The following is a 50696-nucleotide window of genomic DNA, read 5'->3' as shown; positions in this document are numbered from 1 at the left end:
CTGCCCACGATCCGCCAGAATCATTGCCCACCATCGCCCAGAATCACCGCCCACGATCATTCAGAATGACTGCCCACGATGGGCCAGAATACGCACTACCTGCTCCGCAGGGTCGCCAATGGACGGGGTCGAGTTGGTGCAGTGGTGGACGGCTTCGCCGCCAACATGCACCCCGACCCCCAAAAAGCCCTATTGTAACCGTTACACTATCCCGTAAAGCGAGTCACAGACCTGCCCTGGTAGTGGCAGGCCGGCGAGCCAGACAAGACACGACAATCCTTGGCAGGAATAGTGACATAGACGCCGGCATTGTTCAGGGTTTGAGCAATGTACTGGACTTTGCCATCATTGATAGTGCCCATAAGGCGCAAGGTTTGGGAAGGCGGGAACTGGGCAGACGTGCCCGCAGGGTAGTGGATAGGTGCAGGTCGGGCGATGGTTTGCAAATGACTGTCCAGGCCCGTCACCATCTTCATATAGTCCTGCATGACTACATAGTTATATGACACCCATACAATGCTGACCACGCCCAGGATCAGGGCCAGAAAAAGCAAGATCACAGCCCAATGAGGGCCACGACGTTCTCGAGGCGGCAGGGTAATAATGAAGTTCTGGACATCCTTGCCTGTAGCCAGGTCAGGCAGGCGATCCAATATAATGGGTTCAATTCGGCGATCTTCTGGCATGGTGATGCCCTTCCCTGCTTTTATATCGGCTTTATAGATAGTCGATCAGGCAAGGAAAGGCAAGGTATGAATTTCATTCACTCAAATAGCGTTGGCCAAGGGTATTTTTGATGAATTTGATTCATGCAGGGGTAAACACCAAGCAGTCAGCCAGTCATTCAGGCGCTTAGATAACAGATAGTCGGTCATGATGGCTTTATGCAGTTCATGGGCCTGCACAGGGAGTAAAGCGCGGAACTGGTCAAGGGCGGTCAGGCGATAAATCCATGCAGCGGTATCGTTTTCGACACGATAGACGGGCAAATCAATATTAAAAGCTTCAACCCCATCACTGCATAGAACAGGGTAACCACAGGCACCCAGTTCAAGAATCCGCAAGGCTGATTTTGCATGGTTATAGCGGCTGACTTCCAATGGAGCCACGGCCAGGTCCAGGGCAAGGGTTGCCAGTTTTGCAGGGTAGTCAGATATAGGCACGGCGGGATGGTATTCCGCAGCCATTTTGCGCAAAGCATCAGGCACGGCGCCCAGGAATACCCAATCCATAAAGTGGCGGGTTTGCTGTACTACAGGGATCAAGAGCTTGAGATCACCGAGATGGCCCGATGATCCGGCCCAGCCAACACGCAGGTTTTTATTGTGCAACTGTTGCGATTGATGAACGGGTAAGGTCGCCCAGGGATGATCCGGTAGGGTGTTCTGGCAGGCTATGGATTCAGGGACCATAGATCCGTATTCGCGCTGGAGAAAAGCGGTAGAAGTCACCAGGCGATCACATAAGGCAGTAGCTTCTGCGAAGCGGGATAAAGCGTCATTGTGGAACCCTTTCCTAAATCGGTTTGTTTCTGGAATCTCAGAGATCAGGTCATCAATCTCCATCACAAATTTTGCTCTAGGCAACAATTCACGGTAGCGCTTCATTGCGGCAATCTGTTCGCGTTCAAGGACGCGCTGGAAAACCACCACGTCAGGGCGTAACTGGAGCAAGGTTTCATCGTCCAGGAAAAAATCCACTGCCAGGCCCTCGATCTTTCCAGCGCGAATCAGGGCATGGAGCGGGTCTATAACGCGATAGTTTCCGCAGGCGTAATGGTCGGCAGGGTGAGCCAGTACAAAGGGTTTTGAGTTCATGGGTTTTTATCTCCACTTATGGGATGAAATTAAGCGTCTTGATAACACCCGACACCTGAGATTCAGCATCTTCAAAGGATTTGAGGAGCTCCGGCTTAATCGCACGTTGTGCTATCAGCGCTGATTCGACAGCATCCGCTACTCTACTTAGTGCCGGTGATGCAGTATCGAAAAGGTCAACAAAAATGAAAGACTTACTGACACCGTTCAACCGCGAAATCCTGTCAAGTAGTGCGTTCTGCTCGACAGTTAGCGTGACGGTTATTCGTGGGCGAAGCGTTGGCATATGACACCTCCTAAGGTTCGGCAGGGTGAGCCAGTACAAAAGGCTTTGAGTTCATGGGCAGGTCTCCAATCAAACAGGGTTAATCATTTTCCAGCTTGGCAAAATCTTCATTGGTGGCCTGGTTCAGGCCGGCACAGTCTTTCCGCAACAGTTGCGATGCATTGTCCTCAACCTGGCCAGCGCGTTGGTACCAATTCCAGCGAGGCGCAGTGGCATGATAAGCGCAGCCTGACAAAGCCAGCAGGACAGCAATCAGGACAGAGGCCGTCATTAGCCAATGCAGCAGGTTAAAGTGCATCAATAGCGCCTCATGATTTTACGCCACAACCAGGACCCCGCTATCAATACAGCAACCAAGATCAGGGCCAGCAAAATCAGGTGCAGGGCTGATACATGGCGCGACTCTTTCCAGATCGCGACATAGATCAGCCCACGGATCACCGCAGAAACGACCAAGTGCAGTAGGTAATGGGTCACAGCCCTGCCCTATCAATCACAGGCAAACCGCTCGACACGAGCAAAGCGCGAACGGTAGTAGTGATGCATATGCGCTACTACTGCATACAGATGATAACGGCAGTCCCGTCTATCCGATTTAGCAGGCATATAAGGCGCTGTTGGGTAATCGTACAAATGCACCACCGGATTATAAATCCGATTCAAGCTATCACAAAGCATACCACTGGTTATAAAAAAGCGTTTACGTTGGTTTGAAGTATTCATTTTACACCTTCCTTATTAGCGGTCACTTAGTTGTAATCCGGTACTTTCTTTATACAATACTGGCGTCCAAAAAGCAAGCATTTTTCTCTTTTTTTTCTATTTTTTTATGCATTTTTCTTTGCTTATCATATTTCACCTTATGCGCTTGCGCGCGTAATGCAGGGGCCATATAACCACATCCTGCGCTCCGCTTCGGTTGCGGACGAAAACAAAAATTTGCAAGCAAATTTCCATTTTCGCCCGCTCTACTTTTGCCCTGCGGGGCTTTGCTAAAGCTTTTTTTCTGGCACATCTCTAAGTTAGTCATTTTATAGTTCCATTGTGCAGAACAAAGGACGGTATCTTTCATCATGGCAATATATTCGCAGCAGCGTGGTGCACATACTGGGCAGTCGTTGGGGGCAGGATATCATGGCGTTTTTTATGGACAGTTCCACTGGTCGGGTTTACAGATACATACCCGCCAGCGAAGTGGCAGACCTCAAGGCCATCCAGGGATTCACAGCGCGAGGCGTTCACTGTTTCTACACGGCCAGAGGCAGACTGCAGGACATAATGCTTGACACCATTGCTGGATATATCGCCGACGATCCTAAATTTTTCGCTGATCATGGGGAGACTAGAGAGTTGTGCACGTTTGAGCTTCACAGAGGCGTCATGAAATTGCTGGAGGGGGTGCTGGGACTGGAAGACTAGAGGACGGGGGGCAGCAAAAGATGCAGGGGTACCAGGAGCACCAGGGGTTAAGGGGTGCGTGTACTTGGTTTCATGGAAAGCCTTGACACTTTGGCCAAACATGTTGGAGACACGATGATAGGCAAACCATCCGAGGAAAGGGAGGAAGAGGAGCAGAGCAAGCATACCCCAAACACGGAGGGGGATATGACGCTTGACGGTATGCACTTCAGCGGATTTGTAATAAGGGAAGATTTTCTTGGGAAGCTTACGGCGCACCTTAGTAGCTTCTTTCTTCTCATGGTAGCCATTAGGATCATCGCAACAATGTTGCCAGTGAAACATGGTAGTACCATTAAGGCCAAAGGTGCGTTTAGCATGGTAGTGGGAACCAACCAGGCGACGAACATGCTTGTCTAAAAGCATGGGGTCCTGAGTCACAAAGACAAGATCAATGCCCAGGTGCCGATGGGTTTCGAGAGCCGCCACATACTCAGGAACGGGAGCACCGGGAGGGCGAGAACGGAAGATACGCTGACACTCATCAATAATAACCACAGAACCAGCAGGGCAATCCATCCACCTAGTAGGATCGTCCAGGATAGTCACAGGTAAAGTGGAAAGACCCAAGTCAGAGAAAGGAACACCAGAAGCAAAAACCTGAATAGGTTCTTTAGAACCATTCACATCACGAAAAGACTCAGCAGCACCCAAAGGGGGGCGGGCAACATAGTCATAGATGGTAAAAAGGGTTTTACCAGCACCAGGTAAACCAGTACGAAGAGTAATCATGAAGAAACCTTAGTAAAGTAGAAACGATTAGTAATAGCCAGAGAAGCTTTGATAGAAATACAAGAAAGTAAGACTTGGATGCCTTGGTAGACACCAAACATGTGAAAAAGTGTATTAGTAGAGGCAGCCATTTGAGACATATCAGAAATGGCAGTAGAAAGATTATTAGAAAGAGCAGAAAAACCAGTGTAGGAAATAAGGCCAACCCCGATAGAAAGAAGCATCTGGGGCAGAAGGTTCTTCATGAACCAAGAGGCAACAGAGGTAAGAAGTAACATAAGAAAGGCAGGCATGGATCACCTCACAATCAACAAAAGGCCGACGAGAGAAAAGACACCGATAATGACAGGACGGACATCACCAGCTAAATCACAAGCATAAGTAAAGGGGATAGAAAAGGTAGTACCATAAACAGTAAAAGTAACAGGAGAAGGACAAGTCTGAGAGGTAGTTTCGGAAATAGAAGGAATAGAACCTAAAGACTGAGTAGAAGAAGAAAAAGAGGGTAAAGAAGGCAAGGAGATAGAAGAAGGGTAAGACTGAGAAGAAGTAGGAGCAATAGAAGAACCAGTAGAAGAAGTAGGAGACGTAGAAGAACCAGAACCAGAACCATTAGAAGAAATACACTGCATAGAAGAACCAGAACCAATAGAAGAATCACCAGAAGGACAAGAATAAGTACCGTTGGCATTTTTAGTAGCAGGAGAAGAAGAAAAAGAGGAGGAAGAGCCACCAGTAGAAGGATTAGAAGAAGAGGAAATTTGATAACAGGAAACAGAACCAGAACCAGAAGTAGAAGAAGCAGAACCAGGAGGACAAGTAGGAGAACCGTTAGAAGAAACCACAGGGGCAACGGGAGTTAATTGAGAGGGAGAAGAACCGCCAGTACAAGCAGAATCGGAACCAGCATTAATAGCAGAAGAAAAAGAACCGGAAGAAGACTGACAAATACAACCATTAGTACCAGGAACAAAAGAAGAGCCAGAAGAACAAGTAGTAGTAGAAGAAGTAGAAGCAGTGGGAGCGGTAGAAGTACCAGAACCAGAAGAAGGGGTACAAGACTTACCGTTAGTCACAGTAGCGGCAGTACAAATACCAGACATACAAACAGTAACGCCACCAGAAGAAGATTCACAATCATCAGAGGGATCGCAAAAAGCATCAGAAGATTGAGGATCAACAGGCATACCAGCAGGAGGAGTGCACTTGGCAACAGGAGCAGAAGGAGCACAAACGCCAGAAGAATTAAGAGAAAAACCAGAAGGGCAGGAAGAAGAGGTAGCAGAAGTAAGAGAACAGGTAAGAATAACATCACCATAAGGCAAATTAACGCACCAATATTGAGCATTGGTAGTAACATAAGCTAGTAAACCATCAGAAGAACAGGCATCAGAAAGAGAATCGAAAACATAAGCAGGAGAACCACCGTAATTTTCACCAGTAGAATGGACCTGACAAACATAATTACCAACAGGGGAAGAAGAAACAGGGGAAAAAGAAGCATAAGAAGCAAAAGAAAAAGAAGAAAAGAAATAAAGGAAGAGCAGCGGAAGGGCGCGACGCGAGCGCCCGCGCCCTTCCCCGCTTGCTTGTACTCGTTTCAGCGAACAGTTAAAAAAAGAGATAAGCAAAGCACACCGTGAACACAATAAGGATAAAGAACCAGAGCATGTTGATTGCCTCATGTCAGTCAGGCCACAAAAGAAGTTTGACGGGAGGCCATGCCATCACCGTATGATTTGGCCCATTCATCAAGCTCATCATTGACAGCATCCACGCGACGTTTAGCCAGGCGTGCAGCATGGTAGAGCAGGTAAGATTTTGTCTTAGCATCTAGGTTTTTGGCATTCGCCAGGCCACGGATGGAGCCATAGCGTGAGAAGTGGCGATCCCAGGCGTCATAGATGGCATCAGCGCGTTCTTTAATGAGCATGTCAAAGCCCGCCTTTTTCTCGGCATCGGTCATGGTTTTTTGTTTGGGGTAATAGCGTTTCTGGATAGAAAGTTCTACTTTTTGCTTAAAGTCCAGGGTCGGATCAATGAAGCCCTGGAAAAAGTTGGTGGATTTTTCCAGGTCTTCAGTATCGAATGCAAAGGATTCTTCCCAACTATCCGGTTTTTTCCAGGGGCCACCTTCAGCAGCAACCTTAGCAGTGCGTTTTTTGAAAGCTAGAGGAAAAGCCGCTTTACGTTTTGCCGCTTTGTTTCGGATACGTTGCTTTGCTGTTTCTGAAAGGCCCACATCGAAACCAAACAGGCGGGCGATGAACCAGAAGCCAACGATAGCAGCGACGAAGAGTAAAACAGCCGTTGCCAATACGGGCAGGGCAGAAGAAAGTATCTTCTCGATTTGGTCTATTACAGCATTAGAAGCCAGTTGAAAGGGATTGACAGGCATTATGACACCTCGGCAGGTGAAGGGGGGTGAGACCCCCCAGGGTTTTGCTGCTTACACCAACATGCTCAGCATCCACTTGAAGCCGTAGATAGCGGCAGCAAGGGCCATGAGCGATACGGCAATAACCGCCACATCAGGAACAATGTCCGTAGTGATGTAGCTGGCCGCAGAGCTGGCACCAATACCGGCACCACTTGCGAAAGCTGTCATGGACAGGACAAGGGAACCCACACCACCAGCAAGGGCAGTGCGGCCAGGGGTTGCCAACTGGGCGATGCGAGCAAGGGCACGTTCGCGCAGAGAGGCGGAGACTTCGACTTGTTCAGACATAAATCACCTCATTACACAGTGTTACCAGGGGACCGCCTGGACGGGTTGCGGGGCAACGGTTGAAATAGGTTTGATAGGCCAGAGAGGTCATCTACGGCCTCTCATAAAGTTGATGATCCACTTAGCCCCAGCGGTAGCAGCAATCAGGGCCATGACCGCAGGGGCCACCGTTAAGAAGCTTTGTTCAGTGAAAGTGAAAGGGACCACATACGGCACCCAGGCAGGGCTTGAACAGGCTGCGACAATCTCAGTGCCAGAGGATTGGCCGGTTAGGACATTTTGTCCGGTAGCTGACCCAGCAGTTGCATCCGGGACCACGTAGTAAAAGGATGCAGGGCTGGAACAGGTGAGGACATAAACACCTGTTGCAGCGGATGAGGTTGTGGAGGCCGTTGTGGACATTGGTTAGGGGGTTCAGCTGGCTACGGCTTGGGGTTTGCCAGTGTTGATAGCACGGTAGTTGATGAACAGGATATTGAGGCGTCCGTTGTTTGCCTTTTCAATTTGGAAGTCCACTTCATAGTCACCAGCGGCAACCACTTCAGCCTTGTTCATCCGCATTACTTCACCCTGGAACTGACGGGCACCCTGCCCTTGATCCAAGTCATAGGGTTGAATCCAGCCATTCTTGATTTCGCCCGTGGTCTTGTTGGTCCAGGTCAAGGCGCGGGCATCATAAAAGCGACATAGTGTTTTCATTGCAAAATCTCCTAAAATTAAGGTAAAGAACCGCCATTGACACGTTTTTAAGGTGTCTGAAAAAGTGAAGCAAAATCATGGTACTGGAAACAAGATTCCCACCCATGGGAAAAGGGAGCGCTGTTAGTAGCTCCCCTTTTCGATGGCTAGGCCGCCTTAAAAACCTCTGTATGAAGGCGGTCAATATTCGCCTGCCAACTTGCGCGATGAATTTTTTCCACCAGGCGCAGGCGGTCAGAATCAGGTGTCCACAAGCGGACCTTTACAGGGTCCAATGGCAGACGAATCAAGGCGGCACCATCCTGCATCATGGCGTCAGATACACCCGCAGCATTCAGGAGTTTTCGATAGCGATAGAAAGCAGATTTGGAAGTTGAATGCTTGGCCTGGGCAAAACCCATTGCACGAATTCGGCAATAAAAATCGAATGCACGCTGAGCTTGCAGAGGCGTTTTTGAGTGCTGTATGAGGGCAGTAAACAAGGTATCGTCAGTCATGGCAGACTCCGTACTGAAAAGATGTTTGAATTCAGATTCCCATAAATCAGGTAATTGCAAGTGCTTGGATAGGTAGGTTACAGGGAAGTATATAATCGGTTGTTTTTTATTCTTTGAGTGAAGCGGAGTAATACCCAAATCCTGAAGATAAAGAGAAGCATTTTCAGCGTAAATGCCAGGCAACATATCAGAAAAGTAGGCCGGCAATAAGCCATATTTCACAGCATTGCGAGATAAAGATAAAGCTCTGACCTGCAGCTCGAAACGTGCACAAGAAGCAAATTCAAGTGCCAGTTCTTCGACTATTTCAGGAAAAGGTAGTAGGCATTTAGGAGGATGAGCTTTAAGATCCCTGCCCTTGCAGTAAATCTTACCCACTCTGTATCGGGAACCCTTGCCAATGTAAACAGTTCGCCCCGAGGGCATGGCATCACAAGACATGGGGCGGGTTTCAAGGTCATCCACCCGCTCATCAACACCCGCGCGACGCTGACCACGCTGGACACCAAGGACGGTATCAAGCCATATGTCTAGAGCCTGGAAAGTCGGGTAGTCATAGTTATAGGTAATGTCCACACGAGCAACATACCAAAGACCACCATCCGGCCAGTGGGGGAGCTTCAAGACCGTACCGAAAATGTGATCAACAAGGAGACGAGCCGACTTCAGAAGGTCGTCGGAACCCGTGATATTGTGCCCCTGGTAGACCTTGGGAGAAGCTTCTAAAGTGACGCGAGAACCAATGGACAAAGAAAACCCGTCGAACCATGAGGGAATATCCAGGCCAGTGGTAATGCACCAGTCCACAGATTGACCAGAAAAGTCTGACTTCTGGAGTTTGTGCTGTAGCCTGGTAAGCCAGGCTATAGCGTCTTCAGGGAATTGATCGGAAGGAATCGTCAGGCGAAGAGTATCAATCATCTGCGCCCCCCGACTTGTTGTAGATCAGCTTTAGCCAACGGGTACCGTATAAAAGGAGGTCCACGATAGAATGCATGATGTCATAAGCAAACAAGGCCATGAGGCAGCCCCCAAAGGCCACCCAAAAGACATATTCAAAAAGTGTAGCCATATGAGGAATCATGAGTGCACCCTCACGACCACAAGAGCCAAGATCAGGGGGGACATGCAAAAGCCCAAGCCAAACCAGAGGGCGTTCAATATCCAGAGCTTTTTAGGAGCCAAGGTCATGAGCACACCCCGCGAATATGAGAGTTGCGATTTTCAATGAAGGCGTGGAGCAAAAGCGCGGCACCTATCAAGGATATACGCAAAGCGGGCATATATTGGGGTTCACGCTGGTCAAATTCCAAAAGTTCCACCTGGTAATCCACAAGGGCATTACGGGATTCGATAGATAGGAAGGCGCGGGTTAGTTGCATCACCATTCCCCCGCCATGCCGCCCAAACGATCCAAGAGGTCACGCAAATGCCTTTCAACAAGACGTTTTTCGAACAAATTACAATACCCAGAGTTCAAGAGAGCAATTTCACGCTTAAAATGAAAATAATCGTCCAAACGCAATATATGATCTTGAAGGGTAAGGGATTCAGAAACCAAAGGGGGCTTATCCATCAGAAACACTCCCCTAGTTCAAACTCGGAGATCATAAATTCATGGCGATAGTCCGACAGATAACGATCCCAGCGAATGGCGGAATAGTTGATTCCAGTATTACGGCGGCAGGCCTCGCCATAACGAGATTCACGATTAAGACTGAAACTGGGGAGTCTGCAATCTGCGCACTCGGTATAAGCAAATGGGCGGGCCTGAGCAATGAACACTGCAGGGTAGTAAAGGCGATTGTAAAAAGCGCCAATCTTGCGAGGCAAGACGTGAAACTTGAAGCCTTTCAGAAAGGGGCTATTAATCAGCATGGGGCACCTTCCCCTACTTCAGCAAGCGAGTAAACGGATTGCGTTTTATTTTGCAAGCAAAATAAAGCCTCACCCGTTGTGACTTTGTTTTTTCTCGCTAAATGCGTATTGAAACAGTCACACTTAGTTAAAGCGCGCCGACGAACAAGCGCCAGTGAATTGTAACGATGCATATGATCCATGCGGTTATAAATGCGGGCGCGAGTATGACGCGCACCGAGATAAGGCGCGGTCATCAAAGAAATCAGGGCAGGATGCGGGGTAAGGGTCCGACGATTGCCAGGGAAAGACGGAGCAGCAAAGGGGACGGGGTAGTGGTAGATGTTCGCTAAGGTTTGAGAAACCGGCAGGCGGAACTTGCAGACGCCACGCGGATGCTTATTTGATGCTAACGGTATGTGTTTAATCATTTTTTTTACTCCTGTAAAAAGGGAACCCCTGGGGAGTTCCAAACCCGGTCATGACCCGGGACCGCTACAAAGAGGGTATGACGTTAGATAAACGTCATACGTTGAGAACATATGACATTAGTCATACGGCTGTCAATAGTCTAAAGTCATATGAAATAGGAGGTGTGCCAATGGAAACTAGAGAATTGATAGATCAAGCAGCATTCAGGCAAGGATTAAGCCACGCAAAACTAGCGAAACAGGTAAACATAACGCCAGCATCGCTTTCAAACCTAAGAACAGGCAAAGGCGAGCTGTCAGACGATGTTTACATCAAACTAGCCAAGCTGGCAGGCATCGACCCAGCACAAGTGCTGATCGAAAAGCACTTGAAGAAAGCTGGACCAGAGGCGGCCCCATTGTGGCAGAGGATCAGCCAGGTAATGCATAAAAGCGCGGGGATGATGGTGTTTGCAGTCGTAGTCACCCCTGCACTACTGCCACATTTTGATAAGTTTTTTAACGGGTTATGTTTATTATGTTAAATTACGAAATGAACTTCCCTCATCCGCCATGGTCACATTTCTTAGGTTAAGAATCTCTACGAGGGGGCGATATGATATACAGTACATTTTCAGGTAACCGGACAGCACCTTGGTGGGTGCGCTTGCTCACCATCATGGTGGGCATGGTTTTGCTGGTTGGGTTGTTCTTTTTTGCGATTTTCGCCTTTATTGCGGTGGCCATTCTGGGCGCCAGTGGAATGCTTTTCCTCTGGTGGCAAAAACGCAAGATTCGAAAAAGTTCCAGTCAAGACTTCATTGTCACGCAATATCGTGAAGTCCATCGCAGCGTGCCACCTGGCGACAAGGGACTATAAACTCTTCCTTGGAACCCTGATCCCTGCCCCCTGCTTTTACTGAAAATCGTGTTAGAATCTCCAGCAGCGAAACAGCTTGAGCTTGGGAGTTGCAGGGGGATCTTCTGAACAATAAACCTGAAAATACAGATGGTTACTGCATTATAAGCTGTCGCAATCCGATCCGCTTATTGAGTGCCGGTATCTTGATATTAGGCTTTTATTCGTTCTCTGCTGTGGCGGAAGATCTACACTTTGCTTTTGATGGCGTTCCACCCGCTTTATTGGAGAAACTGCGTAAAGCCTTTCCCCCCGTCAATGTAGCTGACAAGGCCAACCGCCTTGATGAAACCGAGTTGGCTGCCGGCCTGCGCCTTAAAGATGCCATGCAAGCGTATGGTTACTATGATGCAAAATGGAAAGTCAGCACCGAAAAATCCGGCAAGAAACAGGATTTGCTGCGTTTTTCCATAATACCCGGTCAGCCGATACGTGTGCGCAAAATAGATCTTCAGAAAACCGGGGCCGGGAGTAATATACCTGTCATTACCCGTCTTTTTAATCAGTTTCCATTAAAAGATGGAGCCGTTCTTGATCAGCTTGATTATGAAGAATGGAAAGGCAAAGCTATAGCCGTTTTAAATAAACAAGGATATGCCAAAGCTGAATATACCCGTCACGAGATTCTGATTGATAAAAAAGCATTCTGGTCAGAAATTTATCTGTGGCTGAATACCGGCCCGCGTTTTCGTTTTGGGTCGATTACGGTACATGGTGCCGTGCATTATCCACGATGGTTTGTTGAACGTTATGTGTCTTTCAAACCCGGCGACTGGTATGCGCCTGCGGCATTGGCTGTTACCCAGAGCAATCTTCGCAATGCAGATCGTTTTTCGGATATTTCTGTGCATGGGGATATCCGTGCAGAAAAAAATAATACCGTACCCGTCATTATCAATCTGAAAAGCATGCCTGCCCAACATATCAAGGTTGGTGCTGGTTACAGCACGGATATAGGCCCCAATGCGGCGTTAATTTATGATAATTACAATGCTTTTGACCAGGCTCAGCATGTGCGCGTTTCTATTTTGGCTGCCCAGTTGAATAAAAACGCCAGTATCTTATACAAATGGCCTATCGGTAAGAATATCGGTTCAGAGTATGTTGCACAAGCCAGCTACCAGAATCAAACACTCTCGGCCTATGATAGTAATGAAATCTTGGCCAGTGCCGGTCGTCAATGGACTTTACGGGATGACAATAATCGTAATCGCAGCAGTACACTGGAAGCTTTGCTCAATTTTGAGCAAGCGAATTATACTGTAGCCGGCGAAGTAAATAACAGTTTTTATATTTATCCGTCTTTGCAATATACAGTCCAGGATTTTCGCAACATATTGCGGCCAATTTCCGGTTATTCACTGACTGCACGCACTGAAGGGGCCAGTAAAATATGGGGCAGCAGTGCCGATTTTGTTCGCTTCAGCGCGCGTGGTACCTGGCGAATCCGCCTGTCCAGGCAATGGGTGCTGGGTACCAGGGCTAAACTGGGAGCGATGTGGTTAAACGGTCCGATCACGGCGTTACCGCCAAACTTACGGTTTTTTGCGGGGGGACAAAACAGTCTTCCTGGATATGCCTATCAATCACAGGGTCCTCTGGATAGCGATGGCGCTGTGGAAGGTGGCCGTCTGCTGGCTGTTGCCGGCGTGAATATCCAACGTTTTGTGAGTAGAAACTGGGCGGTTGTGGCTTTTTATGATGCCGGCAATGCTTTTAACAGCTTTTCCAATGTTCGCCTGCTCCAGGATGTGGGACTGGGTTTTCGCTGGTATTCCCCGGTAGGACCAATCCGCTTTGATCTGGCTCATCCGCTGGTAAATCCGCAAGCGCCAGCGGTACGGATTGCCTTTTCGGTGGGATTCAGTCTGTGATGCGCCTGCGTCATGGAGTTTTTTTGCTGTTAATAGTGGTCTTGGGGACTGTATTTGGTGCTTTATTCTGGTTACTGGACAGCAATGATGGTGCCCGCTGGTTGTTGGCCCGGATTCCACATTTACAGGTAGAGAGAGTCAGCGGAACTCTTGCAGAAGGTCTGGAAATCCATCATCTACAATGGTCCAATGGCTCCACGCACTTTTACGCCCATAAATTGCAATGGGATTTGCATGCCAGCCATTTGTTATGGGGAGAATTGGATCTCGAGAATCTGAAAATCATCGATAGTCAACTGCATTTGCCAACTGCCTCCAAACAACCCAGCAGCCTGAATCTTGAATGGCCAGCATTGCCCTTGTGGACCCGATTTATTGCTATTCGTCTCAGCTCGCTATCTCTCCAAAAAATGCATGTCTGGCAAGGCCAAAAATCATCCTTCATACTCACTCAGGCGACATCGAAAAGCCTTGCCTGGCAACATGGTAATCTTCATATCCAGCAGTTGCAGGCCGGTACTCCCGAAGGACAGCTTCATTTTTCGGCACAAATAGGCATGGAGAAGCGAAGTATCAAAACGGAGGGAATGTGGATACCAACCGCCGCTGCCGGAAAAAAGACACAGCTGCAATGGCATATTCTCTGGCATGGTATGAATAAAAATGCCTTTGGAGGTCCTGTTCGGCTGCAATGGACTCAGAATCATGCAACCAGCATTCTGCGCTGTGAGACACGCATCGAAGCTCACCAGATTACCTTGAATGCCATGACCATTCAAAATCCGGCTTTAAGCAAGATCGCCAAAGCACATTGGATAATCAATCTTCCCGATAATACAGCGGGTAATTTTACGGTGAATGGAAAATTGGAGCAGCTGCTGATCAAGGATCTTCCTTCATCCTTACCTATGGGTGCCCTCTCACTGGGCATTCGTCTGCAGGGTAATTCCCGGCAATATCAAGGTGTTTTGTCTGCGCAAGGCTCAGCAAAATTTGGTGGTATTGAAGGTCATTTAAAAGGCAGCAATCGCGAATTAGCCTACAATTACCAGGGGAATATCCTTGGCGCCAGGCTGTTACCGGCCCAGTTGCAGGTTCAGTGGCAACCCCGGGTCAAGGTTAAGGGTGATTTCCGCATCCGGGCACTGCCCGTCAAAAGTATAGCCCAGCAGATACCGGGGCAATTGTCCGGCGATCTGGCAATTAATGCGACTCAGGAGGGGAAAATTACACGCGGTCACTTGCAATTGACGCTGTTGCCCAGCCAGATTTATCAAAAAAATTTGCAAGGTAAGGCCGAAGTGCAATTTTCAGGAAATCAGTGGAATTTGCAAAACGCCGATTTTCGTGGCCCGGGTGTTCAAGTGACTGCTTCCGGAAACTTGCAGCAGCGATTGTCCTTTATCGTACATGTTGCCGATTGGCAGGGATTATTGCCGGGTGCTCGTGGCTCTACGGATATGGAAGGTTGGCTCGCACAAAACCGGCAGGCCTGGCTGGGTCGAATCCAAGCGCATGCGCAAGGACTCGCCTATTCTGGTATTACCATCCATAGTCTGAAAACCCTTGCTACCCTGCAAGCAGGAAATCAACTGCAAGCCCGTTTAGATATACAAGGTGTGGAATATGGAAAACATCAGGGTAATCTGCAGGCAGAGGCTCGGGGCCCACTCACTGGACTTAAATTGGGTATCCATGCCCAGGCTGATGGTAGTCATTTATTGCTGACTGGACTGTTGAAGCAATCCCCGGTGGCGTGGCGCCTGCGCCTGGAACAAACGCATCTACAGAGTGCGCAATGGGGAGACTGGCAACTGGAAAATCCCGCCAGCTTATCCTGGAGTGCTGGTGCCATGCGCATAAGTCCGCTAATAGTTCAGGATAAACGTGGCTCTAAAATCAGCGCGCAAGGGTTATACAATCCAGCCTCTAACCTGGCGGATTTGAATCTGGATATTTTTTCTCTGCCGCTGGATTTACATGACCATACGGATGAAATGTCGCTGGAAGGTTATGTAAATGCGCAGGTAAAAGCCCAATGTCACGGCGTTTGTCATGCTGATGGGCACTGGGATTTTCAGAAAACCCAATTACATTGGCTGGCAGATGCAGAGCATCAATCGGCAGATTTGCAGCAGTTCAGCGGTCAATTACAGTGGCAGCCCCACAATCTGACGGTTCATGCTGATCTCAAGCTGCCTCAAAACTGGGGATCTGCACAGCTACATCTGTTCAGCCCCATCACCCTTGCCCTGCCCTGGCGCTGGAATCAGCAAGCCCCCTTGCAAGGCACGCTCAAAACCGAACTGGGCAGCCCTTTTTTTGCCGCCCTGCCCGTTGGTACCCTGAAAATGCGAGCGCAGGGTCAGGGATATGTTGATGGAGAGGTTTCCGGCACCTGGGCTGAGCCCAAATGGCATGGCTCTGCGCAACTGGAGGGATTGGGTTTGTATGTGCCCCAAGCCGGACTGGATCTACAGAAAGTCGGTGCCAAAATAGTAGCTAACGGTCAGGAAATGCAAATTACCGATCTACATGCCACATCCGGTACAGGGCAGATTTCCGGCACGGGTATGATTCATCTTCAACCACAGACCCGTTTTGCCATGCAAATTACCGGACATGCATTCACTGCACTGAATCTTCCGCAGGTACAGGCGGCGGTCAGCCCTGATTTGCAGATTGATGGGTCTCTACAGAAAATTCATATTGGCGGGGTGATTCATACTAATCGCTTACGCATTCTGGGTACTGACTTTAATGGGCCCAAACCTTCCAGTGATGTGGTTTTTGTCAAAAACATCAAAAAAAATCATGCCGGTCCGGCGTTGGGCGTAAATTTGAAGGTCACCCTGGGGAATGACGCAAAAGTCCTGATTAGTGGTTTACGCGCCAATCTGGTCGGCAGTCTGGATGTGCTTATGCATGATGGAAACACTCCTGATGTGCAAGGCATTTTGCGTATGGTGGATGGTCATTATGATATTTACGGGCACAGTCTGGATTTTGAAAGGGGTTCCATTAATTTTCATGGAGAGGCCAGTCAGGCCAATCTGGATGTGCTGGCCGTCAGAACCATCAAAAATTCGGATAGTTTTGCCGTAGATAACACTCCCGTAAAAGCCGGGGTTCAGGTTACGGGAACGCTGCAAGTTCCCCAGGTGAATCTCTATTCCAGCCCTTCCATGTCCCAGGCGGATATTTTATCCTATCTGGTGCTGGGCACCCCCTCCAGCAGCCTGAATAATCAGGACGAATTACTTTCCGCAGCAGCAGGAACCCTCTTTTCCGCCAGCCGCGCGGCACTTTTCGGCAATAGTCTGAGCAATTCGAGTATTGATGTAGGTGTCACCTCTAATGGCCAACAGGGTTTATCCGGCGCCATGGTTACTTTGGGCCATTACCTGACGCCCGATTTATATCTCAGCGTTGGTCAATCAGTGATGGGTGACGGTACCGTTGCCCGGCTGCGTTATCGGGTCAGTAAACATATTGAATTGCAAACAGAAAGCGGTACCCAAAATGGGGCCAATATATTTTACCGGATTGATTTTTAAGCGTTACGGAATGCATACGTGCTAAAAAAGCAAAACAGCATCATCCTGGTCGGAGCTGGCGTCATGGGCTTACTTGCCGCCATGCGACTGGCCGAGGCCGGTTTCGAGGTCCGCATTGTGGACCGGGGACAAGCCGGCCAGGAGGCCTCCTGGGCAGGCGGAGGTATTCTCAGCCCCCTTTATCCCTGGCTTTACCCCCCGGAGTTACTGCGTCTTTCGTTTTACAGCATGGGGTTGCACCAGGCACTCGCCGGGGAGCTCGAATCGCTGACCGGCATCGATCCTCAGTGGAGGCAGTCTGGACTGCGTATCATGGAAGGGGAACATGAAAACATTCCAGATGAAATCCTCCGCTGGGCGCAACAATGGCAGCTGAATTGGCTGCTGCAGGATCAACGGGACATCGAGGAGCGGTCACTCTGGTGCCCTGAGGTCGCCCAGGTCCGTAATCCTCGTTTATTATCTGCCCTTATGGCCCGTTGTCGTCAATTGGGTGTTACCATCACCGAACATACTGAGGTCACCGGCTTCAGAAAGCTGCAAGGACGGTTCTGCGGATTGGAAACAACCCTGGGGTTTATGTCCTCCGACTTCGCTATCGTCACTGCGGGCGCGTGGACGGGTAAATTGCTGGACAATGTCGGTCTTCATCTGGAGATTTATCCAGTACGCGGGCAAATGCTCTTGTTACAAGGCCAAGCGGGTATGCTCCAATCGATGTTGATGCGCGATCATCATTACCTGGTTCCCCGTCAGGACGGCTTGATTCTGGCGGGCAGCACCAGTGAAAACGTGCAATTTGATAAATCGGTCACTCCTGAAGCACGGCAAACACTCTGGGATTTTGCCCATGATTATCTGCCTGAGCTGAGCAGTAATCATATCATCAGGCAATGGTCAGGGCTGCGTCCCGGAAGTCATGAAAGTGTGCCTTATATCGGCCCTCTTCCCGGTTGGGAAGGATTGTACGTGGCTGCGGGGCATTTTCGTTACGGCCTCACCAATGCTCCGGCAACGGCAGAAATACTCGTGTCTATGCTCACGGATAAAAACCCGCCCGTGGAGACTATGCCTTATTTGCCGGCCACGCATCTTCGAAAAAAACCAACTCTTCCCCTGAGGGTTAGTTAGCGCTACAATTATAACTTGTTTAGAATTAAAGTGAGGCCATCCATGGATCATCAGGATTGGAACAAACAGCGGGTTTTGGAAATTTTGCGGGATGCAGGTGTTAACCCCACCAGCCAGCGTGTGGAGATAGGTTACGCCCTCTTCTCTTCTTGCGCCCACCTGTCTGCGGAAGAAATCATGCAACGTGTGAATGCCGATTATCCTGTGGTTTCCAAGGCTACGGTTTATAACACCCTTGGCTTGTTTGCCGACCATTCACTGGTGCGTGAAGTCATTGTCGAACCAGGCAAGGTTTTTTACGACCCGAACGTATCTCTGCATCATCATTTTTATCATGTGGATACCGGGCAATTACAGGACATCCCGGCCAGCGCTTTGCAAATCAGCAAGCTGCCGGATATTCCGGCGGAAACAGAAGTGGAAAATGTCGAGGTTGTCATCCGCCTGCGGCAGAAAGTCACTCATTAAACCGTTGGCCACACTGCCTGGGAAGGCAAACACAATTTCTGTAGATTACAGCTCAGCTCTTGCCTTCCCGATCTAAATCCTTATAATGCGTTGTTCTTGGGTTGTTAGCTCAGTTGGTAGAGCAGCTGACTCTTAATCAGCGGGTCGTGGGTTCGATCCCCTCACAACCCACCATATAATCAAGCTGTACCTGTAGTTCGTGGTTTAGAAAAAATCCTATCCCGATCCGATAGATGCAAGCCTTATCCAGCAACTTGTCCAAAAATCGACATTTGTCCATCTGGTACTTTTTGTTATGCTGCACCGTTCAGATAATGAGGAACAGCCGGTGGCAAAAAAAAAATTGGGATGGCAGGGCGTTGCCCTCTTGGCGGTACCCTGTGTGGCAGTATTGGCGGTACCCTTTTACAACCGGATTAACCCGGAGCTTTTCGGTATTCCCTTTTTTTACTGGTGGCAGATTCTTTGGGTGCCCCTTTCTAGTGTTTTTCTTTATTTAGCCTACCTGCGTCTGGAATCAGGCCGATGAATCCCGTTACCCTGTCAGTCTTTGCCATTCTCTTTCTGGTCATTGTTGTTCTGGGCTTTGCCTCGTCTCACTGGCAGCGGGGCAACCTGCATCATCTGGAAGAATGGGGCCTTGGTGGCCGTCGCTTTGGAACCTGGATTACCTGGTTTCTCATTGGCGGAGACCTATATACGGCCTACACCTTTGTGGCTGTCCCCGCCCTGGTTTTTGGGGCTGGCGCTTTGGGATTTTTCGCCCTCCCCTATACGGTTCTGGTCTACCCCCTTGTCTTCGCCATTCTTCCCCGACTCTGGCGAGTTGCCAGAGAACATGGCTTCGTCACTGTGGCCGATTTTGTGGACGCTCGTTATGACAGTCCGCTTCTGGCCCTGGCGGTGGCAGTAACCGGCATCGTCGCGACCATGCCCTACATTGCGCTGCAGTTAGTCGGTATCGAAGTTGTCATCGCTGCCCTGGGTTTCAGCACCCACGGTCCCTGGAGTGACGCGCCACTGATGATGGCTTTCGTGATTCTGGCAGCCTTTACCTATGTGAGTGGGCTCCGCGCTCCGGCGAGCATAGCGGTGGTCAAGGATCTTTTGGTTTACCTGGCGTTGTTAGCCCTGATGATTGTCGTGCCGTGGAAGCTGGGAGGCCTTGCTGCCATTTTCCATGCTGTTCCTGCACAGCATTTGCTCTTACCCGCCATCACCCAGCACAACTGGGGCATGCAATCCTTTTATCTGACCCTGGCTTTGGGATCGGCTTTGGGTCTCATGCTTTATCCTCATGCCAGCACGGCAGTCCTCGCTGCCAAGGGTACAGATACCTTGCGCCGCAACTGGATCCTGCTACCCGCCTACTCCTTCGTTCTGGGACTGATTGCCCTGCTCGGTTACATGGCCTACGCCGCGCATCTTCCCTCCCAGCCCGCCCTGGCTCCTTATTTTCATGACTATGGACCACAATTCGCCATTCCTGGATTGTTACTCGCTTATTTCCCGCCATATGTGGTGGGCATAGGCCTCGCCGCAATTGCCATTGGTGCTCTGGTGCCAGCTTCCATCATGTCCATTGCCGCTGCCAATCTTTTTACCCGCAATATCTACCGTAGCTACCTGCACCGACAGTGCAGTCCTCAGCAGGAAACCCGTATGGCCAAACAGATATCATTGCTGGTGAAATTTGGCGCCCTACTCTTCATTCTCTTTTTACCGACCCAATTTGCCATTCAACTGCAGCTTCTCGGTGGCATCCTGATTCTGCAAACCCTGCCAGCCGTAGTAGCGGGTATCTATACACGCTGGTTTGATCCCCGGGCCCTACTCGCCGCCTGGGCCGGAGCCCTGGTCTGGGGAGTATGGGCAGCCGCCCAGACCGGATTCCAGAAATCGGCTTATACCCTACATATCGGTTCTGTGCTGATTCCTGGTTATATAGGGTTTTACGCCCTGATCCTCAATTTCCTGCTGGCAACAAGCCTGACCGTCCTCCTGCGCGGCGTACGAATTCATCATGAACGTGATCGTACCCGAAGCGAAGCCTACAGCGAGTAATCCACTTCTAAGCTATACTTAAAATATTACCGGGTGTGCAGGCATTTTTTTGCCACCTTATGCCGTTTGATTCAGCAAAATCATAGAAATACTCTTGCTCTCTCAAGACTGCAGAAAGAACGTTCTGGTTTTCAGTAATTCATAATAAAAATATTGTGGAACATTATTTTGTTTTTACTGTCTATACTATCAGGTGTTCACATGAACAATGCATAGTCCTATACAAGGAGGTTGCTATGAAATTTGAAAAAAGTGCAGATAATCAATTTCGTCTAATCATGAGCAAAGCGGAGGCTGATAAGGTTTCTGATGCACTACTCAAAAAAGCAGGGGATTTGAATCGATCTACTTTAGACTTTGCTTATCTGGCTGCTGAGGCAGTACTTTCCATGGATAATGATTTCCGTCAACCGAAATCCTTTTATCAAGGAGAATCTCATGCAAGTTAATGTTGAAGACAAAAATGTGATTACTACGCTAAGTGCCAGAGAAGCAGGGAAAATTGCAGAATCTCTGCAAACCATGGCATCAGTACCATCTGAGCTCAAAGATTTTCTGGCTCTCTTCAGTGAGATAAAAATACCCGACGAGAAACGTGGTGAGTTGCGCCATGAGTGGGGTGATCCATTGGATATGGATCCAGATATTGGTCCAGCGTAAACAACCCGTAATGATGCCAACAGGCAATACTTATGATGCCGCCAGACTGCAATCACTTGGCGGCATAAAATTGCTTTAAATAACAAACTCAAAAATTATACAGCTCCCACAGCAGGATAATCCGTATACCCTTTTGCACCGGTGGTATAAAATGTTGTCGGATCGGGCTCATTCAGCTCATGCTGCTGATGAATTCTCGCTGGCAAATCGGGGTTCGCCAGAAATGCGGTACCAAAAGCAACAGCATCCACCTGGCCTGAGGCTACGGCATTTTTTGCCTCTTCCGGGGTGTAACCCATATTGGCTATTAATGGTCCCCGAAAATTTTGCCGCGCCACAGATACAACATCACCAGTCTGACGGCCGTAAAAATCACTTCGCATCAGATGCAGAAAGGCTAATCCATAATCGTTCAAGCGGGTAGCAAGCCAACCCAGCAAATGAATCGGATCACTATCTTGCATATCATTAAAACTATTGAGCGGTGATAAACGAAGGCCGACTTTGTCGGCACCCACCGCCTCACAAACTGCCGCCACCGTTTCAAGAAGCAAGCGCGCCCGGTTTTCCACTGAACCGCCATAAGGACCCGCACGCAAATTACTGCCATCCCGTAAAAATTCATCCAGCAGATAACCATTGGCTCCATGGATTTCGACCATATCGAATCCCGCAGTAATGGCATTGCGGGCAGCTTGGGCAAAACCTTCCACAATGACAGGAATCTCATCGTCCAGTAGCGCGCGTGGGAGGGTATAGGCTTGTTTACCGTTGGGGGTATGTACTTCTTCATGGCGAATTGCCAACGCACTTGGCGCAACCGGAATGGCGCCCGCGTTCAGATCGGGATGGCAGGCTCTGCCACCATGCCAAATCTGCAAGGCTATTTTACCACCCGCCTGATGCACGGCATCTGTCACCCTTCGCCATCCCCCTATTTGTTCATCCGAATAAATACCCGGTTCATGCCAGAATGCCGAATTTCCAGGGAGAATCATTGTTGCCTCGGCGATAATCAGCCCGGCACTGGCTCGCTGCGCATAATATTCAGCCATCAGCGCTGTAGGAACATGTTCTCCTTCGGCTCGACAACGGGTGAGCGGTGCCATCAGGATGCGATTGGCAGCGGTGATGCTACCCAATGGTAATGGTGAAAAAAGGTCGGTCATAATACCTCCATAGAAAATGCCATAAATACCTACACAATAATACCGACCGGTCAGTCTGTTTACAAGAGCTCACTGAAACCTGGCTTCCTTCTATATGGGCAGCCGAGGGTTGAGGAGCATGGGTGGTTTATCTGGTCTGCAAGAGATGATCTTGTTATGATGCAGGGGTTGTTGATCAGCTCTGAATGCTTTACGCGAGTCAGGGAATACAGGTCAACAAGTACTCGCCCAGGTGGCGAAATCGGTAGACGCAAGGGACTTAAAATCCCTCGGCTTATGCCGTGCCGGTTCGAGTCCGGCCCTGGGCACCATTCTGAAACATAAGGATATTTCTCATGGCAATTGATGTAACCTCCTCCGCTCATGATGTGTCCGTGAAAAACGCACTGGATGTCCGGGGAATGAGCTACACAGAAGCTCAACCTCTGGTGTATGCCGCAGCCATTCGCTTATCCGTCGGACAACGTCTGCAAGTGCTGACCGATTCGGATCCGACAGCCATGATGCGTGCCGTGGCTTTTCAGCTGCGCGACGCCATCTCCTGGAGTATGGAAAGTGACGGCGCCCTCTGGCAAATCGAAGTACAACCACGCGCTGAAGCAGAAGCCAAGGATGTTGTCGATTTGTTAACTTGGGACCATTACCGTCTGGATCATCAATTCGCCCAGGTTCTGGCTGCAGCCAACGAAAATCGGATTGCTGAGGCGGAAAGTATTTTTCAGGACTATTGGCTGGGATTACGTCGCCATGTACATCTGGAAAACAATTTACTGGGACCGGTACTCGGTGGTGGCGAGGAAAAAGGACCTCTGGCGGATATGCTTTTTGAACATGACAGCATTATTGTGCAATCCCGATTGGTTGAAGAAACCTTCGACGAAAAAGACTATGGCATGTTACCAGCCATCTGTGCCATGTTGTCCGGTTCCCTGGCCAAGCATGAAAATCGTGAAGAAACTACGTTATTCCCTATCTGGCTAACGACGGATAATAGTGACCGGGGTCGTGCGGCAGAGCACTTGGCCAGAGCCAAAGAACTGCTGGCAGGTTCTGAAGATCAAAAAGTCCTGGAGGTTTTCAACCCGTAAGTTAGCGGTACGCTCCCATCCGTTTCTGGGCACGTACCATGTACCAGCGTCCCAACAGAATGAGCATCAATACCCCGGCAGTGATAAGAAATGCTGCCGCAAAAGCCAGCATGTGGGATTCGGCAAAAGGTTCGTTAATAAACGTCCAGATAACATACGTCAAATAACCAATAGGTTCCTTGGTCAGATTACCTGACCACATATAATTCGACCAACCCGCTGTATAGAGCAGCGGTGCCGTTTCCCCCATGGACAAGGCCACAGAATAAAACAGTCCCGTCATGATGGCAGGTGCAGCACCCGGCAAAAGAATCTTGAAAACAATGCGCCCTTCCCCGGCCCCCAATCCGTACCCAGCTTCGCGCACGGCCAGCGGTATGTTACTAATCGCCAATTCGGTAGAACGGGCAATGTAGGGCAATAACATGATGGTCAGGGTAATAATGCCCGCAGCCACGGAAAATTGCCAACCCAGATAAATGACCATGGTGATGTAGCCCACATAACCGAGCACAATAGAAGGCACACCTACCAACACATCAGAAAGAAAACGCAAGGACTGCCCGGCCATTCCCTGTCCGTGTTCACTCAAATAAATCCCCGCTGAAATACCTATGGGTGCCGCCAGAAGAATGCTGCCCAGAGAAATGACAATGGACCCTTCAATCGCATTTTTGAGGCCACCACCGATACCATTGGTGATTTCTGTCAATAATTTGATATTTAGCGCCGGCCAGGCGTGAATAAGCACATCACCAATAATGGACAAAAACATAATAGCGAGAAAAGCAAAAGAGGCAAACACAGCGACAGAAGCAAACACCGTCATCAATTTTCGCCATAAAGACATCTTGAATACTTTGGGAGGTAACGCCTTTGTCGAAAGCTGTTTTTCCATCATCTTGCTAGCAGCCATCAGCGCACCTTTTCCATCCACAAGATCAATCGAGCAGAAATATTCACCAATATGGTAATCAACAATAATACCAGTGCTATTTCAGACAATGCCTCAACTGCCATATTGGTCGGGTCCTGCAGCGCACTATCCAGTTGCGAAGCAATAAATGCGGCCATTGTCGAAATGGGCGCATAAATATTACCCGGGAGATAGTTCAAGGCATTCCCGCTGACCATAAGCACGGCCATGGTTTCACCGAGCGCGCGGCCCAAGGCCAAAATACCCACCCCAATCAGTACCTTTTTCAGCTTTGGCAAAATGATGTGCCAAAATACTTCCAGGCGCGTCAAACCCAAACTCAATCCGGCTTCCTTCAAAGCGGGTTCGATCATTTGGATGGATTCACGGAGGGTCGCTGAAATCAAGGGTATAATCATGACAGCCAGCACAAAAGCCGAAGTCAGTAAACCGTAACCACTACCCGGGCTACCGTTCAAAAAAGGAATAAAAGAAAAAATATTTGTTAAAAAAGGGAAAATTGTATTACCAAAAAGCGGAACCAGCAAAGCATATCCCCAGAGTCCATATACCACGCTGGGAATGGCCGCCAGAAGGTCCACAAACAGAGACAAAGGGCCGGACCAGGATTTACGAATTCCTTCACTCAAAAAATAGGCGGCACCAACAGCGATGGGCATGGCCATCAGCATGGCGAGCACTGAGCTGACGATGGTTCCGACAACAAGAAACCAGATGCCATATTTAGCACCAGGCATAATCTGATGACCACCTACTTCTACGGGGTTGCCATACAGGTTCCCTAGATTCCAATCATTGGTCCATAAAAAATGAAACTGGTTATATTCAATTGCCGGCCAGGAATAAATAACTAAAAAAACCACTAATAAAATTAATGAAATCGGCAAAAAGCTTGCCGTGGCAATCAATGATATTCTGAATACAGGAATTTTCATTACCGTTTTTCCAAAATGGCGAATGTATTCAAAGAAAAAATATAATACGATTTTTCAGGCAATGGGATCATGATGCCGGGAGTTTCCCGGCATCATGCAGACCTTAGTGAATCTCAGCGATCTGCTTACGAGACAGTTCAGCAGCACTGTCGGGCAACGGCACAAAGTTCACTGCCGTGATGAAGTGAGGAGCATTACCGCCCTTGGGATCAATCGCCCAGTTCAGGAACTTCTTCAGAGCCGCAGCGACTTCCGGCTTGGGCTGGGTCTTGCTGACGATGGCATACTCATAGTTGATGATGGGGTAGGACTTGGCACCAGGCGCATAGACCAGACTGATACGTTCATCCGCAGGGGTTTTGCTGACCATTTCACCCGCAGCCGCCTTGGCATTTTCAACCGTGGGCAGAACGAAGTTGCCGGCGCGGTTTTTCAGCATGGCCAGGCCCAGCTTGGCTTCTTCCACCGGCTTCTTCCAGCTGATGCCAATGTACGCCACACCATAAGGGGTGGTTTTCAGAGCTTGAACCATGCCCGGATTACCTTCAGCACCAATGCCACCCGAAACAGCGGGCCAGCTCACGGTGGTGCTGTAGCCTACACTCTTGCTCCAAACCGGAGAAGTGTCTGACAAATAGGTCGTGAAAATGAAAGTATCGCCGGAACCGTCAGTACGATGGATCGGAACGATCTTGTGGTTAGGCAGCTTCACGCCAGGATTGAGCTTGGCAATGGCAGCATCGTCCCAGTTGGTGATTTTGCCGGAGTAGATGTCAGCCAGCACCGGACCGGAAAGTTTCAGGTGCTTATTGTTCAGACCCGGCAGGTTGTAGTTGATCATCTGAATGGAAATAGCCAGAGGAATGTTCAAAATGTTTGGATGCATTTTGATCTGGGCATCACTCATATAAGCATCAGAAGCGCCAATCTGGGCCACGCCGGAAATGGCTTCGGAAATACCAGTGCCACTACCCGTGCCCTGGGTGGTGATCTGTACGCCGGGATTCATTTTGGTGTAAACCGGTACCCAGAGGTTGAAAAGCGGATAGAGCAGCGTAGAGCCGGTTTCCAGCAAGGAAATCGTGGCGGCGCTGGCGGGCATGGCATACATGCCGGCAAAACCCAGTGCAGAAATCATGACCGCGCCCTTCACACTACGAGAAAATTCTTTCTTCAAGCGATACAGCATAAGACCTCCAAAGATGGCGAATACGTTGATTTACGGCTTTTTCACTAACACACCGTACGTCATCAATGCCCGTCGGGCAGCCTTGACGAGACGCGCATTCAATCTAGCATAGTTATATGACAGTTTGATGACAAAACCGCGCTTACAAAGAGAGCCCGTTCATCAGGACGGGCTCTGAAAAATCTGCTTATTTATGGTAAAGAAAATTACCAGGTCAGAATACGACCGGCCGCAGCCAGAGACGGCAATGCTGCGCTGGGATTCATCATGGGAATGGGTTTGGCCAGATCTTCCTTGGTCATGCCATTCAGTTCCAGAGACTGGAGACAGCCAATGATTTGTACTTCATTATCTTCGGCCAGCTTCATAAAGTCAGCGACGCTTTTGCCGCCTTCCATGGGGAAAATACTTTCAGCCTTACCCTTGGCCAGTAATTCCGTGGCAGGACCCGTGAAGTACATCACGACTTTCTGCTCGGCGGCTGCGGCAGTGGCTGCCAGAAAAAAAGCGGACGGCAAGCGTTTGGGGTTTTCGGCACCGGTAATGAGAATAATGACGAGATCTGCTGCTTCGGACATCTAACACCTCCTGAATGAACGTGTGAAGTGACTCTGATAAGTATACACCCATTTGCCATTCCAACTGAAATGGCCTGACTTACGTCCGGATGAATGGCACCATTCTGGACAGCATTTCCGGCAGGGCATACCACTGCAGCTCCCCTTCCAGCCGGTCGGCCTTGGGCAGAAATATACCGGTCACGCTGGCTTTCTTGACGGGCACACTGATGTGGGTGATACGGGTTGTCCAGATGCCGAGATGAGGCTGATGACCGACCACGATCAAAGTGTCCGGCAGTTCAGGCAGCGCTTGCCAATCCTGGCTCAGGGCATTCAGATCCCCGGCAGGAATGGCATCATGATATTGGGACACGGGTGTCGCCAGAGCCTGGGCGATATATTCCGCAGTTTCACGGGTGCGCAACAAGGGGCTGCTCCAGATCAGTACCGACCCGCTGAGGCAGTATCGTAAAGCCCTGGCTACATCAGATGCGCTTTGCTGACCATGGGCCGTGAGCTTGCGCGTAAAATCGGCGCCGGATACAGCGGCATCTTCTGCTTCAGCGTGGCGTACGAGTAAAAGGTTCACGCTTTTGCACCTCCTGTCCAAACCAGATTATCGTGATGGCCCTCGGCAATACCCGGGCAAGAATGGTAATCACCGCAATACCGATCAAAGCAGTCATCCACTCATCCACTCGGGTTTTGCTATTGGGACCCGCACCGATAAATACTTCCAGCCCGGATAAAACCGCCCCCAGAAAAATGGTCACCGGTCTCCAACCATAGGGACCAAGTACCGGATAAAAACGGGCGATGGCCCCTAGGGTTACCGTAGCCCAGAGGGCGTACTCTCCTGCACGTATCCACAAGCCCTGAGGATTCACCGGAAGCATCTGCCCGCTCCACAAAATGCCCAGGTAAATCAACAGAGCAACAATGGCCCAGCGCCACCATCCAGCCAGACTGCCTTTCATTTAATGCTTTCCTCTTTTGGGTTGCGGATCGTAGGGATTTTCACCCTGACGAAAAATCAGCCGCAGCGGAATGGCATCCAGACCCAAGGTTTTTCGGAAGGCACTTTCGAGATAACGCTTGTAACTACCGGGCAAACGCGTGAGTTGGTTGCCGTGAAACACCAGAGTCACTGGATTTTCGCCACCCTGATGGCAATAGCGTAATTTGATGCGACGCCCGCCGACCATGGGTGGCTGATGGGTTTCGATAATTTCGGCCAGCGCCCGGTTCAATTCGCCGGTGGAAAAATGTTTGCGGGAGTTTTCCCAGAGACGATCGATACTTTTGTACAGATCCCCTACGCCTGTGCCATGCAAGGCAGAAATAGTATATACCGGCGCATATTGAATAAAACTCAGCCGTCGCTCCAGTTCCTGCTTGACTGCCTTGCGATCATGGGGGCTCATCCCATCCCACTTATTGATGACCACAATAATCGGCCGGCCCAACTCTACCGCCACGCCGACCAGATGAGAGTCCTGCTCGGCGATACCGACCCGGGCATCCAGGACCAGAAGCACGACGTCGGCTTCCCGCAGAGCGCCCAGGGTTTTCAGAACGCTGAGTTTTTCCAGGCCTTCACCGACCCGGGCACGGCGGCGCATGCCGGCCGTGTCAATCATGACGTAGGGTTTACCTTCCCGCTCATAGGGAATCCGGATGCTGTCCCGGGTGGTGCCTGGCTCGTCAAATACCAGCACCCGCTTTTCACCGAGCATAGCATTTACCAGCGTGGATTTGCCCACATTGGGGCGTCCCAACATGGCAATGCGTGGACCCTTCGCTATATCGGTCTGGGTAACGTCCTCATTGGGCAGATCGGAAAACACCGCTTCCAGCAGAGTTTCCACCCCATGGCCGTGGGCCGCCGATATAGTATAGGGCATCCCCAGGCCCAGACGGTGAAATTCCGGGAGTTCACTGACCGCGCCCTTGGCATCCATCTTGTTCACGACCAGATAAATGGGTTTGCCGCCACGCCGCAATTCAGTAGCGATTTCTTCGTCCTGCGTCGACAAGCCTTCCTTGGCATCTACCAGAAAACAGATGGCGTCAGCTTCCTGAATAGCCAGCCGGGTCTGGATGGCCATGGCGGCTACCAGTCCTGCGCGCTGCTCCGGTTCAAAACCACCTGTATCAATGACCAGAAACTGGCGTCCTTCAAATTGTGCCGTTCCGTAGTGACGATCCCGGGTCAGACCCGGAAAGTCCGCCACCAGAGCCTCACGGGTGCGAGTCAGGCGATTGAAAAAGGTGGACTTACCGACATTGGGGCGCCCCACCAGGGCAATTACTGCAGTCATGACGCAACCTTAGCGCTTTGCGAGCTTGATCCGATACAAAGTACCCGCATCACTGAGGGCAAGAATCTGGTCATTGGCCAGACAGACAGGACTGCTTTGAATGCCACTGGAAGAAATGCGGGTCTGGCCGATGCGATGTCCTGATTCCGGATTGAAAGCATAGAGATAACCGCCGTTGTCGGTAGCCAGCAAAGCATCCCCGCAGCTGCTCAGACCGGTCATGGCATGGCCTTTGAGTCGGGCGTTTTGCCACAAAATACTACCGGAACCCGGATCAATTTCGGCAATATCGCCATCGGCTTCAGCCACAAATAAATGCCCCTTGAACCAGACCGGGGTCAGATAGACCGACATGGGAACGCTCCAGTTCTGGGTACCGCTCTGTGCAGCATAGGCGGCCAGATTGCCCTGATAAGCAGCTGCAAATACCTGCCCGTCGGCCACCACAGGACGCGCTGCCACATCCACCATCCGCGCCAACTCATTACTGCCATGGGCGATGGCCACGCGGGCATGCCACAATTCGGCGCCGGTAGAGAGACTCAATGCAGCCAGAGTACCGTCGGCAAAACCGGCATAAACCACCCCATCATGTACGGTGGGGGTGGAAACTGCGCGCAAAATCAGGGAAGGTTGATTCATGGAAAAAGTCCATTGGACCTTGCCATCCTTCGGATCCAGCGCCCAGAGATGACCATTGACCGTTTGCAAAAGCAAATGATCCTGCGCGTAAACGATCGGGGTCAGGACTTCAGAGGTCAACTGCACCGACCAGAGCTTGTGCCCGTTTTTGGCATCAAAGGCAAATACCTGACCCGCAGTGGTGCCGGTATAAACCACCCCATGAGCGATAGTCGCCCCGCGCGCACTTTTTCCTACCAGGCTACGAATCCATTGCTGACTACCGCTATCGCTTAAACTGACCAGGTGTCCCGAGGCATCACTCACGACAATCTGCCGACCCTGCCGGGCAATGTCAGTCCCCTGATAGGGATTGATGGGCCACAGGCCATAAAGCCGTGCCTGCCACTGGTTGGAAAAAGAGACCTGCTTTTCCCCTTTACTGAGGGGCGGGGGCGTTTTCGGACCAGGAGAAGAATGGAACCAGGACATGATTCCGCAGCCATTCAGCAAAACCGCAAAGGTTCCTAGAGCGGCTGAACGCCATATGCTTTTGAAAAGAACTGTTCGCATCACGGCGCAACTCCAATATTGGCTATTTTCATCTGCAGATAACTACGGTACGGGTCGGTTTCCGGCAAGGCTTTCATCGCCGCCTGGTAGGCTTGATCAGCCTTGCTGACCTGCTGAAGGGAGGCATAGGCGTCGCCCTTGATTTCGTCCGCTATAGCGGCAAAAGCGGAGTCTGACTTTTGCAATAAATGCAGGGCGTTCTGGGGCTTATGCTGATCCACATACAGGCGCGCCAGATTCATGCGCGCCAAGCTGCGCATACCGCGCGGGGCAGCAGAATCATCCATGACAGCACTGAGCGATTTTTCTGCGGCGGGCACCTGTTTACTATCCATATCGAGGCGGGCCAGAAAAAAACGTGCCATGATCCCGTAGGCTGTACTCCCATACTGATGAATCAGCGTATCCGCACTGGCACGGGCGGTACTGTTCTGCCCCTGTAGCATGGTATCCACCAGTTCATTATAGAGTACCGCCGCTTTTTCAGTTTGATGGCGTTGATATTTCTCATAACCAAAAAAGCCCATGGCGGCGAGAAGGATGACAATAACACCCACAATGAGGGCAACACGATGGCGGGAAAGCAATGCAGAAAGTTCTTGACCGGTCACTTTAATCTTCTGGCTGTGGCAAAATTGTGCTCAGTATGGGGTGCATGTCGGGGGAAATCAACGCCAAGGCTTTGCAAACCAGTAGTCACGGCGTCCAGACTCCCCTCCCAGCGCCCTTCCCCATCCTGTTCCTTGATGATGACGGGCTCTCCCTGGAGTTGTCCGGCTCCAATCAGCAGCTGAAAGTGCGCCTTGGAACGCTCAGCCTGCTTCATCAGGGATTTGAAAGTCGCCGGCCCGGCACTAACCACACTGACAGTCTGGTCACGCAAATGTTCGGCCAGTTTCCAGGCAGCAGCCAAACTGTGGTCATCCAGCGCTCCGACAAAAAGTAGCGGTTGTGCAGCAGTGGTGAGCTTGCCCTGGATTTCCTGCAGGGCCAGCAAGCGCTCCAACCCTACGGCAAAGCCGATAGCGGGTGTTTCCTGACCTCCCAGTTGGCTGACCAGCCCATCATAACGGCCCCCTGCCAATACGGTGCCCTGAGCACCCAAGGCATCGGTCACCCATTCAAAAACCGTGCGGTTGTAATAATCCAGGCCTCGTACCAGACTGTGATTGACCACATAAGGAATATCCAGGGCCGTCAACAAATCCCGCAAACAGGCAAAATGTGCGGCGGATTCCGGGTCGAGATGATCAACCAGGTGCGGAGCCGCGCCGGCAATCTCCTGACAACCCGGCACCTTGCAGTCCAGAACCCGCAGGGGATTGCGTTCCATTCGGGTTTGACAGTCCGCGCATAAAGCAGCTTGCCGGGGGCGCAGATAGGCCAGCAAGCGCTCACGGTAAGCTGCGCGTGCTGCAGGGCTTCCCAGGGAGTTGATCTGCAACGCAGCCTCTACTCCCGCTTGCTGGAGGATGCGTGCGGAAAGGGCAATGACTTCGGCATCTGCACCAGCACCGGCTTGGCCGAACACTTCTACACCCAGTTGATGAAACTGGCGATAGCGGCCCTTCTGGGGACGTTCATGACGAAACATCGGGCCCATGTAGTAATAGCGAGGTGTCTGCCCGCGCATGGTCTGATGCTGGATGGCTGCACGCACACAACCCGCCGTCCCTTCGGGGCGCAGGGTGAGACTGTCGCCATTGCGATCGGCGAAGGTGTACATCTCTTTTTGCACAATGTCAGTGACATCGCCGATGGCCCGGGCAAAAAGCTCCGTGGATTCCAGCAGGGGTAGACGAATTTCCCCGTAATCATAGAGCTTCAGCAGGGCGCGCAGATCAGTTTCCAGAGTCTGCCAGCCCGCGACTTCGGACGGGAAAATGTCATTCATTCCCCGCACTGCCTGCAATGCCTTAACCGCCATAAAAATATCCCGGATCAGGCATCATGCCGGGCAGCTTGACGCTCGGCAATTTCGGCACGAATCCGCTTTTCCAGCACATCGACAATATTGACGTTTTCGACCCGATCCACCTGCTTGCCGTGATAATAAAGAATACTGCGCTTATCGCCGCCGGCCAGTCCGATGTCTGCTTCCTTGGCCTCACCAATACCGTTCACCACGCAGCCAATCACCGAGACATCCATGGGCTCCAGAATATCTTCGAGGCGCGCTTCCAGAGCATTGATGGTATTGATTACATCAAATTCCTGCCGGGAACAGGAAGGACAGGCAATCAGATTGATGCCTTTCTGGCGCAGATGCAGGCTTTTGAGGATATCAAAACCCACCCGGATTTCTTCTACCGGATCAGCCGCCAGGGAAATCCGGATGGTATCGCCGATGCCATCCCGCAACAGCAAACCCAGACCAATGGCGGACTTGACCGTACCCGAGCGCAATCCGCCCGCTTCGGTGATGCCCAGATGCAAGGGGTAGTCGACCTTTTCCGAGAGCAAGCGGTAGGCCCCCACCGCGAGAAACACGTCAGAGGCTTTGACGCTGATTTTGACATTATGAAAATTCAGTTCGTCGAGGATACTGACATGGCGCAGCGCCGATTCCACCAGAGCTTCCGGGGTGGGTTCCCCGTATTTTTCCTGAATATCCTTTTCCAGAGAACCGGCATTGACCCCGATCCGGATCGGAATGCCTTTGTCCTTGGCCATTTCCACCACCAGACGGGTTTTGTCCAGCGAGCCGATATTGCCGGGATTGATGCGCAAACCATCGACGCCATCGGCCATCACCTGCAGGGCAATACGATGATCGAAATGAATATCCGCCACCAAGGGGGTTTCCACCTGGGCGCGGATGGCCTTGAAAGCCTCAGCAGCATCCATGCTCGGTACCGACACCCGGATTATATCTGCGCCGACCGCTTCCAGACGACGAATTTGTGCCACGGTCGCGGCCACATCCCGGGTTTCGGTATTGGTCATACTTTGCACGCTGATCGGGGCATCTCCACCGATGGCTACTTTGCCAACGTGAATTTGCCGGGTTTTACGGCGCTGAATAGGAGATTCATGGTGCATGGGAAGCCTCGCTAGTGACAGCCGCGCTTGCAGAAAGCGCAGCAGATGTTAATGGAGCGGCAATACCGGCTAAGGATGTACTGGACACAGCAGGATGTCGAGGGACTGCATGGGCTTGGTGAGCCGGACTGCGCGTTGGGGATACTGTGGCTTGCGCCGATATCGTACTGGCCGTAGGTGCCGTACCCAGTTGCAGACGGGCTACGCCTAAAGCATTCACGGGGAGGGTAACAGGTTTGCCTTGATACTGGATTTTCACCCCCCGGGCATTACCCAGTAAGACCTGATAGGGTGGCTTGCCCGAATGTACATTAAGCAGATCACCCGGACGCCCCAGCACCGCCAGCAGGGTTTTACCTTCAGCATCCTTGACCTGTACCCAGCAATTGCCCTGAAACTGAAAAGCAATGCCATCAGTGACGACAGCGCGAGCCGCAGATTGGGTTGCCGCAACGGGAACAGTGCTAGTGGCGCCCGCCTGACTCTGGAGTGCCGCAGTCACACTATGCCCAGAGGCCGTAGACACTGCGGGTGGAGCCAGGGTTGCCGGCATGGAAACACTATTTTGGGGCTGATTGTGCGCAGAAGTAACGGGAGGAGGCGTGGCCGATGATCCGGAACGCCCCCAGAACCACCACACGGCTACAATCACCGCGACCACAATCAGGAATGAAATCAACAGGGTCCTTTTGCTGTAATCGAGCAGAGGACTCTCCCCATCGGGCAGGAGTTGACGGGTGGGAGACAGCCCTGAACCCGCGTTGTTGGCATCATAACTGCGCAACAAGGGTTCCGGATCCAGGCCCAGGAGACGGGCATAATTTTTCAGAAAACCACGAGCAAAAGTGGCACCCGGAAGAACATGATAATTCCCCTCTTCCAGACCCTGTACCTGCAGTTCCGTAATATGTAACTGCTCTGCCACCTGGCGCAGGGTCCAGCCCCGCGCCTCGCGGGCGCTGCGCAACTCGGAATGACTCTGGCTTTCATCCATGGCGTCCATCGCTTGTTCAACCCTGCTGAAGCAACAGCTGCTGGGCTTTTTTACCGGCCGCAGAATAAGGTGCCGCATTCACACAGCGTTGCCACAATGCCGTAGCTTCACTGCTGCGCCCCTGTTGGGCGGCAATTTGTCCGGCCAGCAACAATGCACCGGGATTATCCGGTTGTTGCGCCAGCACCACCTGCAAATGGCTGTAGGCGCTATTGACGTTACCCTCCTTAAAATCCAGCTCGGCCAGCATCTGCAATGCCGGCGGATAATTGGGGACCAGGTAGAGGGCACGATTCAGGGCATCGCGCGCCTCCGGAAGGTTTTTCAGGCCGGCATAGGCTTGTGCCAGATTGGTCCAGGCAAACTGGGGGGTGCTGTATAAGGGGTCCGCCGTAGCCATCTTCAACTGCGTGATGGCTTGCTGGTAGTCCCCGGCATTCACCAGAAAAGCCCCATAATTATTGCGGTATTCAGGATTTTTGCTATCGAGCGATAGCGCCTGAACAAAAGCCTGCTTCGCCAGACCGTTTTGGGCTAACTGCTCATAGGCCAGCCCCATCACGTTGTAAGCATTCGCATAGCTGCTATCAACCTGAGTGGCCCTTTGCAACTCGCGAATGGCTTGCCTGGGGTGACCATCCTGCAGATAAGCCGTAGCCAGAGAAGTATAAATGCCCGCCTTGGCTTTTCCATCGTCGGCAGGTGCCTGGAGACCCTGATCCTGGGCGCGGGTTTTATGTTCGTGGGCAATAAATGCCGCCATTTGCTGATCGGGTGTCATGGCCGTGTTCTTACTGCCAAAGAGCCCGCAGCCACTTAATACCGTTGCGGTCAGCACCGCAGGAATGATTATCTTCAGGGATAACGGGATTCTGCTCGTGCTCATGCCTGTACCTTCAAGGGAATGCTGCGGCGACCATCTCGCACCTGTCCGGCCAGTTGACCGCAGGCTGCGGCAATGTCGTCACCGCGAGGTCGGCGCGTAACCGTCATCACATCCCCGCGCATGACAATATCCCGGAAAGCATCAATGCGCTTTTGTGGCGAACGCTGATAATCAGAACCGGGAAAAGGATTGAAGGGAATGAGATTGACCATGGCCGGAATGCCCGACAATATCCGCAGCAAGGCTCGGGCATCGGTGTCACTGTCATTGACTCCGTCGAGCATGACGTACTCAAAGGTAATGCGACGACGCGGGAGCAGCGGGTAACGCCGACAAGCCTCCAGCAATTCGGCCAACGGATAATGCCGGTTGATGGGAACCAGAATATCCCGAACCTCGTCCCGGCTGGCATGCAGACTGATGGCCAGATTCACCGGGCTTTCCGCACCGAGGCGGTCCAGACCAGGAACGACCCCTGCCGTGCTGACGGTAATGCGTTTGGGGCCAAAGCCATAGGCAAAATCGTCGCGCAACAAATCCAGGGCAGGAAACAGATGCCGCAAGTTCAGCAAAGGTTCGCCCATACCCATGAATACAATATTGGTGATGGCATCCAAGCCCAGCTTCTGACGGGCAATCCGGATTTGGGCGATGATTTCGTGGGTTTCGAGATTGCGGCTGAGGCCCTGGGCGCCGGTCGCGCAAAAACTGCAGGCCAGAGAACAGCCGACCTGGGAGGAAATACATAAAGTGCCCCGATTTTCTTCGGGAATGAAGACCGTTTCAATCGCATTACCATCCGGCAGGCCCAGCAACCATTTACGGGTGCCATCAGCGGCCAGTTGATCAGCCAGGATTTCCGGTTCCGCATAAAGTGTTTGTTCTGCGAGACGCGCCCGGAGACTCTTGCTGATATTGCTCATTTCCGCAAAATCCGCGACCTGCCGCCCATGAATCCATTGCAGTACCTGCTTGGCGCGAAAAGGAGATTCTCCCCATTCGGTCAACAAGGCAGCCAGAGACTGCTGATTCAGTCCCAAAAGATGCGGCTGTTGCGCCGGAATCACGACTGCGGCTTCGGCACTCATTTAGCGCGAAAAAATCTCCCGTTGGCTAAAGAAATAACTGATTTCCCAGGCAGCTGTTTCGGCACTGTCCGAACCGTGGACAGCATTGGCATCAATGCTGTCGGCAAAATCGGCACGGATGGTTCCCGGAGCGGCATCCTTGGGATTGGTGGCGCCCATCAGATCACGATTTTTGAGAATGGCACCCTCACCTTCCAGCACACTGACCAGTACCGGGCCGCTGCTCATGAACGCACACAGTTCACCATAAAAAGGACGGGCCTTGTGCACTGCATAAAAACCACCCGCATCTTCCTGGCTGAGGTACAGCATTTTACTGGCAATGACCCGAAGACCGGCTGCTTCGAACCGACCCAGAATGGCACCAATGGCATTTTTCTGGACGGCATCGGGTTTAATAATGGACAGAGTGCGTTCAACAGCCATAAATTCCTCAATAGGGGTAGATTAAAAGTCGCCATAGGCTAGCATTACCCTGGTTTACTGGCAATCTCCGGAAATCATCGCCGGAAATCAGCACTGGAGGCACTCCAGAGACATATTTGATCGGCGTCATCTGCATGCAGTGCATAACTCATGGGGAATTTGCTGGCAAATCCAGTCCAGCAAATACGCGGTCGCACCCGCCGCTGAAGGATCCAGCAGAATATCGGCAGTTTCGCGTTTGAACCAGGTATCCTGACGTTTGGCCAGTTGCCGGGTTGCGGCGAGAGCTGCGGCATAGGCATCTTCAGCGCTGTATTGGCCCTCCAGCCAGGCAAAATACTGACGGTAACCCACAGCCCGCAAGGCGGGCAGATCAGCGGCATAATGGCGTTGCTGCAGGGCGATTACTTCATCGACAAAGCCGGTTGCGAGCATGGCATCTAGACGTTGCTGGATGCGCCCATGCAGCCAGGAACGGGGTGAGCGCAGGACGATTTTCCGGAGCGGGCCGGGGAAAGCGCCTTGCCAGTGTCGAGAGGCGCTTAGCGGTGCGCCGGTGTGCTGGATGATTTCCAGGGCACGCTGAATGCGTTGTTGGTCGTTGGATTGGATGCCGGCGGCGGTCTGCGGATCCAGATCCGCCAGACGCTGGTGCAATGCTGGCCAGCCCCGCAGTGCCGCCTCAGCCAGCAATTGTTGACGCATTTCCGGATCAGCAGGAGGCAGCGCATCAATGCCGCGCTCCAGGGCGCGAAAATACAACCCCGTACCACCCACCAGCACAGGGATACGACCCCGGCTGCGGGCTTCGGAAATACAATTCAAGGCATCTTCCCGAAACAAACCCGCTGAATAGGGATCGTCAGGCTCACGGATATCCACCAGGGCGTGGGGATATTGCTGTCGCAATGCTGCATCGGGTTTGGCGCTGCCAATATCAAAATGGCGATACACCAATAGAGAATCGACGCTGATGATGTCTACCGGAAAGTGGTCGGCGATGCGCATGGCCAGATCCGTCTTGCCGCTGGCCGTCGGCCCCATCAGAAACAGTGCGGGAATCATCGCCCGCGCAGAAACAGGCGGTCGAGGTCCGCCAGGGAAAATTGCACCACGGTGGGACGGCCGTGGTTGCATTGTCCAAATCGAGGGGTGGCTTCAAGTTGGCGGAGCAGGCTGTTCATTTCCTCCAGGGTCAGGCGGCGGCTGGTTTTGATGGCTGCCCGGCAGGCCATTTCAGCCAGCACCGGGTCACCCTCAACATCACCCTGCCCCCAGGGTTTTTCTGCATCCAGCAACTCGGCGACCAGTTGCGCATAACTGCGGGGGTCCAGTGAGCGCAGTGCGCCGTGAATGGCCAGGGTACCCGGTCCGGCAATGCTGATATCCAGACCTGCTGCTTTCAAAACCTCCTGATTCTCCTCAAAGCGCGCCAGCTGCGCCGCCGTCACATGCAAATACTCGGGAATGGAAAACTGCTGTTTATCATCAAGTTGGCAGGCCTTTTTCATCTTCTCGTAGAGGATGCGCTCATGGGCTGCATGTTGATCTACGAGAATCATGCCCTCGTGGTTTTGCGCCACGATAAAACGGGCATGGATCTGAGCCAGGGCCTGCCCCAATGGATATTCCGGGCTCAAAGGGCTCTGCTCTTGAGCTTCCAGTGGAGCTTCAACAGTCAGGCTGGCCGCCCCGGGTGCTGTGCCGGTAGCCACCATCTGTTCCCAGTAAGCAGCTGTTTGAGCCTCGCCCACACTGCTTAGAGGCTGTTGGATAGAAGGCGTATAAGTCAGCGGCGCCCGGGCTGCTGCGGCGGAAAAATCCCGACTTGCCGTCACGGCTTGCAGGTTAGGCTGAATGGGGACGGTCACCTGCGGCAAACCCGCGCCCTGCCTGGCAATAATCCTGCGCAGGGTATGAAAGAGAAAATCATGGACTGCACGACCATCCCGAAAACGCACTTCCGCCTTGGCCGGATGCACGTTGACATCTACCTGTTCGGGAGGCAGGTCGAGATACAAAACATATAAGGGGTGCCGGTCCTGAAACAACACATCCTGATAAGCTGCCCGCAAGGCATGGCTCAGCACCGGGTCACGCACCGGGCGACCATTGACGAAAAAGTACTGTTCATCGCCCCGCGCCCGATTGTAGGTGGGCAAGCCCAGCCAGCCCCGCAAAGACAGATCACGATCGCTTTGCTCCAGATACAAGGCATTGGCCATGAAACCTTCGCCCAGAACGGCAGCCACCCGCGCCGCGCAGGCAGCGGAGTCATGGGCTGCGGGGAATTGCACCAAACTGCGATCATTTTGCAGGAGTTGAAAAGCTACCGGGAAATTGGCCAGGGCAATCTGCCGAAGTACTTTCTGGACCCGCGACAACTCAGCCGCAGGCGAACGCAGGAACTTGCGACGTGCAGGCACGTTATAAAACAGATCAGCCACCCGTACCGTCGTGCCCGGCGCCCGGGCTGCGGGCTCCGAACGAATTTGCTCGCCGCCATGAACCGCGATCCGCGCCCCTTGTCCCAAATCACGGGTTCGGCTCAGAATTTCTACCCGCGCTACCGAAGCGATGGCGGGCAAAGCCTCGCCGCGAAAGCCCATGGTCTGGATAGCCTGCAAATCCTCCCAGCTGGCTACTTTGCTGGTGGCGTGGCGCTCCAGGGCCAGAGGGAGATCTTCCGGGTTAATGCCCGTGCCATCATCTTCCACGCTGAGCATATCCATACCGCCTGCCTGAAGATGAACGGTAATGCGGCTAGCCTGAGCATCCAGACTGTTTTCCAGAAGCTCTTTGAGAATGGAAGCGGGCCTTTCGACAACCTCACCAGCGGCAATCTGGTTAGCCAGGGTAGCGTCCAGGCGCTGAACTCTGGCAGGAGTACGGGCCTCAGCACTCATGTCTGACGCCCAGCTGGATCAGGCAAACCCTGCAACCAGGCTGCGGCCCGGGGATTGCCCGCTTTGGCTGACAGGCGATGCGCGGCATCGGCATGAATATCCAGATTCAGCTGCAAATCCGGGGGGGGCAAATGCCCTTCGCCCTTTTCCGGCCATTCGATCAGCCATAAGGCCGGGCTTGCCAGATAATCACGGATACCAATAAATTCCAGTTCTTCCGGATCATTCAGTCGGTACAGATCAAGATGATGGGCCAGCCCGGAGTGCGTGTCATAGCTTTCGAGCAGGGTATAGGTCGGACTTTTGATGGACTGGGTGACTCCCAGGGCACGGAGCATGCCCTGGGCCAGAGTGGTTTTTCCGACTCCCAGATCACCTTCTAGATAAATCACGGCAGGGACCTGAATACGCCGAGCAAGCTCAGCCCCCCAGGCCTGACAGATGCGAGCGCTGGAAAAAATCCAATCCATCAGTCAATAAAATGCTCAGGACCGCAACAGATGCCGGAGAATATCAGAGCGGGTGATGATGCCCAGCAATTTCCCTGCCGAGTCCACGACGGGCAGGGCGTGTACTTCCTTGCGCAGGAGTTTTTCCGCTACATCATCCACAGACTCATCAGGTCCTGCCGTGACCACCTTGGTTGTCGCCAACTGCGCAGCAGTCACTGCTGTCGCCTTGCGCAATTCTTCCTCGTATTCATGCATACCCCCCAGAGGGATCAGTCCATCGAGAATGGTCAGCATGGTGGGGAGGTGGACCTCGCGGTTGGCATCAATCAGATCCCGCTCGCCGATCATGCCGACCAGGTGCCCGTCAGCATTGACCACCGGAATGCTGTGATGCCCTGACTGCAAGAGGATTTTACCGACATTCTTCACAGAATCTTCCGCCTGCACCGTAGTGGCTGCACGGGTCATGATTTCCTGAGCCGTCGTCATTGTTTGTTTCCTTCCGCCATGGCGTCAAATAATGTTTGGAGAATAGTGTCTATTTCCGCTGCTGTCACCGACAGAGGGGGAACAATGGTCAGCAAATCCCCCAAGGGGCGACTATAGACCCCCATTTCCCGGGCACGTTTGCACACCATGTATTCTACCCGCTCACCATAGGGATAAGCCGCGCCCGTAGCCGGATTGCGCAAAGGAATGGCCGCCATCAGACCAAATTGACGGGGGTCGCCAGCCCAGGCTTGGCCGCGAAATCGCTCCAGTCCTTTCTGTAGTCTGGCGATTTTTTCCGGCAGCTCACTGAGTAGCGAGTCCTCGGCAAAAATGTCGAGATTTTCCAGAGCCACCGCACAGGCCAAAGGATTGGCCGTAAAAGTATGTCCGTAATAAAACTGCCGGGCCTCGCCAAAAGGCGCAAGAAAAGCCTGATAGATTTTTTCTGAGGCCAGGGTCGCGGCAATGGGCAGATACCCGCCACTCAAGCCCTTGCCCAATGCCAGCAGGTCCGGTTCAACCCCTTCCCTTTCGCAGGAAAACAGTTTGCCGCTGCGCCCAAACCCGGTCGCCACTTCATCCACAATCAACAGCACATCATGGGCATTACACAACTGTTGCGCACCTTGCAGGATTCCCGGAGGAAAAGGCAATATGCCTGCCGCCCCCTGTACCCCCCCTTCCAGAATCAGCGCGGCAATATCATCTTTTTCCGCCCTCAACAACGCTTCCAGGGCTTGTAACCAGAGCCTCGCAGCGGCTTGGCCATCGCCCTGGCACTGTTCCCATTGTAAAACATAAGGACTGGGCAGCCGCCGGGTCGGAAACAGCAAATTGCCATACACTTCATGAAACAGTGGAAATCCACCCACCGAAACCGCGCCTACCGTGTCGCCGTGATAGGCATTATCCAGGGTCAAAAAAAGATGCTTTTGCGGTTGCCCGATATTGACCCAGTACTGAGCGGCCATTTTGATGGCCACCTCCACGGCTTCGGATCCATCTTCGCTAAAAAAACAGTGCTGCAGAGACTCCGGCGTACAGTCCACCAGTTTTTTGGCGAGCCGTATGGCCGGGGGATTGCTGGCACCCAGACTGGTGCTATGGGCCACTTTGCCGAGTTGTTCCAGCAGGGCGCGATCCAGGCGCGGATGACGATGACCATGCACATTGCACCAGAGACTCGCCACCGCATCGAGACAGCGCTCACCATCCATATTATACAGATAATGCCCTTCGGCCCGGTCAATGATCCAGGGATCATCATCGCCATAACATTGCATCTGGGTGAAGGGATGCCAGAAATAACGGCGATCCCAGGCTTTCAGCATTTCTGTATCAGACGTCAAGAGACTTCAACTCCTGTAGGACATAAGGCACGGCGTTGAGAATATCGCGGGCCAGCAGGCTCTCGGGACCTAGTTGGCGGGCGGCGCGATCGCCTGCCAGGGCATGAACAGCCACCCCGAGCAGCAGGGCTTCATGAGGAGGCAAGCCTTGGGCCAGCAGACCTGCCAGCAGCCCGGTCAGCACATCGCCACTGCCGCCGGTGGCCATACCCGGATTTCCCCAAGGACAATAACAGCAATCCCCTTCTCCCCGCAAAAGGCTGTGCTGCCCCTTCAATACCCAGTATCCGCCATAGCGGGATTGTAGTGCCTGGATGGCTCCCAGGCGATCTGCCTGAATCGCAGCGCTGTTGTCCAGCCCCAGCAAGCGGGCGGCTTCCCCCGGATGGGGCGTAAACAGGCGAATGGCTTCACTGCACAAAAGGGAGGGACCAAAGCGCGCCAGAATATTGAGAGCATCCGCATCCCAGACCTGAGGACAACTGAGCTGACCCAGTTCGCGCAGCATGTCATGAGCGGCCAAACCCTGCCCCAAGCCGGGGCCTGCTGCCAGCACGGCATTTTTGGGCAAAGCGGCAAAGCTGGCAGGCCAGTCCCACCAGGTCGCCTCGGGAAGTTCTGCAGCCAGATAGGGAACAGCTGCAGGATGTCCGACAGCCGTTACCAGTCCTGCGCCTACTCGATAGGCCGCCGTAGCGGCCAGGGCCAAGGCCCCACCCATCCCCGGCGCTCCACCGAGCACAAAAACATGACCAAACTGGCCCTTGTGCGCGTCTAGAGAGCGCCGGGGCAAGACTGGCAACTGCTCCAGCGTTAATGCCGCACAAGCATCATCCATGTTCAGGCCCTCTCGATATCTTCCTCAGGATACGCGCTGACATGATGAATACTCAAATCCGGACCGGCATACTCGGCTTCAGCATCGAGACGAATGCCAATGAACGCCTTGATGGTGCCGTAGACAACAGCACTGCCAACCAGGGCGATCAGCACCCCCAGACTGGTCCCCAGAAGTTGGGACCAGAAACTGACCCCCCCGGCGCCACCGAGCATTTTCAGACCAAAAATGCCGACGGCCAGCCCCCCCCAGACGCCGCAAACCCCATGCAGGGGCCAGACCCCGAGGACATCATCCAAACGCAGACGATGTTGTACGAAAGTGAATAAATACACAAAAATGATCCCGGCAATGGCACCAATAGCCAAAGCGCCGATGGGTTGCACCACATCAGACCCTGCACAAATGGCCACCAGACCCGCCAGGGCGCCGTTATGCACAAAACCGGGATCGCCCTTACCCACCGCGAGCGCCGCCAGCATACCGCCCACCAGAGCCATCAATGAGTTCAGGGCCACCAGCCCCTGTACCTGGGCCAGTTGCTGGGCGCTCATGACGTTAAAGCCAAACCAGCCAATAATCAGTATCCACGAACCCAACGCCAGAAAAGGAATATTGGAGGGAGGCATGGCATGGATGCTTCCATCCTTGCCATAGCGGCCCCGCCGGGGTCCCAGCAACCACACGGCCATCAGGGCCATCCAGCCGCCCATGGCGTGGACCACCACCGAGCCGGCAAAATCATGAAAAGGAGCCCCGAAAGTCTGGGTAAACCAGGCCTGAACCCCATAATTGTTGTCCCAGACAATGCCTTCATAAAAGGGATATACCAATCCCACCAGAAAGGCCGTTGCCAGCAACTGCGGATAAAAACGGGCACGTTCGGCAATACCGCCGGAAATGATGGCTGGCACCGCTGCCGCAAAGGTCAGCAGAAAGAAAAAACGCACCATTTCAAAGCCATGATCACCGGCTGTCAGGGTATGGACGTTCCCGAAAAAGCTGATGCCGTAGGCAATGTGATAACCGATAAAAAAATAGACAATGGTGGAGATGCCGAAATCACTGAGGATTTTCACCAACGCATTGACCTGACTGCGGCGGCGCACGGTGCCCAGTTCCAGAAAAGCAAAACCGCCGTGCATGGCAAACACCAGAATGGCGCCCATCAGTAAAAAGAACACATTACCGCCCGGAGGCGTTACTCCTGTAGCCAGCATCTGACAGCTTCCTCTCTCAAGTGGTTATTTTAACTATTCATCCAACAGGCGACGTCCATGCATCGCCCGTCCGAGGGTACCGCGATCTACATATTCCAACTCGCCACCCACCGGCACGCCGTGGGCAATCCGACTGATGGTGATGCCGGCGGGGACCAGCTCCGCTAAAAACTGGGCAGTGGCTTCGCCTTCAAGGGTGGGGTTGGTGGCAAATATCACTTCCTGCAAGCCCGTTTCTGCCAAACGCTGGCTGAGGCGATCTAGGTGCAGGGCTTCTGGTCCGACACCATCCAGAGGGGATAAATGCCCCATCAGCACAAAAAAATCGCCGCTGAACACCCCGGTATCTTCTATGGCACGCAGGTCTGCCGGAGACTCCACGATACAGAGCACGGAGTGATCGCGTTGCTCACCCCGGCAAATACTGCATAAAGGTGCTTCACTGAGGTTATTGCAACGCTCACAAAAACGCACCGCCGCATGGGCGCGCTCCAAGGCCGCTGCCAGTTGGGGCAGTAGATGACGTTTGCGCACCAGGAGGTCATAGCAAATGCGCTGCGCAGAACGCGGCCCGATACCGGGAAGGCGCCTTAACAGCGCCTCCAAAGCCTCCATACTCGGAACATCAGCCATCTCAGAAAGGCAGGTTCATGCCCGGAATGCTCATCCCGCCGGTCACTTCCGACATGCGCTCGGCACTGACTTTTTCGGCATTGCGCACGGCATCGTTGACGGCTGCCGCCACCAGATCCTCCAACATTTCCTGATCATTGTCGGCCAGCAATGAAGGATCAATGCGGACCTTGCGGACATCATGGCGACAGGTCATGGTCACTTCGACCAGATTACCCCCTGCGTGCCCCTGTACTTCAATGTGGGCCAGCTCTTCCTGGGTTTTCTGCAGGCGATCCTGAAGTTGCTGCGCCTGCTTCATGATATTTCCCAAACCACCTTTCATCGTGCACTACCTCCCTGTAAATGGTATCAATGTTCAGAAACCGCTTGATCCCGGTCCCTGAAAGTAATGGATTCTACCTGAACACCCAAGACTTCGGTAAATTGCCGGATGCTGGGATCGTTGGCCACCCTCGCCTGTGCTTCCTGCATCCGTGCCGCAATCCGGGCCTCTTCCTCGGCAATCAGACTCCCCACCCCGCTTTCCTCGGTCAAAGCCGCAATGCTGAGTTGCGGCGCCTGACCAAAATAATCACTCAACGCCTGCAGAATGCGAGCCTTCTCTTTAATGATAAAAGCCAAATAACGTGGCTCGATCAATAAATCCACTTTCTCGGCAGCGCAGCGCAGGGCCTGGCCGTGACGCAGTTGTTCCTGCAGAAGTGGTGACAGCTTCAAGGCGGGAATCATGTCGCGCCAGGAAACTGCCGGGCTGGCGGATGAGGACAGCGCATCGTGTTGCATTTGCGGGGCGGGTTCGCGGACCTGGTCCACAACCTGCGGCGCTGCGGACTGGAATTTTGGAGTTGATTGCGCTTGTTGTTCTGCTGCAGCTTGATCAGCGTCCTTGCCTTTTTCTGGAGCGGACTCCGGTTCAGGGGTGGACTGCGGCGGCGGAGCCTTTGCTCCCGTTAAAGAAAAGCTCAGCACCCGCAAAAAAGCCATTTCCAGCGCCATGCGCTGGTCGGGATAAAGCTGAAAATCCCGGCGTGCCGAAAGCAGCAGGGCATACCAGGATTGCAACATTAACGGATTGATTTTATCACGGAGCTGCTCCACCAGTTCGGCATCTTCGCTCTCAGTCGCGAGGGGCACAAACTGCGCCAGACTCAAACGATGGACGCCTTCAATCAAGCGATCCAAAAGTCCGGCGGCATCCAGACCTCGTGCCAGATGATCGTCGACCAGAGCAAACACCTGCCCGGCATCCTGGGCAATCAGGGCGGCAATGATGAGCATGATGGTATCGTCACCGCTACGCCCCAGCATGTTCAAGACACCCTCACGGCGCACCGCTCCGCCACCGTGAACAATGGCCTGATCGAGTAGGCTGAGGGCATCCCGCAAACTGCCATCAGCGGCTCTTGCCAATATCTGCAAGGCCGCATCTTCAGCCGCAACTTTTTCTGCCGCCATGATTTGCTGCAAACGCCCCTGAATCTGGGGTATATCCAGCCTGCGTAAATTGAACTGCAGACAGCGGGACAAAATGGTCACCGGCAGTTTCTGGGGATCCGTGGTCGCCAGCAGAAATTTGACATGCTCCGGAGGTTCTTCGAGGGTTTTCAGAAGGGCATTGAAACTGTGGGTAGACAGCATATGCACTTCATCGATGAGGTAAATCTTGTAGCGACCGGCGACCGGCGCGTATTGCACATTGTCGAGCAATTCGCGGGTTTCATCCACCCGGGTGCGGCTGGCGGCATCCACTTCCAGCAGATCCACAAAATTACCGGTGCTGATACTCTGGCAGGCGCTGCAGACGCCGCAGGGTTGACTACTGACCCCCTGTTCGCAGTTCAGACATTTGGCCAGCAGTCTTGCCAGCGTGGTTTTGCCGACCCCCCGGGTACCCGTAAACAAAAACGCATGATGGATGCGTCCCGAGTCCAGGGCGTGTCGCAAAGCGGACACCACTGCTTCCTGCCCCACAAAATCGTCAAAATGCTGGGGTCGCCAGCGTCGGGCGAGGGCTAAATATCCACTCATGGAGAAACACAAAATTGGGAGGCGACGCGAATCAGCCACACCCCGGCACCTGGATTGCCGGCTGCCGCTGCTCCCTTCCGGGCCTGACGGGGTTCACCAGCTACCACTGCGAGGGGACCGATTGTTGTCGCCATAGTAAACCTGAAATTGTCCGGTAAGGGACGAGAACAGACAAAAAGTGCAACACTCACCTTTGCACCCACAAGTCGCGAAAGTATCAGAACCATGCCGGGGGATCAATAAGGACCATGACTTTGCGCTGCTGATCGATAACCCCGTAACCAGCACTCACGAGATCACCATGCCTATTTTCTGAATCCTTGGAGAATGCTGTACAGCATGGCGAGAAAGGTCAGTGACCAGGCGGTCAGGGCCAGAAAAAAGAAAACCCGGCCCAGTGGATCCAGAAAAACCAGATGCATGCTTCGCGCCATATGCAGCGTGGCCAGACCATACATACCCACGGGAAACACCATCGCCCAATAGGAAGCATCATAACGCAGCGGAAATTTGCGGATGCCATAACGCCAGAAGCCAAGGATCAGCAACAAGGGTATCCACCAGCTTCCACCTGCCCAGTAAAACAGGGTGAAGCCTTTGATGAAAGGCAGCAAGGGCTGCAAATAGGGGGCGGACTCGCCATTGAGGACCAACAGTGATCCTGCCAGGGTGGAAATAGCCATGGCACCCATATTGCTCCAGTAGGAGGAATGCAGATGCTCAGGTATAAAGTCCATAAAAATCATCCGATAAAAAATCAGGGTCATGACCCAGATATAAAGCATTCCGCCCAAAAGCCAGAGACTCAGGGCGATAAAATCAAATTCGGCCCTGGGCAGAAAAGCACAGCGGGCATCCAGCAACAAAATCAAAACCGCAATGGATTGGGGCGCAATAATGTGGAGCAGCCAACCCCCGGAAATCCCTTCGGCCAATCCAGGCTTATGGGGGTGCGTAACAAAGCGGGCCAGCAGTCCGTAATTCAAGGCCAGATACAGTAGTGTCGCCATTCCTAAAAGGATTGTTGCCGGAACAAGATCATTTTCCAGAATAATCAGTTGACTACCGAGCACCGCCGTAGCCGCAACCATGGTTAAAAATCCGGAGCCTTTGAGAATGGCGGAGAAATCCGCCAGCATCTCCGGCGCATAACGGTACAAACGCCAGAAATTCAACAGCCAGAGCACTGCGTAAAAAATGACATTCAACCAAAGCAGGGTTTTTGCCAAAAGCATGACATGGAGCAGCCCCGCCGATATGGAAATGACGCCCGTTCCCATCACCAGCGTAAAATAGGCCGGTGATAAATGCGCCAAGCGCTGATCTATCCTTTTGATTTGTTGATAAAACACTATTCAGCAATCCATTTTATGGGCTAAGCCAACATGCAGCCAGTATATCTGTGTAGTCAGGATTCTTCCCAGCCTTGGCGAACGACACCAAAACTCATGGGGCTAGCACCCTCTTCGGCCGACGCCAGCGATACAGTAACAAAGGAAGCAGGATCATCATACCAATAATAACGAGCATGTCCGGTGCGTGGAGGCTGTCATTAATGGGATGAACGTCCTCTTCTCCCCAGTGGAGGCATGCCCGGTGAGCTGGCAGTGCGCATCCTTGGCAATGCGGGCATTGCGGCAGAGGTCTTTGAAAATGTGCCGGGAGCATGATCAGGCCTTCGTCTTTGAAGGCAAGGAAAAACAAGGCAACCATGTGGTGGCGTCCTGCCAGATCAGGGTGGCAAGGGTGGGACAGAACGCGTTATGGTGTCACACATTTCGCACTACCATAAAGATTATAACACATATTCTAGTTGAATCTTACGTCCGATTCCAGCACATTCTGGCCGTCCCGAGCTTTCAGCGCTTCCAGCTCGGCAGTAGGGCGATTCACCCGCTGTGTGCTAAGGTCGATTCCAAGGCAGACAGTTTTTTAGTGGCCCAGATCACTGGGGGGTACAGCAGAGTGCCGACCTACTTAATTCCGTTCCAGCAAACTCTTGGTGTCTGCTGGGGGCCCAATATAGCTCAACACTGTCCATGGTACCCGCCGCCGGTTGGTCGGCTCCTTGTGCGTATATTATCTCGGATGTCGAGTTAGGGGCTGTAGTTACCCACCACCTGGAATCAGCGCGTGAGCGATCTGGACGGTAAAACACACCTACCGCCCGCTCTCGTCTCAGTCGGTCTTCTCTGGAAACAGTCCGGGCATCCAGCGTGACGCGAGCGTTGCAGGAAAGGCGAGGTGCAGGGGTGCTCGCGTACTCTCGGACGTGACTACGCCCTGGCCGATAAGGGCGGAAACGATGCGGCGGGCCTGACGCTCGCCGGTCCCGACGATGGTGGCAACCTCGCCGCGCGGCAGCTCGCCACGATAGAGCAACGCTTCGAGGATATTGTTAGCCTTGGGCGGCAGCCTGTTCAGGCGCATTTCCTCGTCGGCCCAGGTGAGGATGCGCGCGCGAAGCTGGTCGGGTTGCATCAGCCTTTCCATAAATTTCACCTGATCAATGCAGGTGGTCAGGAAGAATGCGGTAAAGGCGGCGAGATTTTCTTCGCTGAGATTCCCCCGCCCGTCGAGAGCGTTACGACGCATTTCGTCGCAGGCAGCGAGGTGGCTTTTGTATTCGTTAACGTTGCGAGCGAGCCCCCGCGCAATCGACCAGACCGCGCCGGTATCGAGCGTATCCAACAGCGTGGCATGCGAAACGAGGCGTGCGACGCGACCGTTGCCGTCCAGGAATGGATGAATCCATACCAGACGATGATGCGCCGCTGCTGTGGCGATAATGGTCTCCGATTTGCCGAGCTTCGCATAAACCTCCTCGTAGCGCTTGAGGAAACGCGGTACGGCCGATGCGCTGACCGGGATATGTCGGCCGACCTGCACGTCACGCTGGCGCAGTTCACCTGGGATGACCCTGATCTTCTTTTTGGTTTGGGGGTCTTCGACCCACAATAGTTCTTCGGGCAGATGTTCGCAAAAGCGCCCGTGGATTTCGACGATCGTCTGGGTTGTCGTGGCAGGAGCCTTAAGCCCGCCGGTGTCGAGCCAGTGCTGGACAGCGATATGTGCCTTGGCCTCAAGCTGGAGGTCGCGCTTCTTGGCATCCTGACTGTAATCGTCCTTGAGCGCGCGCTCGATGTCGATCGGGTGGGTGTCGTGGCCCTCGATGAGGTTGCTGTAATAGCAATTCATCGCCCGCACAAGGGTAGCAAGTGAACTGAGCAGGCTATCGGGTAGGGAGCGACGAAAGCCGGTACTCCTAACGGCCAGCTCGACCGCCAAATCGGTCAGTGCCGCCCGATGCCTGGAACCAACCCCGATCAACAACGGCTCCATGGCCGAGATGGCCTCGCCACGATAGTTGGCCGCTGTAGTGTCCGCGTGCTTATTGGTCATATCTCATTATGTAACAACATATTGGTTCAAAGCAATCTGACAGAAAGGCCGCTTTGAAGTCCAGTTCCCTGTCCGATTGTGTGAATCTTTGGACCGGCTGCAGCAAATGCACAATCTCAGCGACGAACAAACCGAATGCCAGATTCGGGTTCGCCTCAGTTTTCAGCGGTTTCTGTGAATCAACCTGGAAGAAGAGATGCCCGATTCAGAAGCGGGTTGGCAAGACCAAATGTAAGACCAGAGAAAAATAAAGAAAATAAATACGCTATATCATTTAGTTGATTGTATTTATTGGCGGAGAGGGTGGGATTCGAACCCACGGTACCCTTTTGGAGTACACAGCATTTCCAGTGCTGCACCTTCGGCCGCTCGGTCACCTCTCCTGAG

55 protein-coding genes, 3 tRNA genes and 1 other RNA gene are annotated in these 50696 nt (G+C 52.5%); 13 read left to right on the top strand and 46 right to left on the bottom strand.

The features are described 5' to 3' along the window. Positions 1-206: 206 nt before the first annotated feature. From AC2VLR_RS10620 to AC2VLR_RS10545, 16 genes are all read right to left on the bottom strand, one after another. Positions 207-686 (bottom strand): hypothetical protein, encoded by a 480-nt coding sequence (locus tag AC2VLR_RS10620; protein ID WP_486882089.1) that lies wholly within the window; start codon positions 684-686, stop codon positions 207-209. Between the two features lie 81 nt (positions 687-767). Continuing rightward, the gene (locus AC2VLR_RS10615; RefSeq protein WP_486882088.1) at positions 768-1817 is read right to left on the bottom strand and encodes a glycosyltransferase family protein; all 1050 of its coding nucleotides are present in this window, start codon (positions 1815-1817) and stop codon (positions 768-770) included. A 16-nt stretch (positions 1818-1833) separates the two neighbouring features. Next, a complete protein-coding gene (locus AC2VLR_RS10610; protein ID WP_486882087.1) occupies positions 1834-2103 on the bottom strand; it encodes a hypothetical protein in 270 nt (89 codons plus the stop codon). A 79-nt stretch (positions 2104-2182) separates the two neighbouring features. Then, positions 2183-2401, bottom strand: coding sequence for a hypothetical protein (locus AC2VLR_RS10605; protein ID WP_486882086.1), 219 nt, complete (start codon positions 2399-2401; stop codon positions 2183-2185). A gap of 191 nt (positions 2402-2592) precedes the next feature. Then, positions 2593-2826 (bottom strand): hypothetical protein, encoded by a 234-nt coding sequence (locus tag AC2VLR_RS10600; RefSeq protein WP_486882085.1) that lies wholly within the window; start codon positions 2824-2826, stop codon positions 2593-2595. 49 nt (positions 2827-2875) lie between these two features. Beyond that, positions 2876-3178, bottom strand: coding sequence for a hypothetical protein (locus AC2VLR_RS10595; RefSeq protein ID WP_486882084.1), 303 nt, complete (start codon positions 3176-3178; stop codon positions 2876-2878). After that, positions 3175-4293 carry a zonular occludens toxin domain-containing protein gene (locus tag AC2VLR_RS10590; protein ID WP_486882083.1) on the bottom strand — a complete coding sequence of 373 codons (1119 nt, stop codon included), beginning with the start codon at positions 4291-4293 and terminating at the stop codon, positions 3175-3177. Before AC2VLR_RS10590 ends, AC2VLR_RS10595 begins: the two co-directional genes overlap by 4 nt. Continuing rightward, positions 4290-4586, bottom strand: a complete 297-nt coding sequence (locus tag AC2VLR_RS10585) for a DUF2523 family protein (protein ID WP_486882082.1) — start codon at positions 4584-4586, stop codon at positions 4290-4292. The genes AC2VLR_RS10590 and AC2VLR_RS10585 overlap by 4 nt, the downstream gene beginning before the upstream one ends. Before the next feature lie 3 nt (positions 4587-4589). Then, positions 4590-5924 carry a virulence factor TspB C-terminal domain-related protein gene (locus AC2VLR_RS10580; protein WP_486882081.1) on the bottom strand — a complete coding sequence of 445 codons (1335 nt, stop codon included), beginning with the start codon at positions 5922-5924 and terminating at the stop codon, positions 4590-4592. A 59-nt stretch (positions 5925-5983) separates the two neighbouring features. Then, a complete protein-coding gene (locus AC2VLR_RS10575; protein WP_486882080.1) occupies positions 5984-6691 on the bottom strand; it encodes a hypothetical protein in 708 nt (235 codons plus the stop codon). Positions 6692-6742: 51 nt separating this feature from the next. Further along, positions 6743-7021, bottom strand: a complete 279-nt coding sequence (locus AC2VLR_RS10570; RefSeq protein ID WP_486882079.1) for a hypothetical protein — start codon at positions 7019-7021, stop codon at positions 6743-6745. A gap of 414 nt (positions 7022-7435) precedes the next feature. Beyond that, the gene (locus AC2VLR_RS10565) at positions 7436-7720 is read right to left on the bottom strand and encodes a hypothetical protein (protein ID WP_486882078.1); all 285 of its coding nucleotides are present in this window, start codon (positions 7718-7720) and stop codon (positions 7436-7438) included. Positions 7721-7866: 146 nt separating this feature from the next. Next, on the bottom strand, positions 7867-9138 hold the full coding sequence (locus tag AC2VLR_RS10560) for a phage/plasmid replication protein, II/X family (protein WP_486882077.1): 1272 nt from the start codon (positions 9136-9138) through the stop codon (positions 7867-7869). Positions 9139-9598: 460 nt separating this feature from the next. Beyond that, a complete protein-coding gene (locus tag AC2VLR_RS10555) occupies positions 9599-9793 on the bottom strand; it encodes a hypothetical protein (protein WP_486882076.1) in 195 nt (64 codons plus the stop codon). Beyond that, the gene (locus AC2VLR_RS10550) at positions 9793-10095 is read right to left on the bottom strand and encodes a hypothetical protein (RefSeq protein ID WP_486882075.1); all 303 of its coding nucleotides are present in this window, start codon (positions 10093-10095) and stop codon (positions 9793-9795) included. Before AC2VLR_RS10550 ends, AC2VLR_RS10555 begins: the two co-directional genes overlap by 1 nt. Then, positions 10089-10505, bottom strand: a complete 417-nt coding sequence (locus AC2VLR_RS10545; RefSeq protein ID WP_486882074.1) for a hypothetical protein — start codon at positions 10503-10505, stop codon at positions 10089-10091. The genes AC2VLR_RS10550 and AC2VLR_RS10545 overlap by 7 nt, the downstream gene beginning before the upstream one ends. A 50-nt stretch (positions 10506-10555) precedes the next feature. On the opposite strand from AC2VLR_RS10545, the gene AC2VLR_RS10540 reads away from it, so the two are divergent. The 11 genes from AC2VLR_RS10540 (at position 10556) to AC2VLR_RS10490 (ending at position 21157) form a co-directional block, all read left to right on the top strand. Beyond that, on the top strand, positions 10556-11029 hold the full coding sequence (locus AC2VLR_RS10540; protein ID WP_486882073.1) for a helix-turn-helix domain-containing protein: 474 nt from the start codon (positions 10556-10558) through the stop codon (positions 11027-11029). A 71-nt stretch (positions 11030-11100) separates the two neighbouring features. Then, a complete protein-coding gene (locus tag AC2VLR_RS10535) occupies positions 11101-11364 on the top strand; it encodes a hypothetical protein (RefSeq protein WP_486882072.1) in 264 nt (87 codons plus the stop codon). Between the two features lie 89 nt (positions 11365-11453). After that, the gene (locus AC2VLR_RS10530; RefSeq protein WP_486882071.1) at positions 11454-13277 is read left to right on the top strand and encodes an autotransporter assembly complex protein TamA; all 1824 of its coding nucleotides are present in this window, start codon (positions 11454-11456) and stop codon (positions 13275-13277) included. Next, complete coding sequence (locus tag AC2VLR_RS10525; protein ID WP_486882070.1) at positions 13277-16834, top strand: translocation/assembly module TamB domain-containing protein; 3558 nt, start codon at positions 13277-13279, stop codon at positions 16832-16834. Before AC2VLR_RS10530 ends, AC2VLR_RS10525 begins: the two co-directional genes overlap by 1 nt. 18 nt (positions 16835-16852) lie before the next feature. Beyond that, entirely contained in the window at positions 16853-17965 is a 1113-nt protein-coding gene (locus AC2VLR_RS10520) for an NAD(P)/FAD-dependent oxidoreductase (RefSeq protein WP_486882069.1), read from the top strand. 42 nt (positions 17966-18007) lie between these two features. Further along, positions 18008-18433, top strand: coding sequence for a Fur family transcriptional regulator (locus tag AC2VLR_RS10515; protein ID WP_486882068.1), 426 nt, complete (start codon positions 18008-18010; stop codon positions 18431-18433). A gap of 98 nt (positions 18434-18531) precedes the next feature. Beyond that, a tRNA-Lys gene (locus AC2VLR_RS10510) sits at positions 18532-18607 on the top strand. Positions 18608-18761: 154 nt separating this feature from the next. After that, positions 18762-18962, top strand: a complete 201-nt coding sequence (locus AC2VLR_RS10505) for a DUF3311 domain-containing protein (protein WP_486882067.1) — start codon at positions 18762-18764, stop codon at positions 18960-18962. After that, a complete protein-coding gene (gene mctP, locus AC2VLR_RS10500) occupies positions 18959-20497 on the top strand; it encodes a monocarboxylate uptake permease MctP (protein WP_486882066.1) in 1539 nt (512 codons plus the stop codon). Before AC2VLR_RS10505 ends, mctP begins: the two co-directional genes overlap by 4 nt. A gap of 236 nt (positions 20498-20733) precedes the next feature. Further along, the gene (locus tag AC2VLR_RS10495) at positions 20734-20946 is read left to right on the top strand and encodes a hypothetical protein (protein ID WP_486882065.1); all 213 of its coding nucleotides are present in this window, start codon (positions 20734-20736) and stop codon (positions 20944-20946) included. Continuing rightward, the gene (locus AC2VLR_RS10490; protein WP_486882064.1) at positions 20936-21157 is read left to right on the top strand and encodes a hypothetical protein; all 222 of its coding nucleotides are present in this window, start codon (positions 20936-20938) and stop codon (positions 21155-21157) included. Before AC2VLR_RS10495 ends, AC2VLR_RS10490 begins: the two co-directional genes overlap by 11 nt. A gap of 95 nt (positions 21158-21252) precedes the next feature. On the opposite strand, the gene AC2VLR_RS10485 is transcribed toward AC2VLR_RS10490, so the two are convergent. After that, the gene (locus AC2VLR_RS10485; protein ID WP_486882063.1) at positions 21253-22326 is read right to left on the bottom strand and encodes an alkene reductase; all 1074 of its coding nucleotides are present in this window, start codon (positions 22324-22326) and stop codon (positions 21253-21255) included. Between the two features lie 226 nt (positions 22327-22552). On the opposite strand from AC2VLR_RS10485, the gene AC2VLR_RS10480 reads away from it, so the two are divergent. Further along, a tRNA-Leu gene (locus AC2VLR_RS10480) sits at positions 22553-22637 on the top strand. Between the two features lie 24 nt (positions 22638-22661). After that, positions 22662-23414, top strand: coding sequence for a hemerythrin domain-containing protein (locus AC2VLR_RS10475; RefSeq protein ID WP_486882062.1), 753 nt, complete (start codon positions 22662-22664; stop codon positions 23412-23414). Between the two features lies 1 nt (position 23415). Here the strand turns inward: AC2VLR_RS10475 and pstA are convergent, their stop codons facing one another. The 29 genes from pstA to AC2VLR_RS10330 all read right to left on the bottom strand — a co-directional run bounded on the left by pstA (position 23416) and on the right by AC2VLR_RS10330 (position 50692). Continuing rightward, on the bottom strand, positions 23416-24330 hold the full coding sequence (gene pstA, locus AC2VLR_RS10470) for a phosphate ABC transporter permease PstA (RefSeq protein WP_486882061.1): 915 nt from the start codon (positions 24328-24330) through the stop codon (positions 23416-23418). Then, positions 24330-25286, bottom strand: a complete 957-nt coding sequence (pstC, locus tag AC2VLR_RS10465; RefSeq protein ID WP_486882060.1) for a phosphate ABC transporter permease subunit PstC — start codon at positions 25284-25286, stop codon at positions 24330-24332. The genes pstA and pstC overlap by 1 nt, the downstream gene beginning before the upstream one ends. Positions 25287-25389: 103 nt before the next feature. Continuing rightward, a complete protein-coding gene (gene pstS, locus AC2VLR_RS10460; RefSeq protein ID WP_486882059.1) occupies positions 25390-26475 on the bottom strand; it encodes a phosphate ABC transporter substrate-binding protein PstS in 1086 nt (361 codons plus the stop codon). A 206-nt stretch (positions 26476-26681) separates the two neighbouring features. Continuing rightward, the gene (locus tag AC2VLR_RS10455; protein WP_486882058.1) at positions 26682-27053 is read right to left on the bottom strand and encodes a DsrE family protein; all 372 of its coding nucleotides are present in this window, start codon (positions 27051-27053) and stop codon (positions 26682-26684) included. A gap of 79 nt (positions 27054-27132) precedes the next feature. Further along, entirely contained in the window at positions 27133-27624 is a 492-nt protein-coding gene (locus AC2VLR_RS10450) for a SixA phosphatase family protein (RefSeq protein WP_486882057.1), read from the bottom strand. Beyond that, positions 27596-28012 (bottom strand): hypothetical protein, encoded by a 417-nt coding sequence (locus AC2VLR_RS10445; RefSeq protein ID WP_486882056.1) that lies wholly within the window; start codon positions 28010-28012, stop codon positions 27596-27598. Before AC2VLR_RS10445 ends, AC2VLR_RS10450 begins: the two co-directional genes overlap by 29 nt. Next, a complete protein-coding gene (der, locus tag AC2VLR_RS10440; RefSeq protein ID WP_486882055.1) occupies positions 28013-29356 on the bottom strand; it encodes a ribosome biogenesis GTPase Der in 1344 nt (447 codons plus the stop codon). It lies immediately after the preceding gene. Between the two features lie 9 nt (positions 29357-29365). Further along, positions 29366-30550: an outer membrane protein assembly factor BamB gene (bamB, locus tag AC2VLR_RS10435; protein WP_486882090.1), complete on the bottom strand. Its 1185-nt coding sequence runs from the start codon at positions 30548-30550 to the stop codon at positions 29366-29368. Continuing rightward, positions 30550-31161, bottom strand: coding sequence for a YfgM family protein (locus AC2VLR_RS10430; protein WP_486882054.1), 612 nt, complete (start codon positions 31159-31161; stop codon positions 30550-30552). The genes bamB and AC2VLR_RS10430 overlap by 1 nt, the downstream gene beginning before the upstream one ends. After that, complete coding sequence (gene hisS / locus AC2VLR_RS10425; RefSeq protein ID WP_486882053.1) at positions 31158-32477, bottom strand: histidine--tRNA ligase; 1320 nt, start codon at positions 32475-32477, stop codon at positions 31158-31160. The genes AC2VLR_RS10430 and hisS overlap by 4 nt, the downstream gene beginning before the upstream one ends. 14 nt (positions 32478-32491) lie before the next feature. Beyond that, positions 32492-33592 (bottom strand): flavodoxin-dependent (E)-4-hydroxy-3-methylbut-2-enyl-diphosphate synthase, encoded by a 1101-nt coding sequence (gene ispG, locus AC2VLR_RS10420; RefSeq protein WP_486882052.1) that lies wholly within the window; start codon positions 33590-33592, stop codon positions 32492-32494. After that, positions 33582-34595: a RodZ domain-containing protein gene (locus AC2VLR_RS10415; protein ID WP_486882051.1), complete on the bottom strand. Its 1014-nt coding sequence runs from the start codon at positions 34593-34595 to the stop codon at positions 33582-33584. The genes ispG and AC2VLR_RS10415 overlap by 11 nt, the downstream gene beginning before the upstream one ends. Positions 34596-34602: 7 nt before the next feature. Then, on the bottom strand, positions 34603-35472 hold the full coding sequence (gene pilW, locus AC2VLR_RS10410; protein ID WP_486882050.1) for a type IV pilus biogenesis/stability protein PilW: 870 nt from the start codon (positions 35470-35472) through the stop codon (positions 34603-34605). Further along, positions 35469-36560 (bottom strand): dual-specificity RNA methyltransferase RlmN, encoded by a 1092-nt coding sequence (rlmN, locus tag AC2VLR_RS10405; RefSeq protein ID WP_486882049.1) that lies wholly within the window; start codon positions 36558-36560, stop codon positions 35469-35471. Before rlmN ends, pilW begins: the two co-directional genes overlap by 4 nt. Further along, positions 36561-36986, bottom strand: coding sequence for a nucleoside-diphosphate kinase (gene ndk, locus AC2VLR_RS10400; protein WP_215843684.1), 426 nt, complete (start codon positions 36984-36986; stop codon positions 36561-36563). It lies immediately after the preceding gene. A 126-nt stretch (positions 36987-37112) separates the two neighbouring features. Beyond that, positions 37113-38051, bottom strand: coding sequence for a tRNA (adenosine(37)-N6)-dimethylallyltransferase MiaA (gene miaA, locus AC2VLR_RS10395; RefSeq protein WP_486882048.1), 939 nt, complete (start codon positions 38049-38051; stop codon positions 37113-37115). Further along, on the bottom strand, positions 38048-39892 hold the full coding sequence (mutL, locus tag AC2VLR_RS10390; RefSeq protein WP_486882047.1) for a DNA mismatch repair endonuclease MutL: 1845 nt from the start codon (positions 39890-39892) through the stop codon (positions 38048-38050). The genes miaA and mutL overlap by 4 nt, the downstream gene beginning before the upstream one ends. Then, positions 39889-40362 (bottom strand): tRNA (adenosine(37)-N6)-threonylcarbamoyltransferase complex ATPase subunit type 1 TsaE, encoded by a 474-nt coding sequence (gene tsaE / locus AC2VLR_RS10385; protein WP_486882046.1) that lies wholly within the window; start codon positions 40360-40362, stop codon positions 39889-39891. The genes mutL and tsaE overlap by 4 nt, the downstream gene beginning before the upstream one ends. A 15-nt stretch (positions 40363-40377) precedes the next feature. Further along, positions 40378-40833, bottom strand: coding sequence for a CBS domain-containing protein (locus tag AC2VLR_RS10380; RefSeq protein ID WP_486882045.1), 456 nt, complete (start codon positions 40831-40833; stop codon positions 40378-40380). Further along, on the bottom strand, positions 40830-42185 hold the full coding sequence (bioA, locus tag AC2VLR_RS10375) for an adenosylmethionine--8-amino-7-oxononanoate transaminase (protein ID WP_486882044.1): 1356 nt from the start codon (positions 42183-42185) through the stop codon (positions 40830-40832). The genes AC2VLR_RS10380 and bioA overlap by 4 nt, the downstream gene beginning before the upstream one ends. After that, complete coding sequence (locus AC2VLR_RS10370; protein ID WP_486882043.1) at positions 42175-43023, bottom strand: NAD(P)H-hydrate dehydratase; 849 nt, start codon at positions 43021-43023, stop codon at positions 42175-42177. Before AC2VLR_RS10370 ends, bioA begins: the two co-directional genes overlap by 11 nt. A gap of 2 nt (positions 43024-43025) precedes the next feature. Next, positions 43026-44243, bottom strand: a complete 1218-nt coding sequence (locus AC2VLR_RS10365) for an ammonium transporter (protein ID WP_486882042.1) — start codon at positions 44241-44243, stop codon at positions 43026-43028. Positions 44244-44276: 33 nt separating this feature from the next. Continuing rightward, positions 44277-44876 (bottom strand): recombination mediator RecR, encoded by a 600-nt coding sequence (gene recR, locus AC2VLR_RS10360; RefSeq protein ID WP_486882041.1) that lies wholly within the window; start codon positions 44874-44876, stop codon positions 44277-44279. Position 44877: 1 nt separating this feature from the next. Further along, on the bottom strand, positions 44878-45201 hold the full coding sequence (locus AC2VLR_RS10355; protein WP_101538552.1) for a YbaB/EbfC family nucleoid-associated protein: 324 nt from the start codon (positions 45199-45201) through the stop codon (positions 44878-44880). A gap of 26 nt (positions 45202-45227) precedes the next feature. Further along, a complete protein-coding gene (gene dnaX / locus AC2VLR_RS10350; RefSeq protein WP_486882040.1) occupies positions 45228-46907 on the bottom strand; it encodes a DNA polymerase III subunit gamma/tau in 1680 nt (559 codons plus the stop codon). A gap of 26 nt (positions 46908-46933) precedes the next feature. After that, positions 46934-47030: signal recognition particle sRNA small type (gene ffs, locus AC2VLR_RS10345), an RNA gene on the bottom strand. Between the two features lie 182 nt (positions 47031-47212). Beyond that, on the bottom strand, positions 47213-48223 hold the full coding sequence (locus AC2VLR_RS10340) for a tellurite resistance/C4-dicarboxylate transporter family protein (protein ID WP_486882039.1): 1011 nt from the start codon (positions 48221-48223) through the stop codon (positions 47213-47215). An 862-nt stretch (positions 48224-49085) separates the two neighbouring features. Then, the gene (locus AC2VLR_RS10335) at positions 49086-50309 is read right to left on the bottom strand and encodes a Fic family protein (RefSeq protein ID WP_486882038.1); all 1224 of its coding nucleotides are present in this window, start codon (positions 50307-50309) and stop codon (positions 49086-49088) included. Between the two features lie 292 nt (positions 50310-50601). Continuing rightward, positions 50602-50692: transfer RNA gene (locus AC2VLR_RS10330), tRNA-Ser, on the bottom strand. Positions 50693-50696: the final 4 nt, after the last annotated feature.

The organism is Acidithiobacillus sp. TH-A117 (assembly GCF_057473465.1).
The sequence above is the reverse complement of the archived record's forward strand: the minus strand, read 5'-3'. Positions and strand labels throughout refer to the sequence as shown.

What these genes read in the sequence shown, in the direction of transcription:
- AC2VLR_RS10620 (WP_486882089.1), bottom strand. Translation starts at nt 686, where the DNA reads ATGCCAGAAGATCGCCGAATTGAACCCATTATATTGGATCGCCTGCCT.
- AC2VLR_RS10615 (WP_486882088.1), bottom strand. Translation starts at nt 1,817, where the DNA reads ATGAACTCAAAACCCTTTGTACTGGCTCACCCTGCCGACCATTACGCC.
- AC2VLR_RS10610 (WP_486882087.1), bottom strand. Translation starts at nt 2,103, where the DNA reads ATGCCAACGCTTCGCCCACGAATAACCGTCACGCTAACTGTCGAGCAG.
- AC2VLR_RS10605 (WP_486882086.1), bottom strand. Translation starts at nt 2,401, where the DNA reads ATGCACTTTAACCTGCTGCATTGGCTAATGACGGCCTCTGTCCTGATT.
- AC2VLR_RS10600 (WP_486882085.1), bottom strand. Translation starts at nt 2,826, where the DNA reads ATGAATACTTCAAACCAACGTAAACGCTTTTTTATAACCAGTGGTATG.
- AC2VLR_RS10595 (WP_486882084.1), bottom strand. Translation starts at nt 3,178, where the DNA reads ATGATGAAAGATACCGTCCTTTGTTCTGCACAATGGAACTATAAAATG.
- AC2VLR_RS10590 (WP_486882083.1), bottom strand. Translation starts at nt 4,293, where the DNA reads ATGATTACTCTTCGTACTGGTTTACCTGGTGCTGGTAAAACCCTTTTT.
- AC2VLR_RS10585 (WP_486882082.1), bottom strand. Translation starts at nt 4,586, where the DNA reads ATGCCTGCCTTTCTTATGTTACTTCTTACCTCTGTTGCCTCTTGGTTC.
- AC2VLR_RS10575 (WP_486882080.1), bottom strand. Translation starts at nt 6,691, where the DNA reads ATGCCTGTCAATCCCTTTCAACTGGCTTCTAATGCTGTAATAGACCAA.
- AC2VLR_RS10570 (WP_486882079.1), bottom strand. Translation starts at nt 7,021, where the DNA reads ATGTCTGAACAAGTCGAAGTCTCCGCCTCTCTGCGCGAACGTGCCCTT.
- AC2VLR_RS10565 (WP_486882078.1), bottom strand. Translation starts at nt 7,720, where the DNA reads ATGAAAACACTATGTCGCTTTTATGATGCCCGCGCCTTGACCTGGACC.
- AC2VLR_RS10560 (WP_486882077.1), bottom strand. Translation starts at nt 9,138, where the DNA reads ATGATTGATACTCTTCGCCTGACGATTCCTTCCGATCAATTCCCTGAA.
- AC2VLR_RS10555 (WP_486882076.1), bottom strand. Translation starts at nt 9,793, where the DNA reads ATGGATAAGCCCCCTTTGGTTTCTGAATCCCTTACCCTTCAAGATCAT.
- AC2VLR_RS10550 (WP_486882075.1), bottom strand. Translation starts at nt 10,095, where the DNA reads ATGCTGATTAATAGCCCCTTTCTGAAAGGCTTCAAGTTTCACGTCTTG.
- AC2VLR_RS10545 (WP_486882074.1), bottom strand. Translation starts at nt 10,505, where the DNA reads ATGATTAAACACATACCGTTAGCATCAAATAAGCATCCGCGTGGCGTC.
- AC2VLR_RS10540 (WP_486882073.1), top strand. Translation starts at nt 10,556, where the DNA reads ATGACCCGGGACCGCTACAAAGAGGGTATGACGTTAGATAAACGTCAT.
- AC2VLR_RS10535 (WP_486882072.1), top strand. Translation starts at nt 11,101, where the DNA reads ATGATATACAGTACATTTTCAGGTAACCGGACAGCACCTTGGTGGGTG.
- AC2VLR_RS10525 (WP_486882070.1), top strand. Translation starts at nt 13,277, where the DNA reads ATGCGCCTGCGTCATGGAGTTTTTTTGCTGTTAATAGTGGTCTTGGGG.
- AC2VLR_RS10515 (WP_486882068.1), top strand. Translation starts at nt 18,008, where the DNA reads ATGGATCATCAGGATTGGAACAAACAGCGGGTTTTGGAAATTTTGCGG.
- mctP (WP_486882066.1), top strand. Translation starts at nt 18,959, where the DNA reads ATGAATCCCGTTACCCTGTCAGTCTTTGCCATTCTCTTTCTGGTCATT.
- AC2VLR_RS10495 (WP_486882065.1), top strand. Translation starts at nt 20,734, where the DNA reads ATGAAATTTGAAAAAAGTGCAGATAATCAATTTCGTCTAATCATGAGC.
- AC2VLR_RS10490 (WP_486882064.1), top strand. Translation starts at nt 20,936, where the DNA reads ATGCAAGTTAATGTTGAAGACAAAAATGTGATTACTACGCTAAGTGCC.
- AC2VLR_RS10485 (WP_486882063.1), bottom strand. Translation starts at nt 22,326, where the DNA reads ATGACCGACCTTTTTTCACCATTACCATTGGGTAGCATCACCGCTGCC.
- AC2VLR_RS10475 (WP_486882062.1), top strand. Translation starts at nt 22,662, where the DNA reads ATGGCAATTGATGTAACCTCCTCCGCTCATGATGTGTCCGTGAAAAAC.
- pstA (WP_486882061.1), bottom strand. Translation starts at nt 24,330, where the DNA reads ATGGCTGCTAGCAAGATGATGGAAAAACAGCTTTCGACAAAGGCGTTA.
- pstC (WP_486882060.1), bottom strand. Translation starts at nt 25,286, where the DNA reads ATGAAAATTCCTGTATTCAGAATATCATTGATTGCCACGGCAAGCTTT.
- pstS (WP_486882059.1), bottom strand. Translation starts at nt 26,475, where the DNA reads ATGCTGTATCGCTTGAAGAAAGAATTTTCTCGTAGTGTGAAGGGCGCG.
- AC2VLR_RS10455 (WP_486882058.1), bottom strand. Translation starts at nt 27,053, where the DNA reads ATGTCCGAAGCAGCAGATCTCGTCATTATTCTCATTACCGGTGCCGAA.
- AC2VLR_RS10445 (WP_486882056.1), bottom strand. Translation starts at nt 28,012, where the DNA reads ATGAAAGGCAGTCTGGCTGGATGGTGGCGCTGGGCCATTGTTGCTCTG.
- der (WP_486882055.1), bottom strand. Translation starts at nt 29,356, where the DNA reads ATGACTGCAGTAATTGCCCTGGTGGGGCGCCCCAATGTCGGTAAGTCC.
- bamB (WP_486882090.1), bottom strand. Translation starts at nt 30,550, where the DNA reads ATGCGAACAGTTCTTTTCAAAAGCATATGGCGTTCAGCCGCTCTAGGA.
- hisS (WP_486882053.1), bottom strand. Translation starts at nt 32,477, where the DNA reads ATGGCGGTTAAGGCATTGCAGGCAGTGCGGGGAATGAATGACATTTTC.
- ispG (WP_486882052.1), bottom strand. Translation starts at nt 33,592, where the DNA reads ATGCACCATGAATCTCCTATTCAGCGCCGTAAAACCCGGCAAATTCAC.
- AC2VLR_RS10415 (WP_486882051.1), bottom strand. Translation starts at nt 34,595, where the DNA reads ATGGACGCCATGGATGAAAGCCAGAGTCATTCCGAGTTGCGCAGCGCC.
- pilW (WP_486882050.1), bottom strand. Translation starts at nt 35,472, where the DNA reads ATGAGCACGAGCAGAATCCCGTTATCCCTGAAGATAATCATTCCTGCG.
- rlmN (WP_486882049.1), bottom strand. Translation starts at nt 36,560, where the DNA reads ATGAGTGCCGAAGCCGCAGTCGTGATTCCGGCGCAACAGCCGCATCTT.
- ndk (WP_215843684.1), bottom strand. Translation starts at nt 36,986, where the DNA reads ATGGCTGTTGAACGCACTCTGTCCATTATTAAACCCGATGCCGTCCAG.
- miaA (WP_486882048.1), bottom strand. Translation starts at nt 38,051, where the DNA reads ATGATTCCCGCACTGTTTCTGATGGGGCCGACGGCCAGCGGCAAGACG.
- mutL (WP_486882047.1), bottom strand. Translation starts at nt 39,892, where the DNA reads ATGAGTGCTGAGGCCCGTACTCCTGCCAGAGTTCAGCGCCTGGACGCT.
- tsaE (WP_486882046.1), bottom strand. Translation starts at nt 40,362, where the DNA reads ATGGATTGGATTTTTTCCAGCGCTCGCATCTGTCAGGCCTGGGGGGCT.
- AC2VLR_RS10380 (WP_486882045.1), bottom strand. Translation starts at nt 40,833, where the DNA reads ATGACGACGGCTCAGGAAATCATGACCCGTGCAGCCACTACGGTGCAG.
- AC2VLR_RS10370 (WP_486882043.1), bottom strand. Translation starts at nt 43,023, where the DNA reads ATGGATGATGCTTGTGCGGCATTAACGCTGGAGCAGTTGCCAGTCTTG.
- AC2VLR_RS10365 (WP_486882042.1), bottom strand. Translation starts at nt 44,243, where the DNA reads ATGCTGGCTACAGGAGTAACGCCTCCGGGCGGTAATGTGTTCTTTTTA.
- recR (WP_486882041.1), bottom strand. Translation starts at nt 44,876, where the DNA reads ATGGCTGATGTTCCGAGTATGGAGGCTTTGGAGGCGCTGTTAAGGCGC.
- AC2VLR_RS10355 (WP_101538552.1), bottom strand. Translation starts at nt 45,201, where the DNA reads ATGAAAGGTGGTTTGGGAAATATCATGAAGCAGGCGCAGCAACTTCAG.
- dnaX (WP_486882040.1), bottom strand. Translation starts at nt 46,907, where the DNA reads ATGAGTGGATATTTAGCCCTCGCCCGACGCTGGCGACCCCAGCATTTT.
- AC2VLR_RS10335 (WP_486882038.1), bottom strand. Translation starts at nt 50,309, where the DNA reads ATGACCAATAAGCACGCGGACACTACAGCGGCCAACTATCGTGGCGAG.